The organism is Saccharopolyspora sp. NPDC050642, from assembly GCF_040654735.1.
Classification (GTDB): domain Bacteria; phylum Actinomycetota; class Actinomycetes; order Mycobacteriales; family Pseudonocardiaceae; genus Saccharopolyspora; species Saccharopolyspora elongata.
Genome location: NZ_JBFAIN010000006.1, coordinates 307,133 through 361,871, shown reverse-complemented (window position 1 = coordinate 361,871; position 54,739 = coordinate 307,133). Strand labels below are relative to the sequence as shown.

Sequence of the window (54,739 nt, the reverse complement as noted above, 5' to 3'; positions counted from 1 at the left end):
CTGCTATCCCGGGTGAGATCGGTGTTCCCGGACTGCTTGGTGGCCAACATTTACGGGCCGACCGAGGCGACGGTCTATGCGACGGCGTGGTTCTGCGACGACGACCGGCCGGTCGGAGTGCCGCCGATCGGCCGGCCGATCCCGAACACCCGGGTTTATGTGCTGGATGCCGAAATGCGGTTGGTCCCACCAGGCGCGGTCGGAGAGCTCCACCTGGCCGGTGCCGGACTGGCGCGGGGCTACTTCGGTCAAGCCGGGTTGACCGGCCAGCGGTTCGTCGCGGATCCGTTCGCTGCTGGGGAGCGGATGTACCGGACCGGTGACCTGGTGCGCTGGAACCGGGATGGCGAGCTGGAGTTCGTCGGCAGGGTCGATGACCAGGTGAAGGTGCGCGGCTTCCGGATCGAGCTCGGCGAGGTCGAGACCGCCCTGACCTCCCACCCGCAGATCGCGCAGGCCGCGGCAGTCGTCCGCGAAGACCAACTCGGCGACAAGCGGCTCATCGCCTACGTCGTCCCCGACGCCGGCCGGCGGGAGCCTGGCGAGGCGGACCACCGGAAGGTCGGCGAATGGCGAGTGGTCTACGACGAGCTGTACCGGGAAGGTTCCGCCGCCGAGTTCGGTGCCGACTTCACGGGCTGGAACAGCAGCTACGACGGCCTCCCCATCCCGCTGCACGAGATGCGGGAATGGCGCGACGCGACGGTGGAGAGGGTGGCATCGCTCGCCCCGGAGCGGATCCTGGAGATCGGCGCCGGCACCGGCCTGCTGATGTCGCAGCTGGCGCCGAGGTGCGAGTCCTACTGGGCGACCGACTTCTCGCCCGTGGTGGTCGAGGCACTGCGAGACCGGCTCGACGGAGATACCGGCTACGCGAACGTGGAGTTGTTGTGCCGGCCCGCGCACGTGCTCGACGACCTTCCCGCCGACTTCTTCGACACCATCGTCATCAACTCCGTGGTCCAGTACTTCCCCAGCGTCGACTACCTGGTCGAGGTGCTGACCGCTGCCGTGCGGCTCCTCCGCCCGGGCGGTGCCGTCTTCGTCGGGGACGTGCGCAACCTCCGGCTGCTCAGGTGCTTCGCCACCGCCGTCGAGCTCGGCCGGGCGGACGGCTCGACGCCGCCGTCGGTCCTGCGCAGGTCGGTCGAGCAGAACATCTTGCAGGAAAGGGAGCTTCTGGTCGCGCCCGACTTCTTCGCGCGGTTCCGCGACGTCGTCGAGGACGTGGGCGAGATCGATGTGCGGATCAAGCGCGGTGCGGGCCACAACGAGCTCACCCGCTACCGCTACGACGTGGTCCTGCGCAAGACGACCGATGTCGTCGGCCCGACCGGTGATGTCGCGGAACCGCTCGAACTGCGGTGGGGGCGCGATGTCCGGGACTTCGCCGGTCTGCGCGAGGTGCTTTCCAGCACCCGGCCCGAGCGGCTGAGCGTCTCCGGGATTCCCAATGCCCGCCTGACGACGGACCTGGCGGCCGTGCGGGCGGTCGAGCACGGCGCGGACGTCGAATCCGCGCGAGCCGAGCTGGTGCGGGATGTGGCCGGTGCCGAGCCGGACCCCGAGGAATTCGACGAGTTGGCGGCGGAGATCGGCTACCGCGCAGCGCTCACGTGGTCGAGGGCAGCGGAAGAGCTCGATGCCGTGCTGGTTCGCAGCGACGTCCTGGGCGACGGCCAACCGCACCCATCCACCGGAGACGCCGGGCGTCCCTGGTCGGCGTACGCCAACGACCCAGCGTCGTCGAGCGAGGTGGGGGCGGTCATCACGGCGCTGCAGCCCTACGCCGAGGAGCGGCTGCCCGCGCACATGGTCCCGGCGGCGATCGTCGCCGTGGACCGGCTTCCGCTGAATTCCAACGGGAAGCTGGACCGGCGGCGGCTACCGGCCCCGGACTTCGGCGGCACCACGTCGGGCCGCGAACCCCGGACACCGGGGGAGGATCTGCTGTGCGGGCTGTTCGCGGCGGTGCTCGGCGTGCCGGAGGTGGGCGCCGACGACAGCTTCTTCAAGCTGGGCGGGGACAGCATCATGTCGATCCAGCTGTCCAGCCGCGCCCGCCGGGACGGGGTGGTCATCAGCCCGCGGCAGATCTTCGAGCACAAGACGCCCGCGGCGCTCGCGGCTTTGGTCGCCGAGGAGCAGAACGGTGCGCACGAGCAGACAGCCGATTCGGCTTCGGTCGTGCTCGACGGGGCTGAGGCCGTTCTGGTGGAGCAGGTGGTCGGCGAGGTGACCGACGTCCTTCCGCTCTCGCCGTTGCAGGAAGGACTGCTGTTCCACGCCGTCTACGACGACGGCCTGGGGGATGTGTACGTCGTGCAGTTGGCGTTCGAGCTGCTGGGGGAGGTGGATGGGGACAGGTTGAGGCGTGCCGGGGACGCGCTGTTGGAGCGGTATCCGAACTTGCGGGCGTGTTTCGTCCACGAGGGATTGAGTCGTCCGGTTCAGGCGGTGCCTCGGGAGTCGGCCGTCGCCTGGACCGAGGCGGATCTGTCGGCTTGCGAGGAGGCCGAGCGCGAGGCGGAGTTGGCTCGGCTGCTGGCAGCGGACCGGACGGCCGGCTTCGACGTGCAGCGGGGCCCATTGCTGCGAATGATCTTGGTACGGCTGGGAGAAGGGCGTTCCCGGCTCGTCGTGACCAACCACCACCTCGTGCTGGACGGCTGGTCGATGCCGCTTCTGGTGCGCGAGCTGTTCGCCCTGTACCGGGCGCGGGCGGATGGGTCCGGGGTGCCGGCTCCGGGGGCGTACCGGGATTTCCTCGCGTGGCTGGCCAATCGTGATCGTGACGCGGCGCTGGGCGCGTGGGCCGAGGCGCTGGAAGGCGTTCAGCCGCTCCTGCTCGGCCCCGGGGATCGAGGTCCGGTCGTGCCACAACGGTTCGTGCTGGATGTTCCGGAAGGGCTGACGGCCGACCTGGTGGAGTGGGCTCGGGAGCGTGGGTTGACGCTGAACACGGTGGTGCAGGGTGCGTGGGGGTTGTTGCTGAGTCGGTGGACCGGTCGTGGGGATGTGGTGTTCGGGTCCACTGTGTCCGGTCGTCCTCCGGAGCTTCCGGGGGTGGAGTCGATGGTGGGCCTGTTCATCAACACGATTCCGGTCCGGGTCCGGTTGGATCCGTCTGAGTCCGTCGTGGACATGCTGGTCCGGTTCCAGGAGGAGCAGGCCAGGTTGTTGGATCACCAGCATCTCGGCTTGGCCGACATCCAGCGGCAGGCCGGCACCGGGGAACTGTTCGACACCGCCACCGTCTACGAGAACTACCCGCTCGACGCCGACGAGGCGATCGACCCGGAATCCGAGCTCCAGGTGGGGTCGGTGTCCGGTTGGGACGCCACCCACTACGCGCTGAACCTGGTGGCGATCCCGGGGGAGCGCCTGCGCCTGCGCCTGGGCTACCGGCCCGATGTCTTCGACCACGCCACGGTCGAGGCGCAGGCCGCCCGGCTCCAACGCGTCCTGGAAGCGATCATCGCAGATCCCGACCGGCCGGTGGGCCGGCTCGACCTCCTCTCCAGCGAAGAACGCCAACTACTCGACGAGTGGAACGGGCGCCAGACCGGCACCCAGGAGACCGTGCTGCCGGAGCTGTTCCGGACCCAGGTCGAGCGGACACCCGACGCGGTGGCGGTCGTCTGCGGCGGCGAATCGGTGACGTACGCGGAGCTCGACGACCGGGCGAACCGGCTCGCCGGCCTGCTCGTGGAGCTCGGGGTCGGGCCGGAATCCGTGGTCGCGCTGGCGCTCCCGAGGTCGATCGACATGGTCGTGTCGATGTTGGCGGTGCTCGAATCCGGCGGCGCCTATCTGCCGATCGATCTGGACCACCCCGCTGAGCGGATCGACTTCGTGCTCGCGGACGCCAAGCCGGCGCTGCTGATCACCAACGGCTCCGGCGGGATGCGTGCCGACGTGGCGACCGTGCTGCTCGACGATCCAGCCACCTTCGGGGGCCGCGCCGGGGCAGCCGCGCCGGGCCGATCGACGCCGCATCCGGAGAACATCGCCTACGTGATGTACACCTCGGGCTCCACCGGGCGGCCCAAGGCCGTCATGGTCGCGCACGCCAACGTCGTCGACCTGGTCGCGTGCGTTCGGGAAACGATCGGCGTGGACAGCCTGGGCCGGGTGCTGGCGGCGACTTCGCTCGGCTTCGACTTCTCCGTGTTCGAGATCCTCGTACCGCTGATGGTCGGTGGCGTGGTCGAGGTGGTCCCCGACCTCCTGGCCCTGGCGGACGGCCCACCGCGTGGCGGGCTGGTCAGCGGCGTGCCGTCGGTGTTCGCCAGGGTCATCCAGGAGCAGGAGCGGCGTCCGGGAGTGGACACGGTCGTGCTCGGCGGGGAGCCGGTTCCACCCGAGTTGTACGACGGCATCCGCGCGGTCTTCCCCGGCTGCCGGGTGGCCAACATCTACGGTCCTACCGAGACGGTGGTGTACTCGACGATCTGGTCCTCCGACGACGACCTGGACGGCGCCCCGCCGATCGGAAGGCCGGTGCCCAACACGCGGGTGCACGTGCTGGATCCCGAGCTGAGGCTGGTCGCCCCTGGCGTGGTGGGGGAGCTGTACATCGCGGGCAGCGGGTTGGCGCGGGGCTACTGGGAGCGGGCCGGGTTGACCGGCCAGCGGTTCGTCGCGGATCCGTACGGCCCTGCGGGCAGCCGGCTGTACCGGACCGGTGACCTGGTGCGCTGGAACCGGGATGGCGAGCTGGAGTTCGTCGGCCGGGTCGACGACCAGGTGAAGGTCCGCGGTATCCGGATCGAGCCGGGCGAGATCGAGGCAGTGCTGACGACCCACCCGCACGTGGCTCGCAGCGCGGTGGTGGTCCGGCAGGACCGGCCGGGGGAGAAGCGGTTGGTGGCCTACGTGGTGCCGACCGGCGACGACTGCGAGCCGGGTGTGCTGCGGGATCACGTCGCCAGGGCCCTGCCCGACTACATGGTGCCGTCCGCAGTGGTGGTGCTGGAGAGCTTCCCGCTGAATCCCAACGGGAAACTCGATCGGCAGGCCTTGCCCGCGCCGGCGGTGACCACCGGGCCCAGCCGCGGTCCTCGCACCGATCGGGAGCGGCTTCTGTGCGAGACGTTCGCCGAGGTGTTGGGGGTCGCCGAGGTCGGCGCGGAGGACGGTTTCTTCCAGTTGGGCGGGGACAGCATCGCCTCGATGCAGCTGGTCGCCAGATTGCGCAGGGCCGGTCTGGTTCTGAGTCCTCGTCAGGTGTTCGAGTGCGGGACACCTGCGGCACTGGCGGTCGTGGCGTCATCGGGTTCGGTGTCTGCCTCGGTGGCTTCCGGGATCGGGGATGTGGCGTTGACGCCGGTGATGTGCTGGCTGGGCGAGCGGGGTGGGCTGGGGTCGGTCTTCTACCAGTCGGTGGTGCTGGAGGTTCCGGCGAGCTTGTCGCTGGACGTGTTGATGGGTGCCGTCGGAGCGGTGGTGGATCGGCATGATCTGTTGCGGGCCCGGTTGGGTGAGCGGGGCCTGGTCGTGCCGCCGGCGGGGTCGGTGGATGTCGCTGATCTGGTGGAGCGGGTAGTGGTGCCCGAAGCCGTGGACTGGGCTTCGGCGCTCGCCGGGCGGGGCGAGGTCGCTGCGGCTGGTTTGGATCCCGCGCGAGGCGTGATGCTCCGGGCGGTCTGGTTGGACGGCGGTGGTTCGCGGTCTGGCCGGTTGCTGGTGGTGGCTCACCATGTGGTGGTCGATGGGGTGTCGTGGCGGGTGCTGGTGTCGGATCTGGGGGAGGCGTGCCATGCGCTGCTCTCGGGGCGGTCCGTCGAGTTGCAGCCGGTGGGTACGTCGTTTCGCCAGTGGGCCGGTCTGTTGGGGGAGCTGGCGGAATCGCGGGCGTCGGAGCTGTCGGTGTGGCAAGAGGTTCTGGCTCATCCCGGTGTGCGTGTGACCGATCGCGATGTTGAGAACGGGGACGCGGTTGCAGGGACGCAGTCGTTGACGGTGTCGCTGTCGGTGGAGCGGACGGCGGCGTTGTTGGCGAGGGTTCCTGCGGCGTTCTTCGCCGGTGTCGATGATGTGTTGCTGACGGCGTTGGTGCTGGCCGTGCGGCATTGCGCGGGTACGCCGGGTGGTGTGTTGGTCGATGTGGAGGGGCACGGTCGGTATGAGGAGGTTGTCCCGGGGGTCGATCTGACGCGGACGGTGGGTTGGTTCACCACGTTGCACCCGGTGTTGCTGGATCCCGTCGCCCTGGACTGGCGGGAGGTCACCTCCGGAGGTCCGGGTTTGGGGACGGTGTTGAAGCAGGTAAAGGAGCAGCTTCGGGTGATTCCTGATCACGGGCTGGGCTATGGGCTGCTGCGGTATCTCAACCCGGATACCGCGCCGGAGCTCGCGAGGCTCGCGCGTCCGCAGATCGCGTTCAACTACCTGGGGCGTTTCGGCGCGTCCGCCGGTGGTGAGTGGGGTTGGGCCCCGGAGGCCGATACGCTCGGTGGTGGTGCCGATCCGGCGTTGGGCGTGGGGCATGGCATCGAGATCAATGCGGTTGTGGAGGACGGTGCCGACGGTCCGTGGTTGAGCGCGACGTGGTCCTGGCACACCGCCGTTACCAGCCGTGAAGCGGTGCACGACCTGGCGCAGGACTGGTTGGCGGTCCTGAATGGACTCGTCGCCCACGTCGATCGGCCCGGCACGGGCGGACGCACTCCGTCGGACCTGCCCCTGCTCCGGCTCGACCAGCACGACATCGAGGAGTTGGAAGCGGATCTGGAGCTGGAGTGGGAAGACCTCGACCGCTGATCGCGGCGGCCGGCCGCTCAGCGGGGCCAGGCCCGTTCGGCGGGCGCCACCACTCGGAGCGCTCGTCGAGAGGACCCGTGCCTGCCGCCCGCCTTACCCGGCCGAGTCGGCGAGGTGCGGCAACCGCCTGGGCCCCGGGCGGCTGGCTCCCCGGTGATCACCCGGCGCGACCGCGCTGGGCTGGTCGTTGGTGCCGACGAGTTCCCGCCCGAGCGGGGTGAGGCTGTGCAGGACCGCCTTGCCCAGCCGGGTCGAAGTGATCAGGCCGGCCTCGCGCAGGATGGTGGTGTGCTGGCTGGCGGAAGCCAGCGACGCGTCGATCTGCCGGGCGAGACCGGAGGTCGAACTGGGCGTCTGCAACGCCAGCAGGACCTGCGCGCGCGTGTGCCCGAGCAGGGCGGCCAGCCGCTTCGACGCGTTCTCCCTGCCACCGCCGGGGCGCACGCCGTTCGCCGCCTTGTGGGCGGGGTAGACGAGCACGGGCGGGAGCCCCGGGTCGATGAAGGTGATCGGGTTGCCGAAGCAGAAGTACGACGGGATCAGCGTCAGGCCGCGGCCGTCGAGGTGCAGCGTCCGGTTCTCCGGGTAGTTCGTCTCCAGGACCGGCCAGCGCCATTTGATGGGGGCCGGGAGCGAGTTGAACAGCTTCTCGGCGCCCCCGGTCGTGAGGTGACGTGTCCGCAGCACGTGGTCTTCGGTGACCTGGTGGTGGACCTTCGGCCAGTGCGGGCGGATGGCGGTGTTGAAATAGTCCCGGAGGGTGTCGCAGAGCTTGTTGAGCGCGGCCCGGTCGCCGTCGGACAGCTTGCGGATCCAAGGCGGCGCGCTCTGCTGCGCGAAAGCCGCGGAAAGGTCGTTGCTGAGTCGGGTCTGCCCGGCGGACAGGATGCTTTCGAGGCCGGCCTCGAAGTCCGGCCCGGCGGTGACCGGGGTGAGGAAATCCGGGAAGTTCCCCTTGACGGGAACCAGCGAGGACACAAGATGCATTCGGGTGGATAATCCCGTGTCGCGTAACCTGTGTCGCGCCCAGCCCCGCCACGCGAGTTGCGTCGGCCAGGTGACGTGTCCGCGGAGGACGTGCAAGCTGAGCGCGAGTTCCCACATCGGATCGGGCTGTTCCGCCACGCGGATGCGGAGGACATCTTTGGGGGTGAAATAGATTCTCAGCATAACGATACTCCAACACGGTGATCAACTATCAAGGTAGATCCATTCGTAGTAATGCGATTCCTTTCATTGTTCAGGTCGCGGGAGTCCATTCGGCACAGTTCGCGGCTTTGTCGGCTCCTGTGGGAGTTTTGCGGTTTCGGGCGGGTGGAACGGTTGCCGGATTGTTGGGTCGTCTGGCGATGGGAATAAGTGTGAATGAAATTGGGAAGCGCCGTCGGCGTTTCTGTGATAAGGTGTGTTCCCGCGGTGATTCGGAATGGGGAAAGTAGTGGGGTAATTGTATTGAAAAAGGAAATGCCCGATCACCCTGCTGGCGGTTGAATTCAGGCGGTGATTCCGCGCGGCGTCGGCGAGCTGCTCGCCGACCGGCCTACCGCGGCCCACGTCCCGAACGCCTTCGGCCGCTCGCCGGCCGGGAAGACCTGCACCAAGATCGCCAAGGTGGCGGGCATGACCAGCACGGCGCTCGCCCCCCATCGCCCCGCGCGACCACCACGTGGACTACGCAGTCATGACGAGCGCAGCGCACAGCGCCGCGAGGATCGCTCATCGCCGCGGATGCCCCGCCGCCGAGGGTGCGGCCGGGCCATTGCCACTCGCTTCCAAAGTGGATGGCACGTCGGCGACCCCGGTCGCTCCGGCTGACGATCGATGCCGAATCCCGTTGTGGTTCTGGGGAAAACAGCCGTGCTCGCGCTGGTCGGCAGGTGCGCGGTGGAACCCGTGGCAGCTTGTGGCCGCAAGCTTGTGCGGCGGATCACGTTCCTCCTAGCGTCGAGATGCGCCAGCGCCGGCGTCGCCGTGCGAGTCGGCCGCACCCGCCGAGATCAGCAGCCCCGCGACGACGACCACGCCCTGCGGGTGGGTAGTCGCCGGGTCGAAATCCGCCGTGATGGCCGAACTGGGAGGCACCAACGCATGAGCACGGCCGTGACCGAAGGTGGCAAATGGATCCGGTGCTTCGACGCGGAATCCGGCGGAGCCACCAGGTTGATCTGCTTTCCGCACGCGGGCGGCTCGGCGTCGTTCTTCCGGCCCCTCTCGATGCGGCTGGCGCCGGAGGTCGACGTGCTGGCCATCCAGTACCCCGGGCGGCAGGACCGCTACCGGGAGCCGGTGATCACCGAGATCGGCGAGCTGGCCGACCGGATCGCGACCGAACTGGCGGCGCTGCCGGGCCCGCCGCCGGTCTACCTCGGCCACAGCATGGGCGCGGTGCTCGCCTTCGAGGTGGCGCAGCGCCTGGAAGCACGCGATCGCAACGGGCCGCGGGCGTTGCTGCTCTCCGGGCGGAGGGCGCCGTCGAAGAAGTACGTCGAGCGGAACGTGCACCTCAAACCCGACGACGACGTCATCGCGGAGCTGAAGTCGCTGAGCGGAACATCCCCGGACCTGCTGGGCGATGACGAGATGCTCCGCCTGGTGCTGCCCGCCATCCGCGGCGACTTCCAGGCGGTCGAGACCTACCTGGCCGATCCGGAGTCGGTGGTGGGGTGCCCGATCACGGCCCTCGTCGGCGACGCCGACCCGCTCACCACGGTCGACGAGGCGCGCGCCTGGGGCAGGCACACGAGCGCCGCGTTCGAGGCGAAGGTCTTCGCCGGCGGCCACTTCTACCTGGCGGAGAGCCAATCCGAGGTGATCGAGGAGATCAGGAAGCAACTACGACACCTGTCGGCCCCGGCCGACGCGAGTGGCAATTGAGGAGAAAGCCATGACGAAGTCGCTCTACGAGATCGGTGAGGTGCCGCCGCTGGGCGAGGTCCCCGAGCGGATGTACGCGTCGGTGATCCGCCAGGACCGGTTCGGACCGCCGAAGCAGGCGTTCCAGATCGAGGTCGTCGACGTGCCGCGGGTGGGCCCCGGCGAGGTCCTGGTGTACGTGATGGCGGCCGGGATCAACTACAACAACGTGTGGGCGGCGCTGGGCCTGCCGGTGGACGTCATCGGCATGCGGCAGCGCCTCGGGCAGCCGGAGGACTTCCACATCGGCGGCACCGACGGCGCGGGTGTGGTGTGGGCGGTCGGCGAGGGCGTGCGGCACGTCAAGGTCGGCGACCACGTGGTGCTCTCCGGCGGGCAGTACGACGAGAAGGACGAGGACATCCGGTTGGGCGCGGACGTGGCGACGTCCAACAGCGGTCGTGCGTGGGGGTACGAGACCAACTACGGTTCCTTCGCGCAGTTCTGCTTGGTGAACGACTACCAGTGCCACCCGAAGCCCAAGGACGTGTCGTGGGAGGAGTCCGCCAGCTTCATGCTCTGCGGCTCCACCGCCTACCGGCAGCTCTTCGGCTGGCACGGCAACACGGTGCAGCCCGGTGACCCGGTGCTGATCTGGGGCGGGGCCGGCGGCCTGGGCTCCATGGCCATCCAGCTGGTCAAGATGGCCGGTGGGGTCCCGATCGCGGTCGTCTCCGACGAGGCCCGCGGCGAGTACTGCCTCAAGCTCGGCGCGAAGGGCGTCATCAACCGGCACGAGTTCGACCACTGGGGCCGGTTGCCCGCGGTGGACGACGTCGAGGGCATGACCAAGTTCCTGCGGGGCGCGCGGGCCATGGGCAAGAAGATCTGGGAGATCCTCGGGGAGCGGAAGTCGCCGCGGATCGTCTTCGAGCACAGCGGGCAGGACACCCTGCCCACCTCCATGTACCTGTGCGACAGCGGCGGCATGGTGGTGATCTGCGGCGGCACGACCGGCTACAACGGCGACATCGACCTCCGGCACCTGTGGATGCGCTCCAAGCGGCTGCAGGGTTCGCACGGCGCGAACGCCCGCCAGTTCCGCGACGTCGTCAGGCTGGTCGATGCGGGCCTGCTCAACCCGTGCCTGTCCACCTGCGAAACGTTCGAGGACATCGGCTCCCTCCACCAGTTGCTGTTCGACAACGCGCACCCGATGGGGAACATGGCCGTGCTCATCAACGCCCTGGAGCGCGGCACGAACACGATCGACCTGACGGCCGCGGCCGCGGCCTGAGCGCCGGGGCCGAGCGCGGGTGCACGCGCACCGAGTGCGCCCGCGTGATCCCGATTTCGTTGTGCAGCAATGATTTTTCCGAACTGGAGGCGAGTCGTGCCGTCGCGCTGTGGCAGCTTGTGGCCGATTTCCTTGTGCGCCGGATCGGGCCGGGCGTAGCGTCCCGTTCCGCCGACCTCGGCAAACTCGCACACGTTGGAGGAGGCGCGACCGCAGCGGCGAGGAAGTCGTGCGCTTCAGCGGAAATCCTCGCGTGACCGGCCGGTTCTCCGTGGCGTTTCCCCGAATTCGGGGTGAGCTCGCAGGGGCTGGCGTGCCGGCGGTGCGCCCCACATGGATCCACCGAACGTCCCCGAGTCCATTTGCGGAAGGTATCTGGTGAACACTCAGTCGGCGGCCGTGGCCGAGTTGCGGGACCTGCTGGCCGGGGAGACCGGCGACCGCCAGGACAGGATTCTGCTGAACCTGGTGCGAGCGCAGGTGGTCTCCGTGCTAGGCGGCGGTCTGCCCTCGCGGATCGCCGAGAGCAAGCCCTTCCGGGACATGGGGATCAAGCGGGAGGCGAGGGAGGAGCTGCGGCAGGAGCTTTCGCGGGCCACCGGAATCGCCCTGCCGCCGACCTTGCTATTCGACCACCCCAACCCGATGTCGGTCGCCCGCTACCTGCGCGAGCGCATCACCGGCCAGTCGGGAGCGGAGTCCTCCGCTTCGGCGCACGCAGAGGTGCGGTTGGACGAGCCGATCGCGATCGTGGGGATGGCGTGCCGGTACGGGGGTGGCGTGTCGTCGCCGGAGGACTTGTGGGAGTTGGTCGCCGGCGGTCGTGATGCGGTGACGGGGTTTCCGGCGGATCGGGGTTGGGACCTGGGGGGTCTTTACGACCCGGACCCCGACCACGCGGGCAAGTCGTACACCCGCGCCGGGGTTTTCCTCGACGACATAGCCGGATTCGACGCCGCGTTCTTCGGCATCTCGCCTCGGGAGGCCGCGGTGATGGATCCGCAGCAGCGGCTGCTCCTGGAGACGACCTGGGAGGTGCTGGAACGGGCCGGCATCGACCCGACGAGCCTCGGTGGAACCAGCACCGGCGTGTTCGTCGGCACCAACTACCAGGACTACCGGTACGCCTTCGACGAGATCCCGGCGAGCAGCGAAGGCTATGTGATCACCGGGAACGCGGCCAGCGTGAAGTCCGGCCGGTTGGCGTACGTGCTGGGGTTGCACGGGCCGGCGGTCACGGTCGACACGGCGTGCTCGTCGTCGTTGGTGGCGTTGCACCAGGCGTGCCAGGCGTTGCGGTTGGGCGAGTGCGACCTCGCGATCACCGGTGGCGCATCGGTGCTCTCGACGCCCGAGGGTTTCGTCGAGTTCTCCCGCAAGCGCGTCCTTTCCGTCGACGGCCGGTGCAAGGCGTTCGCGGAGTCGGCGGACGGCACGGGTTGGGGTGAGGGCGTCGGCGTGCTCTTGGTGGAGCGTTTGTCGGATGCGGTGCGGCATGGCCGGAAGGTGCTGGCGGTCGTCCGCGGCAGCGCGGTGAGCCAGAACGGTGCGTCGAATGGCTTGACGGCGCCGAACGGCCCGTCGCAGGAGCGCGTGATTCGGGCGGCGCTCGCGAGCGGGGGCCTGTCGACGTCGGATGTGGATGCGGTGGAGGCGCACGGGACCGGGACTCGGTTGGGGGATCCGATCGAGGCGGGGGCGTTGCTGGCGACCTACGGCGAGGGCCGCTCGTCGGAGTGGCCGTTGTGGTTGGGGTCGGTGAAGTCGAACATCGCGCACACGCAGGCCGCTTCGGGTGTGGCCGGTGTGATCAAGATGGTCATGGCCATGGAAAACGGCTTGCTGCCGAAGACCTTGCACGTGGACGAGCCAACGTCCCATGTGGACTGGTCCTCGGGTGCGGTGCGGTTGCTGGTGGACGAGCAGGAGTGGCCGGAGACGGGCCGTCCTCGCCGCGCGGCGGTGTCATCGTTCGGAGTCAGCGGCACCAACAGCCACGTCATCCTGGAACAAGCCCCCGCCCACGCCGAGGAGGCCGCCGGCGAGGCGCTCCCCGCGGTGCCGTGGGTGCTGTCCGGCCGGACCGAGGACGCGCTGCGCCAGCAGGCGGCGCGGCTGCTGGACCGGGTAGAGCGGGACGAGGAACTGGACCTGGCGGACCTGGGTGCCGCGCTGGTGAAGAACCGGGCCACCTTCGAGCACCGGGCGGTCGTCGTCGGGACGGAACGCGCGGACCTGCTCGCCGGGCTGGCGGCGCTCGCCGATGGCGAGCCGGCGCCCCAGGTGGTCCGCGGCGTTGCCGGTGATGTCGACACAGCGCCGGTGTTCGTGTTCCCCGGACAGGGTTCGCACTGGGTGGGGATGGGCCGGGAACTGCTCGATTCCTCGCCGGTGTTCGCGGAATGGATGAACAAGTGCGGCGCGGCGCTGCGGCCCTGGGTGGACTGGGACCTGGCCGACGTGCTGGACGACCAGGAGGCGCTGGCGCGGGTCGACGTGGTCCAGCCCGTGCTGTGGTCGGTGATGGTGTCGCTGGCGCAGGTATGGCGCTCGCACGGCGTCGAACCGGGCGCGGTGGTCGGGCACTCGCAGGGCGAGGTCGCCGCCGCCTGCGTGGCCGGTGCGCTTTCGCTGGAGGACGGCGCGCGGGTGGTGGCCTTGCGCAGCCAGGCGCTGGCGCGGCTCGCCGGGAAGGGCGGGATGGTGTCGGTGATGGCGCCGGCCGACCGGGTGCGCGACATGATCGCCCGGTGGGGGGATCGCCTCGCCATAGCGGCGGTCAACGGCCCGGCGTCGGTCTCCGTCTCCGGCGACGACGGCGCGCTGACCGAGCTGGAGCGCGAGCTGTCCGCGCAGCGCGTGGTGCGCTGGCGCGTGCCCGGAGTCGACTTCACGGCCCATTCGCAGCACGTCGAGGCCCTGGCCGAAGAACTGGAACGCGCCCTGGCGCCGACGGAACCGACGACCGCGCGAATCCCCTTCTTCTCCACGGTGGAAGTCGGCTGGCTCGACGGCCCGGAGCTCGACGGCGGCTACTGGTACCGGAACTTGCGTCGCCAGGTCCGGTTCGGTGACGCCGTGAAGGCGCTGGCCGGACGGGGGCATGCCGCATTCGTCGAGATCAGCCCGCACGCCGTGTTGACGGCGGCGGTGGAGCAGAACCTCGACGACCTGGGTGATCAGGTCTTCGTCGCCGCCACCCTCCAGCGCGACAAGGGCGATCTGAGCCACCTGTACCGCTCCATGGCCGAAGCCTTCGTCGTCGGCATCCCGGTGGACTGGGAGCCACCGTTCGCGGGATCGGCTCGTCGCGACGTGGACCTGCCGACGTACCCCTTCCAACGGCACCGGTACTGGCCTGACAAGCAGCCGGAGGCCGGAACCACGCCGGTGAGCAGCGGGTCATCGGCAGAGCAGCGGTTCTGGACCGTGGTCGAGGGCGGGGACGTCGCGGCGTTGGCGGCGACGCTGGGAGTTGAGGCGACTGGAACGCTGCAGGACGTGCTGCCGGCGCTGGCCGCCTGGCGTCGCCGGGACCGCGAGGCCTCGGCGCTGGACGACCTGCGCTACCGAATCACTTGGGAGCCGACCGAATTCGAGACCCGCCGACTGTCGGGGACGTGGCTCGCGCTGACCCCCGAAGGCGACGCCGACGAGAAGTGGGCGACCGCGGTGCTGGACGGTCTGGCCGACCGCGGCGCCGTCGTGCTGCCGTTCGGGATGCCTGCCGGGATGCGGCGCGGCGAACTGCTCGACCGGCTCCGCACCACGCTCGCCGACGCCGGGCTGCGGCCGTCGGACGTTTCCGGCGTGGTGTCGCTGCTCGCGTTGGACGAGACCGCCGACCCGGAGCACCCGGGTGTCCCCGCGGGAACCACCGGGACGCTGGCGCTCATCCAGGCCCTCGGCGACGCGGAGGTGGGCGCGCCGCTCTGGCTGCTGACCCGGGGAGCGGTCTCGACCGGTGCCTCGGATCCGCTGGTTCGCCCGCTGCAGGCGTTGACCTGGGGCCTGGGCCGGGTCGTCGGCCTGGAACACCCCGAGCGGTGGGGAGGATTGGTCGACCTACCGCCGGAACCGGACGACGGCGTGCTCGGGCAGCTGGCCGGGGTGCTGGGCGCGGCCGACGACGAGGACCACATCGCGATCCGCGACTCGGGGGCGTTCGTGCGCCGCCTGACCCGGGCCCGGCTCGGCGAGCGGACCGGAACTCGTGCCTGGCGCCCCCGGCCGGGCGGAACCGTGCTGATCACGGGCGGCACCGGCGTGCAGGCCGGGCACGTCGCCCGCTGGCTCGCCCGCAGCGGTGCCGGTCACCTCGTGCTGCTCGGCCGCCGCGGCGATGCTGCGCCCGGCATGGCCGAGCGGGTCGCCGAACTGGAGGCGCTCGGCGCCGAGGTCACCGTGGTGGCCTGCGACGTGCGGGACCGGGAGGCGCTGCGCGGAGTACTGGCCTCGATCCCGGCGGAACGACCGCTGTCGGCGGTCGTGCACGCGGCCGGAATCGGCCGGTTGCAGTCGCTGCCCGACACGAGTCCTGCCGACTTCGCAGAGATCGCGGAGGCGAAGGCCGTTGGCGCGCGGCATCTGCACGAGCTGACCGAGGATCTGGACCTGGACGCGTTCGTCCTGTTCTCCGCGATCACCGCGACCTGGGGCGTCGGGCGCCACGGCAGCTACGGCGCGGCGAACACGTACTTGGAGGCGCTCGCGCAGCACCGCCGAGCTCGCGGCCTGCCCGCGACCGCGATCGCCTGGGGCGGCTGGGCCGGGGACGGCATGGCGGTCCGCGACGCCGCTGAGGACACCTTGCGCCGCCGCGGGCTTCCGTGGGGTGCGTGGGCCGAAGCCGGTTCGACGATGCAGGAGGCGGCGGACGAGACGCTGCGCCGCTGGGGCGTCCACGTCATGGCGCCGGAACTGCTGATCACGGCGTTGCAGCAGACCCTCGACGTCGACGAGACGCTGGTGACGGTCGCGGACATGGATTGGGAGCACTTCGTCACCGGCTTCACCCTGGCCCGCAGGCGCCCGCTGCTGGACGAGCTGCCGGAGGCGCGGCAGGCGATCGAGGCGATGAGCCGCACCGCCGCGGACGACGCCCGCGGCGGGGAGGAACCGGCGTCGCTGCCGCAACGGCTGGCGTCCGCCTCGCGGCACGAGCAGGACCGGCTGCTGCTGGAGTCGGTCCGCACGCAGGTCGCCGAGGTGCTCGGGCATCCGTCGCCGGAGTCCGTGGACCCCGGGCAGACGTTCCTCGCCATGGGCCTGGACTCGGTGACCGCGGTGCAGCTGCGCAACGGACTCGGGGCCGTGATCGGCCAGCGGCTGCCGGCCACGGTGGTGTTCGACTACCCGACCACCACCGAGCTCGTGGCCTTCCTCCGCACGCGGCTCGTCGGGGACGACCCCGCCCCGGCCGACAAGGCCCTGCTGGAGATCGACGGACTGGAGAAGGCGTTGGCCGACGGCTCCTACGGCCCGGAGGAGCGCCGCGCGATCGCGGCGCGCCTCGCCGACCTGGCCGGGAGCCTGGGGGCCGCCGCTGCGGAGTCCGATGTGGACGGCGAGGGGGTCCGCGACCTCGAATCCGCCGACATCGGCGAGATGTTCGACATCCTCGACAGCGAACTGGACACGCCCTGAGCTCGTGGACGCCCAGCGGTCGGATAGGTGGAACTGACGTGACGGAAGACGCGAAGACCCTCGACTACATGAAGCGGGCTACCGCCGCGCTGCGCGATGCCCGCAAGCGCGTGCGCGAGCTGGAGGAGCGTGCTCGCGAGCCGATCGCGATCGTGGGGATGGCGTGCCGGTACGGGGGTGGCGTGTCGTCGCCGGAGGACTTGTGGGAGTTGGTCGCCGGCGGTCGTGATGGGGTGGCGGGGTTTCCGGTGGATCGGGGTTGGGACCTGGAGGGTCTTTACGACCCGGACCCCGACCGGCTCGGCAAGTCCTACGTCCGCCACGGGGCTTTCATGGACGACCCCGCCGGCTTCGATCCGGCGTTCTTCGGCATCTCACCGCGCGAGGCGCTGATGATGGACCCGCGGCAGCGGCTGCTGCTGGAGACCACCTGGGAGGCGTTCGAAAGGGCCGCGATCGCGCCGACCTCGGCGCACGGCACGTCGACCGGCGTGTTCATCGGAGCTTCCGGGGACGACTACCTGGGCCTCCTCGACCGGGTGCCCGACGCCGACGAGGGGTATTTGCTGGCTGCCAACGGGCAGAGCGTCATGTCCGGCCGGTTGGCGTACGTGCTGGGACTGCACGGGCCCGCGGTGACGCTGGACACGGCGTGCTCGTCGTCGTTGGTGGCGTTGCACCAGGCGTGCCAGGCGTTGCGGTTGGGCGAGTGCGACCTCGCCATCGCAGGGGGAGCGGCCGTGATCGTCTCACCCCGGATCTTCGTCGAGGGTTCGCGGCAGCGGAGCCTGGCGGCGGACGGCCGGTGCAAGGCGTTCGCGGAGTCGGCGGACGGCACCGGTTGGGGCGAGGGCGTCGGCGTGGTTCTGGTGGAGCGCTTGTCGGATGCGGTGCGGCATGGCCGGAAGGTGCTGGCGGTCGTCCGCGGCAGCGCGGTGAGCCAGGACGGCGCGACCAACGGTTTGACGGCGCCGAACGGCCCGTCGCAGGAGCGGGTGATTCGGGCGGCGTTGGCGAACGCGGGCTTGTCGGCGTCGGATGTGGATGCGGTGGAGGCGCACGGGACCGGGACTCGGTTGGGGGATCCGATCGAGGCCGGTGCGTTGCTGGCGACCTACGGCGAAGGGCACTCGCCGGGACGGCCGTTGTGGTTGGGGTCGGTGAAGTCGAACATCGCGCACACGCAGGCCGCTTCTGGCGTTGCCGGTGTGATCAAGATGGTCATGGCCCTGGAACGTGGGTTCCTGCCGAGGACGTTGCACGTGGACGAACCATCGTCCCATGTGGACTGGTCCTCGGGTGCGTTGCGGTTGCTGGTGGACGAGCGGGAGTGGCCGGAGACAGGCCGCCCACGGCGCGCAGCGGTCTCGTCCATCGGCGGAGCCGGCACCAACGCCCACGTGATCCTGGAACAGGCCCAGGCCGAGAGCAGCACGGCGGAACCCGCAGCTGTTCCGGCGGTGCCGTGGTTGCTGTCCGGCAAGGGCACGCCCGCATTGCGCGCACAGGCCGGAAACCTGCGGAGGTTCGCGGCGTCGGCTCCCGGCACGAGCAGCGAGGACCTGGGGCGGTCGTTGTTCCGATCACGAGCGGCGCTGTCGCACCGCGCCGTGGTGGTCGGCCGGGACCGCGAACAGCTGCTCGCCGGTCTGGCCGCTGCCGAGCGCGATGAGCACTCCACGCAGGTCGTGGCGGGCGTCGCCCGGCAGCACATCGGCGCGCCGGTGTTCGTTTACCCGGGGCAGGGCGGGCAGTGGGCGGGCATGGGCGTGGCGCTGCTGGACTCGTCCCCGGTGTTCGCGGCGGCGCTGCAGGAATGCGCGGACGCGTTCGCGCCGCTGGTGGGCTGGTCGGTCGTGGACGTGCTGCGCCAGCTACCGGGAGCTCCGTCGCTGGACCGCGGCGAGGTGGTCCAGCCGGTGCTGTTCTCGGTGATGGTGGCGCTCACGCGCCTGTGGCAGTCCTACGGGGTGCAGCCCGCCGTCGTGCTCGGTCACTCGCAAGGCGAGGTCGCCGCCGCCCACATCGCCGGGGCGCTGACGCTGGAGGACTCGGCCAAGCTCATCGCGAAGCGATGCGAAGCGCTGATGCCGTTGCACCGCAAGGGAACCATGGCGGCCATCGCGATGCCGGTCGGGGAACTGCGCCGGCGGCTGGAGAAGTACGGCGACCGGTTGTCCGTCGCCGCGAAGAACGGGCCGACCGCGCTCACCGTCTCCGGCGACCTGGACGCGATCGACGAACTGCTGGAAGAGCTGAAGGCCGCGGGCGTGCGCGCCCGCAAGATCCGGGCCGCCACCGGAGCCGGGCACTCGGCCCAGGTGGAGGCGCTGCGCGACGACCTGCTGGCCGCGTTCGACGGGATTTCCCCGGCGCAGGGGCAGATCCCGTTCTTCTCCACCGTGACAGGCGATGTGCTGGACACCACCGAGCTGGACGCCGACTACTGGTACCGCAACGCGCGCCAGACGGTCCGCTTCGAACCGGCCGTGCGCAGCCTGCTCGCCCGCGGGCACGAGGCGTTCGTCGAGATCAGCCCGCACCCGCTGCTCGCCGAGATGGTCCAGGCGATCGCCGATGCGGCGGAGGCCGAAGTGGTGGTGGGCGACACCCTGCACCGCGACGACGGTGACCTGGACCGGTTCTTCCTCGCCGCGGCCCAGATGCACGTCAACGGCGTGCACGTGGACTGGGAACCCGCCTTCGGCGACGGCGCCTCCCGGACGGTCGACCTGCCGACCTACCCGTTCCAGCGCAAGCGGTACTGGATGGAGTACGTCCCCCGGGGAGCGACCGGACCGCGCTCGGACGACGCCGAATTCTGGGATCTGGTGGAGAAAGCGGACCTCCCCGCGATGGCCGCCGAGCTGAGCGCCGATGCCACTGCGCTCGAACCGGTCATCCCGCTGCTGTCCGCCTGGCGGCGGAAGCGCCGGGAGAGGTCCACACTGGACAACTGGCGGTACCGGACCGGTTTCGCCCGGGTGCCGGAAGCCACCGCGCCACAGCTCGACGGGACTTGGCTTCTCGCCGTTCCGGCCGGACTCGACGACGACTGGACGGCCGCATCGGCCCAGGCCCTCAGCGCGCACGGCGCGACGGTGCGCGCGGTGGAGTTGCCCGCCGACGCAGACCACGGCGTCGCGTTGGAGCGGTTGCGCGCGGCGATCGACGAACCACCGGCGGGCATACTCTCGCTGCTGGGGCTCGCATCCGGACCGCACCCGGCGCTGCCCGCCGGCCTGGTCGCCTCGATCGGCCTCGTGAGCGCGTTGGGTGAACTCGACGTCCAGGCGCCGCTGTGGTGCGCGACCAGCGGAGCCGTATCGACTTCGCCGACCGACGCGCCTCCCGATCCGGCGCAGGCCGAGCTGTGGGGTTTCGGCCGCGCAGTCGCGCAGGAACACCCCGCGCGTTGGGGCGGGCTGATCGACCTTCCCGAAGCAGCGGACGAGTTCGCGATGCGGCGCCTGGCAGGCGTCCTCGCGGGACGGACCGAAGACCAGGTCGCGGTGCGGGCATCGGGCGTGTTCGGCTGCCGCCTCGTCCGCGCCCCGCTGGCCGACGCCCAGCCGAAGCGCACCTGGCAGCCGCGCGGCACGGTGCTGGTCACCGGCGCGATCGGCGACGACATCGGGGAAAGCCTGGTGAAGAAGCTGGCCGAATCCGGCGTCGAGCACCTCGTGCTGCAACGCCGGCCAGGGGACCCGGAACCCGAGGAGCTGGCCGCCGTAGACCGGGTGAGCATCGTCGAATGCGACACGAGCGACCGGGAGGCGCTCTCCCGGCTGCTGGCGGGGATCGACCAGCAGCTCACCGCAGTGCTCCACGTCGCGCCCCCGAACGCCGGAGCGGAGCAGTTCTGCACGGGCCCGGCCGACGACCTGGCGGCCGCGACCAACCTCGACGAACTGCTCGCGGACCGGGAACTGGATGCTTTCGTGCTGCTGTCCTCGGCCGGTGCGGTCTGGGGCAGCGCGGGGCAGGCCCGAACCGGGGCGTTCTTCGACGGGCTGGCCCGGCGACGCCGCGCGCGCGGAGCGGTCGCGACCGCGGTGGCGCTGGACCGCGGACCCGACCCGGCGATTCCCGCGGAGCTGGTGGTCGACGCGCTTCGCCAGGCGGTGGAGCACGAGGAGACGTCGCTGATCGTGTCGCCGGTCGACTGGGCGCGGTTCTTCCCCGAATTCACCGAGTCCCGCCCGAGCCCGCTGCTCGCGGACCTACCGGACGTGCGGCGGCTGGGCCGGGGCGACGAGCCCGCGGACGCCTCGTCGCTTGTGGACGATGTGTCCGGACTTCCGGAGGAGCAGCAGGAAGAAGCGCTCCTGAGCCTGGTCCGCGGCCAGATCGCCGCCGTCCTCAACTACGCCGAGTCCGACGAAGTGGATCCGGCGCAGCGCTTCACCGAGCTGGGCCTGGATTCGCTGACCTCGGTCCAGTTGCGGAAGCGGCTCTCGGCGGCCACCGGCCTCAAACTGCCCACCAGCCTGGCCTTCGAACACCCCACGCCGGCCGAGCTCGCCCGGTACCTGCGCACGGCGCTGACCGGCTCCCGCGAAAGCGGTCCGGCCGACATGATGGTCGAGCTCTACCGGCAGGCCTGCGAGAACGGCACGGCCATGGAGGCGATGCCGATGCTGGAGGCGGCCGCGAACCTGCGCCCCGGCGCCAGGAGCCCGGAGGAGCTGCTGAACCGGCCCACCCCGCTACACCTGGCGCGGGGACCGGAGCGGCCCGCGCTGATCTGCCTGACCCCGTTCGTCACGCCGGCCGGCGCGCACCAGTTCGTGCGCCTCGCCGCCCCGTTCCGCGGCAAGCGGGACGTCTGGGTGCTGCCCCACCCCGGTTTCGGCCGTGGCGAACAGCTTCCCGAGAACATGGCGACGCTGGTCCGGCACCACGCGACGACAGTGCTGGAGTGCGCGGGCGACGAGCCGTTCGTGCTGCTCGGCTACTCCTCGGGCGGCTGGGTCGCGCAGGAGGTGGCGGCACACCTGGAGAGCATCGGCTCGCCGCCGGAGCGCCTGGTGCTGGTGGACGCCTACAGCCCCGACCTCCAGTACGCGCACCGGGTTTTCGACGAACTGATGTCGGCGAACTCGCGGCTCGTGCGGACGCTGAACGTCGGCAGCGAAGAACTCACAGCCATGAGCCGGTACCTGCAGCTGTTCGAGAAGTGGGAGGCGCGGCCGGCCGCGGTTCGGACCCTGTTGCTGCGGGCCCGGGAACAGGTGTTCCTCGACGCGACGGGCGGAGAGAGCCCGGCACCTCCGGACGGTGTCGACGAGATCGTCGTCGTGCCCGGTGATCACGCCACCATGCTGCACGACCACGCCACCACGACCGCCGCCGCGCTGGAGTCCTGGCTGGCCGATGACCTCGGGACGGCTGCAACGGCGTCCGGCGACCCATCGGTGCAGCCGCCGATGCGAGGAGAATCGTCATGAGGGACATCCCGGTTCGCCAGATGGTCATGTCGTCGGGGTTCCGGCCGTGGCTGATCACCGGCCACGCGGAGGTGCGCGCGGCGCTGGCCGACCAGCGGTTCGCGAAGGACTCGCACCGGGTCGCCGAACTGCTGGACCTGCACTCGCTGTCCGGCACCGACAGCCTGTTCGGGCAGTCGCTCCTGCACCACATGCTCAACACCGATCCGCCGGAGCACGGCAGGCTGCGTGGACTGGTCAACAAGGCGTTCACCCCGCGCGCGGTCGAGCGCCTGCGGCCGCGGATCGAGGAGATCTGCGACGAGCTGCTGGACGCCTTGGGCGGGCGGCAGCACGTCGACCTGCTGGCGGTCTTCGCGGTTCCGCTGCCGATCAAGGTGATCTGCGAGCTCCTGGGGGTTCCGCAGGAGGACCGGGAGGAGTTCCGGTCCTGGTCCAACGCGCTCGTCTCGGCGCTGCCGCCGGAAGTCGTGACGGAGGCGTCCAGCGCGATGGCGGACTACCTGCACGGCTTGATCAAGGCCAAGGAACAGGACCCGGGCGAGGACATGCTCTCCGCGCTGATCCACGCCCGGGACGGCGGTGATCGGCTGACCGCGGACGAGCTGGTCTCGATGGCGTGCCTGCTGCTGGCGGCCGGCCACGAAACCACGGTGAACCTGATCGGCAACGGCCTGCTCGCGCTGCTGACCCACCCGGACCAGCTCGCGGCGCTGCGGGACGACCCGACCCGGTTGCCCGGCGCCATCGAGGAGTTCCTCCGCTACGACAGCCCCATCAACCAGGCGACGCTGCGGTTCACCACCGAACCCGTGGAGATCGCCGGGGTGCGCATCCCGGAGGGCCAGTTCGTGATGCTCAACATCGACTCCGCCAACCACGACGCGCGGCGCTACGCGGACCCGGACGTCCTGGACATCGGCCGGGACGAGGGCGGCCACCTCGCCTTCGGGCATGGCATCCACTACTGCCTCGGCGCGCCGCTGGCCCGGCTGGAGGCGGAGATCGCGTTCACCAAGCTGCTGGGCAGGTACGGCCGGATCGACCTCGCGGTACCGGCCGAGCAGCTGGAGTGGCGGTTCAGCGTCGTGATGCGCGGACTCGAGCGGCTCCCGGTCCGGCTCGGCCGGACGTAGCCGGAACTCGCTCCGGAGGCACGAGCCAGACATCAGGCGGGAGGTTGCAGGAGACATGGCCGATCAAACCGGGTTCTCCCCGGAACTGCTCTCCTACGTCCGCGAGGTTTCGCTGCGGGAGGACGAGATCCTGCGCGAACTGCGCGACGAGACGGTGGCCTATCCGATGGGGAAGGTCATGCAGGTCATGCCCGAGGAAGGGCAGCTGCTCGCGTTCCTGGTCGGGCTGATCGGGGCCCGTTCCGTGCTGGAGGTCGGCACCTTCACCGGCTACAGCACGCTGTGCATGGCCCGGGCACTTCCCGCCGACGGGCGCCTGGTGACCTGCGACATCACCGACAGGTGGCCGGCGATCGGCGCCCCGTACTGGAAGCGCGCCGGTGTCGCCGACCGGATCGAGGTCCGCGTCGGTGATGCGCGGACGACGCTCGCCGGACTCATCACCGAGGGCGGCGGGAACCGGACGGACCTGGTGTTCATCGACGCCGACAAGGCGAACTACCCGAGCTACTACGAGGACGCCCTCACCCTGGTGCGCCCAGGCGGGCTGATCGTGCTGGACAACACGGTCTTCTTCGGCAGGGTCGTCGATCCGGCGGCCCAGGATCCGGACACGGTCGCGCTGCGCGAGCTCAACTCGCGCATCCGCGCCGACGACCGGGTCGACCTCGCGATGCTGACCATGGCGGACGGCATTTCCCTCGTCCGGAAGAAGGCGTCCTGATGCCCAGGCCCGCCTCCGGCGGGCGAGAACGACTTGAGACGACAACCAGCCTCCCGTCGATCCGACCGTCCGAACAGGACGGTCGGCGGCGGGTGGCCTCCACACTTCGATAGGAGATGCGGTGGAATTCGGTCCGGGAGAACACCGGCTCACCGTCCTGGGGGCGGGGGTGATGGGATCGAACATCACGACCCTGGCCCTCGGGTACGGGCTGCCCGTGCACCTGGTAGACGTGGACCGGCCGACGCTGGATCAGGCGCGGGCGCGGATCGCCCGGCAGCTGCGGCACGCCCACCTGCTGGGCGCGCTGCCCGCCGACCAACCCGCCGGCGAACTGGTCACCAGCACGTCCGTCGGGGGCGCGGAAGGGGCGACCGCCGTCCTGGAAGCGGTCACCGAACTTCCCGACGTGAAGCGGAAGGTGCTGGCCGAGGTCGCGGCGGTGGTCCCGCCCGGAACACCCCTGGTGTCCAACACCTCGGGCATCCCCATAGACGAACTCGCCGAGGAGCTGCCGTGCCCCGAGCAGCTCGTCGGGACGCACTTCATGAACCCGACGTACCTGATCAAGATGGTGGAACTCGTCCGCGGCCCGCGCACCTCCGACGCGGCGGTCGCGGCGGTCGAGTCGCTGCTGGGCGCGCTCGACCGGACCGCGGTCGTCGTGCGGGACGACCCCGGGTTCGTCACCAGCCGGTTGCTGCACCCGATGATCAACCAGGCGGCGCGGATCGTGGAGCGCGGCACCGCCACGGTGGACGCGGTCGACACCTTGATGCAGGGCTGTCTCGGCCACCCGACCGGCCCGCTGCGGACCGCGGACCTGATCGGCCTGGACAACCTCGTGGATTCCCTCGCGGCGCTGTACGAGCGGACCGGCGAGCAGAGCTGCCGGCCGTGCGACCTGCTGCTGGAGAAGGTGGCCAGCGGAGACCTGGGGCGCAAGACCGGCCAGGGCTTCTACGACTACGGAGAGGTGCTCTCATGACAACGGATCAATCGGTCGAGCAGGGTTCCCGCGCGGCGATCGAGCGCGAGCTGCTGTCCTTCCTGGAGCAGCGGCTGAGGACGTCGGTGGCACCCGACCGGGACCTGTTCGCGGAGGGGCTGATCACGTCGCTGTTCGCGATGGAGCTGGTGGTCCAGCTGGAGCAGACCTTCGACGTGTCCATCGTCGGACCGGACCTGAAGATGGACAGCTTCCGCTCCGTCAACGCCATGGCGGACCTCGTCCACCGGCTCCAACGGGCCGCGCCCGGCGATGGCGCCTGAGCGGCTCGCCGACGAACGCGCCCTGGTCGCGGCGCTCGTCGGCGACCAAGCCGATTCCTGGGATGTGGCGGGACTCCTGCCGGGGGAGGTGCTGCGCGAACTCGGCGACCGGGGCCTGCTGTGCCCCCAGGTTCCGGCGGAGCACGGCGGCCTCGGCCTCGACAGCCTCGCCTGCGGGGAGTTCACCGCCCACGCGGGCAGCCTCTGCAGCTCGCTGCGCAGCGTGATGACCTCGCAGGGCATGGCGGCGTGGACCATCCAGCGACTCGGCGACGCCGACCAGCGCAGCACCTACCTCGCGCGCCTGACCGGCGGGGAGCTGGCCGCGGTCGGGTTCAGCGAACCGGAGGCGGGCAGCGACCTGTCCGCGATCGGCACCGAAATCCGGCAGGACGGCGACTCCGTCGTCGTGAGCGGGCAGAAGGTGTGGATGACCGCCGCGCACTACGCCGACCTGCTGGTGGTCTTCGGCCGCCACGGGGATGGCGCCGCCGCGGTCGTCGTGCCCGCATCGGCACCCGGCGTGCACGTGGAGCGGATCGCGGAGCCGCTGGGCTGCCGCGCGGCAGGGCACGCCAACGTCCGCTTCGATTCCGTGCGGCTGCCGAGGAACAGCGTCCTCGGCGGCACCGGCCAGTCCCTCGCGCTGCTGGTCACGACGGCCCTCGCCTACGGCCGAATGTCGGTGGCCTGGGGGTGCGTCGGCATCCTGCGGGCCTGCCTGGCCGCGGCGAGCGGGCACGCCGCGTCGCGACGGCAGTTCGGCAAACCGCTGGCGGAGCACCAGCTGGTCGCCCGGCACCTCGCCGAGCTGCTGGTGGCCGAGCAGGTCGCGACGAGGGCGTGCGAACACGCGAGTCGCTGCTGGGATTCCGGTTCTCCGGACGCGGTCGTGTCCACAGTGCTCGCCAAGCACGTGAGCTCCGGCCAGGCCGTTGCGGGCGCCGCGTCGGCGGTGCAGGTCTTGGCCTCGGCGGGCGCGCGCGACGGGCACGTCGTGGCCCGCGCCTACCGCGACGCGAAGCTGATGGAGGTCATCGAAGGCAGCAGCGAGATCTGCCAGCTCATCTTGGCGCAGCACGCGCTGACCGCAGCACGATGAACGTTTCGGGAGTACCGATGGACGACAAGCAGACGCTGGTGAAATGCCTGGTCTGGGACCTGGACGAAACCCTGTGGCGGGGCACCCTGGTAGAGGACGGGAACGTGCGCTTGGCCGACGGGATCACCGCCGTGGTCAAGGAGCTCGACTCCCGCGGCGTCCTGCAGGCGGTGGCCAGCAAGAATGATCACGACCTGGCGTGGGCGCGCCTGGTGGAGCTGGGCGTGGCCGACTACTTCGTGCTTCCCCAGATCGGTTGGGGGCGCAAGTCGGATTCGGTTCGCCGCATCGCGGAGCGGTTGAACTTCGCGCCCGGCACGATCGCCTTCATCGACGACCAGCCGGCCGAACGCGCGGAGGTCGCCTTCCACCTCCCCGAGGTCCGCTGCTACCCGGCCGACCAGGCGCTGGCCCTGCCGGGGCTGCCCGAGTTCAGCCCGCGGGCGGTGACGGTCGATTCCCGGCGGCGCAGGCAGCTGTACCAGGCGAACTTCCAGCGGGAGTCCGAACGGGTGTCCTTCGCCGGGCCCGACGAGGAGTTCCTGCGCACGCTGGGCCTCGAACTGCGCGTCGGCCGGGCGGACGACGAGGAGCTGTCGCGGGTCGAAGAGCTGACGCTGCGCACCAGCCAGATGAACGCCACCGGGGTGCACTACCCGGATGCCGTGCTGCGCGAGCTCTGCGCCGACCCGGCCCACGAGGTCCTGGTGGCCACGCTCACCGACCGCTTCGGCCCGCACGGCGCCATCGGCGTGCTGCTGCTGGAAACCCGCCCCGACCGCTGGCACCTCAAGCTGCTGGCCACCTCGTGCCGGGTGGTCTCCTTCGGGGTGGGCACGGTCGTCCTGAACTGGTTGGTGGACCAGGCGTTCCGGGCCGGCGTGCACCTCGTCGCCGACTTCCGGGCCACCGACCGAAACCGGATGATGGACATCGCCTACCGCTTCGCGGGCTTCACCGACGAGCGTTGCGAATGCAGCACCGAACGGCCGGCGGAAGCCGGGGTCCAGCGGCTGCACCTGGTTCCGGAGCCGCGATCCCTGCCCGACACCATGCGCCTCGACGCCCCGGCCCTCGGCCGCCCCCGCGTCCCGTAGCGCCGCAATTTCCATTGAAATCGAAGGTCCAATTTCAATGGAAATTGCGGAGGACGGAGTCCAGGCGGCGTCTGAGGTTCTGCTGCTCGCACCGCCACGCAGAACGAGTTCGGAAACAGGCGTTCATCCCACCCGATCGATCACGGAGGTTCGACGATGTCCGGTCAGCAGTCCCGGGCCGACCAGAGCACGTTCGCCGAGCTCGGGCTCCGGGCGAGGCTGTTCGCCCAAGGGGCGCTGGCCTTCCTGTTCGCCAAGGGCGGTGATTCCTTCGCCCGCCTGCTGCACTCCCCGTGGCGCGACGACCCGTACCCGATCTACGCGGCGATGCGGGCGCGGGGACCGCTGATCCGCAGCAAGCTCGGGCTGCTGATCTGCACCACCCACGAACTCTGCGAGGAAGTGCTGCGGGACCGGCGATTCGGCGTGCTCCGCAGCGACGGGTCCTACGGCGACCCCACCGCGGCCGCCGTCGACCTCCAGCTCTCGCTGCTCGAACTCGACCCGCCGGACCACACCCGGATCCGGCGCCTGGCCGCGCCGGAGCTGCGGCCGCGCCGCATGGAGAAGTACCGCCAGCGGATCGAGGACATCGCCAACGAACTGCTGGACGAGGCGATCGCGCGCGGCAGCTTCGACCTGGTCCGCGACTACGCCAGCCTGCTGCCGATCCGGGTGATCTGCGACCTGCTCGGGCTGTCCCAAGTGGACGCCGACCGGCTGGGGCACCACGGCCTGGTGGTGTCCGGCTCGTTGGACGGGGTCCGTTCGACCAAGCAGCTCCGGCAGATGCGGGAATCCCTGAACGAGCTGGACGCGATGTTCGCCAGGCTCATCGAGCAGCGCCGCGCGGACCCGGGCGACGACGTCGTGAGCAACCTGGTGACCGCGCTCGACGATGACAAGATCACCAGCACGGAGCTGGTGCAGCTGTGCAACCTGCTGCTGGTCGCCGGTTTCGAGACGACCGTCAGCATGGTCGGCAACGGCGCGAACGCGCTGCTGAACCACCCGGAGCAGTGGGACCTCCTGCGCGCCGACCCGAGCCTGGCACCGGCCGTGGTGGAGGAGGCGCTGCGCTGGGACCCGCCGGTGCAGATGACCGGCCGGATCGCGCACGAGCCGCTCGAGCTCGCCGGCCGCCAGCTGCGCAAGGACACGCCGGTGCTGGTGCTGCTGGCCTCGGCCGGCCGGGACCCGGCGAAGCACGAGGATCCCGACCGCTTCGACATCACCCGGGAGGTCCAGGGCGAGCACCTGGCCTTCTCCTCTGGCAGCCACTACTGCCTCGGCGCCCCGCTGGCGCGGATCGAGGGGGAGGTCGCGTTCCGCTGCCTGGCCACCCGGGTGCCCGATCTGCGCCGCGCCGGACCTGCAGTGCGCCGCCCGACGTCGGTCGTCCGCGGCCTGGCGTCCTTCCCGGCGTTCCCGGGCAAGACCGCTCAGCGCGCCTGAACCGCCCCGTCAGGCATCCGAGCCGTAGCGCGCGGCGATGTCCTCCGAGCTGGCCCAGCGGCTGTAGGTGGGGCTGCGGCCAGCCCTCGGGCGAGTCCTGCCACTCCTCCTGCCGCCCGTACGGCAGCAGATCGATCAGCGCGAAGGTGTGACCTATCTGCCGTCCACGACCAAGGTCGGCATGTCGGGCCTGGAGCGTCCAGGATGCCCGCAGGAGCCGATTGGTCCTGTCCGCGGGGTTCGGACGCGGACTGTGGCTTGAGTTGATCAAACGGGGCCATGGTGGGGCATGTCCGTTATGCCGCCGGAGCGGAATCACGCACGCCCGAATGACGATCACCCCTGGTGGACGCTGATCGGACCCGGACTTGCCGCGATCATCGGCCTGTTCATGCTGACCGCGCTCTACCGCACCGACTTGACGGCTCCCATTCAAATGGATCTTGGCTTGTCGGGACTGGAGTTGCTGATGGAGGGCGTCGTCGCGTATCTGATCGCAGCGGTGATCGCCTTTCCGCTCGGATTCCTGCTCGGCGCGCGTTTCCTGACGGCGGTGACCTTGCCTGCGATCGGCGTCATGCTCATCGGTGCATTGCTGATCGCGTTCGCCGGTGGCGCCGGCATGTTTCTGGTGGGGCGTGTGCTCGGCGGGCTCGGCGCAGGCGCGGCCGCCGGAGTGACCACGGCGTTGGTGCGGGGGATCAGGCATCAGCGGAGCATCGCGGCCGCAGTGGTGGCGGCTCTTGGCGTCCTGGCTGCGGTGGTCGCCCCGTTCGTCAACCAACTGATTTCGGACGCGCTCAGTTTCCGCTTGACGTATCTGGCAGCAGTGCCGTTCTCGTTCGCCGCGCTGATCGCCGGTGCCGTCAGCGGGATCGTGCTGTTCGTCGTGGCCAGGCGCCCAGCCCAGCCGGGCCCACATGGCATGCCGTACCCGTCGCCGGGACCGCACCGTTGAACCATGAAATCGGCGGCCCGGCGTGTAGCCGCGACGCCCGTGGCGGTCGTGGTCAACAAGCGAACGGCGATCGACCGTCGTTGAGATGCCTGGCCGGCGAGCTCTGACGGTCGTGGGTCGGGGGCGGGGCGCAGGTGGGCCGCGCCCCGCGTCGGGGCTCAGCGTTGGAAGAAGCTCCGGTATTGGTGGGCTATCGTGTCTGGTTCTGCCGCCGTGTTCAGGAACATCAGCGAGTCCATCCGGCAGTTGCAGGGGTTTCGCTCTGCCGTGTTCTGCGGGAAGCTGCCGCCGATCTTGATCCCCCGCGGGTTCGTCTTCGTCGTTCCCGACCCGTCGAGCTGCCACGGATCGCCCGGGACCGTGTAGAAGCCCCGGAGCTGCTCGCCGTTGCGGTAGAGGGCGATTTCGCCGGTCGTGTAGTCGAACGTCGCCGCCAGGTGAACCCATTCGCCGGGCGGGAGCAGCTCGCGCCAGTCCTGCTGGGCGGCGAACGTCTGGGAGCTGCCGCCGTCGATGCGCCGCCCCAGCCCCACCAGCCGAAGTTCGCCGTCGACCTGGATCAGCTCCAGCAGCGCCCGGACGTCGTGGCCGTCGGAGTCGCCGCTGAGGATCCCGGCGAGACCGACGGCGTTGTACCGGTCGCCCGGGTCCGGTGTGCCCGAGTTGGGGCTGGGGTTCTCGCCGGTCATCTTGAACCAGCCCATCACGGTCGCGCCCTCGACGCCGTTGAACGCGCTGAGCGACGAGACCCCGTTGCCGTCCCAGACACCGGCCTTCCAGTCGTCGTCGCCGGCCACTTCGGGGTTGACCTGCTGCGCTTGGAGGGCGTTGTTGCTGCCGGGGAACGCGCCGTCGGCCACCCGCATGTCCTCTCCGCCGCCCAGCAGGCTCAGCAGGGTGCGGGACGCGCCGCGGTCGAGCTCGCGGGAATCGTCGGCGGGGAAGGGGCGCTCGAAGTCGTAGTAGGCGACCAGGTTCCGCTGCACCTGCTCGGTGACCTCCGAGCCGGGGGCCGCGCGGGTTCCGACCACCTTCCAGATCTTGCCGTTGGCCTTGGCGAGCAGGTACAGGTTGCGCTGCGAGTCGGTGCCGAAGCGCAGGTCCACCCGGCCGTCGCCGACGAAGTCCGTCATCCGCATCTGCTTGCCCGCGGTGTCGAACAGTTGCAACTCGTGCAGGGGCGCGCGTTCCGCGCCGCGCTTCATCCGGTTGACGTCGGTGTAGAACACGCGGCCGTCCACCAGGTCGCCGAAGATGTACTTGCCCCGCAGCAGCGGGAATTCCGCTCCCCGGTACACCTGACCGCCGGAGATCGCGTGGCCGCTGTCGGAGTTGCACGGCCAGCCCTGCGGCGGATCGTGGTCGTAGGCGGCGACCGGGTAGACGTAGCCGTACTTCTCGTCGTCGGCCGGCAGCGGGTACAGGTAGCACTGGTTCTCCGGGCGGAAGGTGAAGTCGCCCTCGCGCTCGCTCCACCCGAAGTTGTCCCCGGCGCGGACCTCGTACACCGCTTCGATCGCGTGCTGGCCGATGTGGCCGAGGTACATCGCGTGCTGACCCCCGGGGTCCCAGCTGAACCGGTGCGGGTCGCGCATGCCGACGGCGTAGATCTCGCCCAGCGCGCCGGGTGTGCCGACGAACGGGTTCGACGCCGGAATGCCGTACTGGCCGCTCGGGCCATCGTTGCCCGCCGGGTCGATCCGCAGGATCTTGCCCGCCGGGGTGCTCATGTCCTGCGGCACGTCGGAGTCCAGACCGATGCCGCCGTCACCGACTCCCAGGTACAGCAGGCCGTAGTCGGGGTCGCCCGGCCTGGCGGTGGGGTTGAAGTCGATCTGCTGGATCGCGTGGATCTGGGTGGTGAACCCGAAGCGGAAGATCTCCCGCTGGGTACCGGAGAACACGTCGGCGGCCGGATCGTCGGCGGTCCACTCGGTGATCACGCTCTGCACGGACGCGTTCGGCTGGTTCGGATAGGTCGGCTCCTCGGAGTCGATGGCCGCCTTGTCCTCGCTGTGCACCGTGTAGAACTTGCCGTTGCGCGCGAAGTCGGGGTGGAAGGCGGCGAAACCGAAGCCGCTGCCCATCCCGCGCCCGGAGAAGAAGTGCTCGAAGCGCTCCTTGAAGTCCAGGTACACGTGCTGCTGACCGCCGTCGAGCAGGTACAGCGGGCCGTTGAGGTCGGGCACGAACATCCGGCCAGATCCGTCGGGAACCTCGCCGACGTAGTTGATCCGGTTGTGCCGGATCAACCGCGGGTCGGTCGCCGGTGGCGTCGCCTCGGACGCGGGCAGTTGCGCGACCTCCTGGAGCACGAGGCCGAGCCGGGACTGCTGCGGCTCCTCGGGGATCGGATCGGTGATCGGTTCGTCGGCGGCACCGGCCGCCGGTGGTGCTAACAGGGTCGCTGCGGCCACCACTGCGGTGATCGCGGCGCACCAAGATCTGCGCACGCGCATGGTCGGACTCCATCCCTCGCCGTTGTGGGTCGGTCATGGGTCGCAGGTCGCCGGCGGAAAGCGGCGGACTGCGGGAGAAATTCCGGAAAGTCAGGAAGCGGCCGTGCCGACGATGGTGACGTCGCGGACGCGCCCGTAGTTGTCGAACGAGCCGAAACCGACCCGGCCACCGGAGAAGGTGGTGTCGGTCGCGGTCATCAGCGGCTCGTCGGAGCCGTCGACGTACACCGCGACCTCACCCGTCTGGGCGCGGTAGTCGAGGCGGACGTCGTGCCAGTCGGTGTCGTCGATGGCGGGCGGTGCGCCGGTGGTGCCGTCCCACTGGTCGTCGATGCGGACCCGGTCGGCGTCGTCGACGACGAAGATCCCGTTGTGCGGGTAGATCGTGTTGTCCTGCGACAGGTGCGCGTAGTAGAAGCGGGTGGGGGACTGGTAGTTGAAGACCAGCACGACATCGCGGTCGTTGCGGGTCACCGGCTCGTCGATGCGGACCTCGCCGGTCAGGCTCAGCGAGCCGAAATCGGGTCCTTTTCGGACGATGGCGTACTCGAACGGGCGGCGCGGGCCTTCCGGCGGCACTCCGCGATCGGTCATGATCACCTGACCGGCGGTGAATTCCCACTTCTCGGGCGTCAGCGGGGCCCAGTGCCGGTCCGTGGCGGCCGGCCGGACCACCACGAGACCTGGGTCCGCGGACGCGGTCGGAACGGCCGTCGCGCACAGTCCGACGACCAATCCGGAGAGCAACGTTCTCCGTCTCATGTGGACTATCTCCTGGCGGCTAGAGGTACGGTTCCACGAACTCGACGTATCGGCGGGTCATGGTGGCGACGACGTCGGAGCCGGGCGCGGCCCAGACGTCGGCGTTGAAGATCTCGACCTCGACGTCCCCGCGGTATCCGGCAGCTGAGACCGCGCGCGTGAGCGCTGCGAAGTCGATGTGGCCGTCGCCCACCATCCCGCGGCTGAGCAGCGTGTCCGCGGGCAGCGGGGTGATCCAGTCGCAGATCTGGTAGCTGACGATCCGCTGCCCGGCGCGCGCGATCTGCTCCAGCACGCCCGGCTCCCACCACACGTGGAACGCGTCGACCACGACGCCGACCACTTCCGGCGGGTGCTGCTCGGCGATGTCCAGGGCTTGGGCGAGGGTCGAGATCACGCCGCGGTCGGCGGTGAAGATCGGATGCATCGGCTCGATGCCGAGTCGCACCCCGCGATCGCGGGCTTGCGGGACCAATGCGGCGACGGCATCGGCCACGCGCCGGCGGGCGCCGGTGAGATCGCGATCGCCCGCGGGCAGTCCGCCGGGCACGAGCACCAGCGCGTCGCAACCGAGCGCTGCGGCTTCGTCGAGGGCGGTGACGTTGTCGCCGATCGGATCGCCGGAGGTGAAGAAGCCGCCGCGGCACAGCGAGGAAATCCGCAGCCCGGCATCGCGGACCATCCGCGCGGCGACCTCCAACCCGACCTCCGCAACGGGTTCGCGCCAGACCCCGATGGAGCCGAGCCCGGCGGCCACGCAGCCCGCCACGGCGTCGCGCAGCGACCAGTTGGCGGTGGTGCGCTGGTTCAGCGAGAGCCGGGCCAGCCGCGGGTCACCGGGCTGCGGAGTCGGCACCCGAGCCGGTGCGTTCGTCGGCACGTCGCGCGCGCTCATGCAGCGACCCCCGCAGCGACGAGCCACAACCGCATCCGGTGCGCGGCGAACTCCGGATCGACGAGCAGCTGTGCGTCATTGGCCAGCGCGAAGATCCGCGCCAGGTGCACGATGCTGCGCGCCGACTGCAAGCCGCCGAGCATCGTGAACCCCGGCTGGTGGCCGTTGAGCCAGGCCAGGAAGGCGATCCCGGTCTTGTAGTAGAAGGTCGGTGCGCTGAACACGTGCCGCGACAGCGGGAGCGTCGCATCCATTTCCGCGTCGTAGGTCGCGAGGTCGGCGTCGTCGAGCGCGGCTAGCGCCGCCGACGCGGCCGGGGCGATCGCGGCGAACGCGCCGAGCAGCGCGTCCGAGTGGTGTTGCGAGTCGCCGCGGATCAGCTCGGGGTAGTTGAAGTCGTCACCGGTGTAGAGCCGTACACCGGTCGGCAGCGCGGCGCGCAGGCCGCGTTCGTGTTCGGCCGACAGCAGGGACACCTTCACGCCGTCGACCTTCGCGGCGTGGTCGCGGACGAGGTCGAGGAAGGCTTCGGTGGCCGTGGGCAGGTCGGTCGAACCCCAGTAACCGGCCAGGTGCGGGTCGAAGACCTCGCCGAGCCAGTGCAGGATCACCGGCTCGGCCACCTGCCCGAGCACCGCGTCGTACACCCGCCGGTAGTCGTCGGTGCCGCGGGCGATGGCGGCCAGCTGGCGGGAGGCCATCACGATCACCTGCGAACCGGTCGACTCCACGAATCCGACCTGCTCCTCGTAGGCCGCGACGACCTCGTCGAGGGTGGTGGCCCCGGCCCGGTGGTCGGTGCCCGCCCCGGAGGCGATCCGAGCGCCGAGGGAGCGGGCCTGCTCGGCGCTGCGGCAGACGAGTTCCTGCACCGCGGACCAGTCCAGGCCCATGTTGCGCTGCGCGGTGTCCATCGCCTCCGCCACCCCGAACCCGTAGCGGAACAGCTCCCGGCGAAAGGCCAATGTGGACTCCCAGTCCACCGCCGCGGGCGCCCCCGGGGTGTTGTCGCCGAGCGGATCGGCGACCACGTGCGCGGCGGCGAACGCGACCCGCGAGCCGTGCGGCCGCGGATGTTCCTTCCACCGCTTGGGTTCGCGCAGCACGACTCGCGCCCAGGTGTCCTGGTCGGTGGGCAGTTCGATCGCGCTCATGCCGCGCCGCCGGTGGGCAGCTCGATGCGGCGGCCCTCTGCCGACGAGGTGAGACCGGCGGCGGCGAGCCGGAGGCCACGCACCCCGGCCGCCAGGTCGTAGGGGTGCGGCCTGCCGTGGTGCACGTCCAGCAGGAACCGCTCCCACTGCGCGCGGAAACCGTTGTGGAACTCCGCGTTGTCGGGGATTTCGTCCCACTGGCCGCGGAAGTCCTCGGTGGTGGGCAGGTCCGGGTTCCACGACGGCCGCGGGGTGCGGACCCGCGGCTGGATGCGGCAGCCGAACAGGCCCGCGACCGCCGAGCCGTGCGTGCCGTCGACCTGGAACTCCAGCAGTTCCTTGCGTTCCACCCGCACCGCCCACGACGAGTTGATCTGCGCGATGACCCCGTCGTCGAGCTCGAAGATCGCGTAGGCCGCGTCGTCGGCGGTGGCGTCGTAGCGTTGCCCGTCCTCGTCCCAGCGCTCCGGGATGTGCGTGACGGCCTTCGCGGTGACCGCGCGGACCCGGCCGAAGATGTTCTCCAGCACGTAGTTCCAGTGGCAGAACATGTCCAGCACCACGCCGCCGCCGTCCTGGGCCCGGTAGTTCCAGCTCGGCCGCTGCGCGGGAAGCAGGTCGCCCTCGAAGACCCAGTAGCCGAATTCCCCGCGCACGGAAAGGATCCGACCGAAGAAGCCCGCGTCCACCAGTCGCTTGAGCTTCTGCAAGCCCGGCAGGAAGATCTTGTCGTGCACGACGCCGTTGACGACCCCGGCGTCTTCGGCCGCCTTCACCAGTTCCTCACCCTCGGCCACGGTCTCGGCCACGGGCTTCTCGGCGTAGACGTGCTTGCCCGCGGCCACGGCCTTCAGCACGGCCTTGCGGCGCTCGCTGGTGACCTGGGTGTCGAAGTAGATCTCCGCAGCGTCCTCGGCCAGCAGCGCGTCGAGATCGGTGCTCCACTCGGCGATGTCGTGCTCGGCGGCGATGCGGGCCAGCTTCTCGGCGTTGCGGCCGACCAGGACCGGCTCGACCTGGATGCGGCTGCCGTCGGCTAGCGGCACGCCGCCGTCGTCGCGGATCGCCAGCACCGAACGCAGCAGGTGCTGGCGGTAGCCCATCCGGCCGGTGACGCCGTTCATCAGGATGCGGTAGGCGCGATCGGTCATCGTCACTGGCTCCCTGTCTTCAACGTCTTCGACGATGCGGTGCTGGAGCGTCGGTTGCCGAGGTAGAGCTCGCCGAGCTGCGGGTCGGCGAGCAGGTCGGCGGCCGGGCCGGAGATGTGCACCCGGCCGAGGTCGAGGACGCAGCCCAGGTCGGCGACCTCCAGCGCGCGGCGCGCGTTCTGCTCCACCAGCAGCACCGCCGTCCCCGCGTCGCGCATCCGCGCCACCTGGGCGAACACGGTCTCGGTCGCCTTGGGGTCCAGGCCCATCGACGGCTCGTCGAGCAGTACGACCTTCGGGCTGACCATCAGCGACCGGGCGAACTCCACCTGCTTCTGCTGGCCGCCGGAAAGCGCCCCGGCCAGCGCGTCCCACCGCTCGCCCACGACCGGGAACAGCTCCCGGACGAAGGCCACCCGGTCGGCGATCTCCGACCGGTCCCGCAGCGTGTACGCGCCGAGCAGCACGTTCTCCGCGACCGTCATCTCCTTGAACACGCTGTGCCCCTGGAGCACGTGGGACAGGCCGGCTTCGAGCATCTGCTGCGGGCGGCGGCTCGTGACGTCCTTCCCGCACACCAGGATCCGGCCGGATCGCGGCGCGAGCATGCCGCTGGCGACTTTGAGCACTGTGGACTTCCCGGCGCCGTTGGGCCCCACGAGGCAGACCACGCTGGCCGGCGGCACCCGCACCGTCAGCCCGCGCAGCACCAGCGCCGCGCGCCCGTACCCGGCCTCGACGTCGACGAGTTCGAGCAGGTGCTCGCCCGAACCCCGCTGCTCAGATCCCAAGGTAGGCCTCCAGGACTCGCGGGTCGTTGCGGACCTCGTCGGGCGTGCCCGCGGCGATCGGCCGCCCGCGGTCGAAGACGACGACGTGGTCGGACAGGCTCATCACCAGGTCCATGTTGTGCTCCACGATCAGGAAGGTCCGGCCCTCGGCGTTGAGCGCGCGCACCAGCTCCCCGATCCGCTCGATCAGCGCCGGGTTCACCCCGCCCGCGGGCTCGTCGAGCAGGACCGTCTCGGGATCGGCCATCAGCACCCCGGCGAGTTCGAGCAGCTTCTGCTGGCCGTAGGACAGGTCGCGGGCTTGCACGTCGGCCAGGTGCTCGATGCCGACGCGGGTGAGCAGTTCGCGCGCCCGGTCCAAGTCGGCGCGCTGGCGCGCGGAGACCAGCTGGCCGAGCAGGGTTCGGGAGCGGACTGGGACCAGCAGGTTCTCCAACGCCGTCATCCGAGGGAAGATCCGGCACAGCTGGAAGCTGCGACCGATGCCCGCGCGGGCGATCCGGTGCGGCGGACGGCCGGTGATGTCCCGGCCGTGGTAGCTCGCGGTGCCGGAATCGGGCTTGATCATCCCGGTGACGCAGTTGAAGAACGTGGTCTTGCCCGATCCGTTGGGGCCGATCAGCGCGTTGACCTCGCCGTGCCGGAAGGCGACGGTGGCTCCGTCGACGGCGCGCACCCCGCCGAAGGACTTGGTCAGGCCGGTGGTTTCCAATCCCGTGCTCACAGGCGCGCCTCCTCGACGGTCCCGGCCCGGCGCTGCTCGGCGAGCTCGGCCTGGCTGACTTCCCGGATCGACGCCGTCCGCGGGCGGAACCGGTGCAGCAGGTCGCGCAGCGCCGGGATGATCCCGTCCGGCATGAACAGCACGACTGCGGCGAGCAGCACGCCCAGCGCGACCAGGTGCAGCTGGGTGTCGCCGTACTGGGCCTTGAAGTACTCCACGGCGTATCCGACGATCACCGCGCCGAGCACCGGCCCGAGCAGGCTGCGCACGCCGCCGAGCAGGCTCATCAGCACCAGGTAGGAACCGGTCAGCACGGAGAACTGGAAGATCGGGTCCAGGAAACCGAACCACAGCGCGTAGAGCCCGCCGCCCAGCGCGGTGAAGAACGCCGAGACGACGAACGCGACGAGCTTGTAGGTGAAGGTCGGCACCCCGAGCGCTTCGGCCTTGTCCTCGTCTTCCCGGATCGCCTTCAGCCCGGAGCCGAACCGGGAGCGGTCGATCGCCCACCAGCACAGCAGGGCGACGGCCAGCAGCGCGGCGTGCAGGTAGAAGAACCGCTCGTGCTGCTCGGGGCGGAGCACGTCCGGACCGAACGGGCGCGGCACCCGCAAACCGTTCGAGCCGCCGGTGAAGTCTCCCCAGCTCTGGAAGACCAGCAGCGTGATCAGGACCAGCGCGATCGAGACGATGACGAACGACGCACCGCGCACCCGCAGGCTGGCGATGCCGATCGGCACCGCGAGCACCGCGACGACCACGCCGCCGAGGACGAGCGCGAGCCACGGGTTCAGGTCCGCGCGCACGACCAGCAGCGCGGTGGCGTAGCCGCCGAGCCCGGAGTACGCCGCGTGGCCCAGCGAGACGTAGCCGGTGAACCCGCCCACGAAGTTCCACGACGTGGCCAGCACGGCATAGCTCATGATCACCACGCCGACCGACAGGATGAACGGATCCGGTGCCAGCGCGGGGAAAGCGACCACCAGCGCGGCCAGCGCGAGCAGTCCGACGAGCTTCGCGGCGCGGGCGGGATCAGAAACGCTGCGCAAGGCGGCCTCCGAAGAATCCTTGGGGGTGCAGCAGCAAGGTGGCGAACAGCGCGATGTAGAAAACCGTTTGCGCCCAAGTCGTTCCGAGCGGCAGCTGGAGCAGGCTCTGGCCGAGCCCCAGCACCATGGCGGCGATCGCCGCGCCCGGGATGCTGCCCAGCCCACCCACCACGATGATCGCCATCAGCGGGCCGATCCAATGCCAGTGCAGCGAGGGGTAGATCGTGGAGTCCAGGGCCAGCGCAGTCCCGCCGATCGCCGCGGTGGCCAGGCCCAACCCGAATCCGTAGCCGGCGATCTGGCCGGTGTTGATGCCGACCAGCTGCGCGGCCTCCCGGTGCTGGATCGTGGCACGCAGCGCCTGGCCGAACCGGGTCTTCTTCAGCAGCACGTAGAGCCCGGCCAGCGACACCGCGGCGAGGCCGAACGCGATCAGCTTCACCACCGGGATGCTGGCGCCGAAGACCTGGATGTCAGCGCCGGAGTAGGGCAGCTGGATGCGCCGGTGGGTGCCGCTGAAGACGAGCCCGATCGCTCCCTCGATCACCAGCGCGACGGCGAACGTCAGCAGCACCGATATCATGGTCAGCGTCGCCGGGCGGAGCCGCGAGATCAGCAGCCGCTGCATGAGCACGCCGACCGCGAAGAACAGCGGGACGGTCACCAGCAGCGACAGCAGCGGGTCCAAACCGGTCTGGAGGTTGAAGAACCAGGCCAGGTACGCCGCCAGGATAAGGAATGCCGAGTGCGCCAGCATCACCACGCGCATCACGCCGAAGTACAGCGTCAGGCCCGCGGCCAGCAGGGCGTAGAGCCCGCCGAGCAGCACGCCGAGCACCAGGCTCTGCAGCAGGAGCGATCCGGTCATCTAGAGCCTCTTTCCAGACTCGTTTTGCGTGGCGGTGCGGGTGGCGGCCCCCTGCGGGAGTTACTGCGGCCTTCTCGCTGTGGGATCCCCGACTCCTGAATGCCGATTCACCACGCAGGCTTGGGATGGATCAGGTCGGCTTCCTTGGTCTCCGCGGGCAGCACGATGCGGATCCGGCCGCCGACGTACTGCTGGATCAGGTGCGCGCCGCGCGGTTTTCCGGTGGCGTCCCAGCTGAGCTTTCCGACCACGGTGTCCACCTCGTTCTGGCGCAGCCAGTCGATCAGCCTGCGCTGGCAGTCGGGATCCGGATCGGCGCATCCGACGGCTTGCACGGCGGCGGCCACGACCTGCCCGGTGGTCCACGCGTTGGCCTCGTCCTCGTTGGGCGGGGCGTTGAACATCCGGGTGTAGTGCTCGACGAACTCCTTGTTGGACGGGAAGTTCGCTTCCGGCGTGTACCCGGTGGGGGAGAGGATTCCCTCGGTCTGCTCGCCGATGGCCTTGGTGAACTCCGGGTTGGTCGGTGCGGTGGAGAAGGCGGCCATCGCGGGCTGGTAGCCGAGCTGGCGCAGCGACAGGATGAGGTTGACCGCGTCCTGGTACTGCGTTCCACCGACGACGAGGTCCGCGCGGGAATCGGCGATCTTGGCCGCGATGGAACCGAAGTCCGTGGTGTTGGGCGGGTAGACCTCATCGACCACCGTGCGGATCCCCGCCGCTTCGAGCTTGCCCTTCAAGCCGTAGGCGGTGCCCTGCGCGAACGGGTCGTCCATGGCCGCGTACGCGGCGGTTTTCGGACGTTGATCGGCGGGCATCGCCAGGATTGCCGCCGCGAGGTGGTTGTAGTGGTCCTCGGCGACCGCGGGCGCGGCGTAGAAGAGGTTGTCGAAGCCCTGGTTGAAGACTTCCTCGGCGGCGCCGGCCGGTTCGACGAACAGGAAGCCGTAGTCCTTGGCGACCTGTGCCGCCGGGATCACCAGGCGGGTGGAGAACGGTCCGAAGACCAGGTCGGCGCCGTCCTGGTTGATGAGCTTCTCGTAGTCGGCCGCGACGCGGTCGGCGTTGGACTGGTCGTCGAGGACGGTCAGCTCGACCTTGCGGCCCAGCAACCCGCCGCGGGCGTTGACGTAGTCGGCCCACGCTTCGTAACCGCGGCGGACGCCCTTGCCGGGCTCGGAGAAGTCGCCGGTGAGGGGCAGGGAGATGCCGATCTGGATGCTGTCGTCGTTGCCTCCGGCGCCCGAGCTGAGGCAGCCGGTCAGCGCGAGGCTCGCGCTGGTCACGAGTACACCTAGTCGAAGACGTTGTGAAGTTTTCATGGTCCACCCGTCGTTGGGGGGCATCCGCAAGCGCTTTCGTAAGCGCTTACGGCAGAATAGGAACCATCGGGCGAAGTGGCAAGGGTCACGGATCATGGTGGTGGGCACGGTCCGTTGGGCGGGCCGGCGCGGAAGGGGGCACGGATGCCACAGCAACGGGCGAGGCTCAGGCTCATCGACGTCGCCGAGCGGGCCGGGGTGTCGATCGCGGCGGCGTCGCGGGCGCTGTCCGGATCCGCCGGCGTCAGCGACGCCATCGCCGAGCGGGTGCGCGAAGTCGCCGCGCAGATGGGCTACGTCGCCAACGTGCACGCCCGCACCCTCGCGGGCGGCGCGAGCACGAGCGTCGGGCTCCTCGTGCACGAGATCGGCGACCCCTACTTCACCGAGATCGCCAGCGGGGTGCTGCGCATCGGCACGCAACAGGGCCTGACCGTGCAGATCTGCCACACGGGGCGCGACCCGGAAAGCGAGCTCGTCCAGGTTCGCACGCTGATCGCCAACCGGGTCCGGGCGATCATCATCGCCGGCTCGGGTTTCGCGGACGCGCGGATGCAGGCGTCGGTGAAGCAGGACCTCCAGGCGTTCCAGGAAACCGGCGGCCGCGTCGCGGTGATCGGACGCCACCACCTCGGCACCGACGCGGTGCTGCCGGACAACACCGCGGGCGGCCGGTCGATCACCGAACACGTGCTTTCTCTCGGACACCGGCGGATGGCCTTCGTCGCCGGCCCCCGAATCCTGACCACGGTGGCCGATCGCCTGGCGGGTGCCGCGGAGGCGCTGGCGGAGGCCGGCTTGTCTATTGAGGACATTCCAGTCGTCGAGGAGGCGTTCACGCGCGACGGTGGCACGCTGGCCATGCGGCGCGTCCTCGACGACCACCCCGACGTGACCGCGGTGATCGCGCTCAACGACGACATGGCGATCGGTGTCCTCGCGGCCCTGCGAGCGCGCGGAATGGCTGTGCCGAAGGACATCTCGGTGGCGGGCTTCGACGACGTGGCCGTCGCGGAGCACCTGTCGCCGGCCCTGACGACGGTGCGGTTGCCAATGGCCGAAATGGGGGAGCAGGCGTTGCTCCTCGCGCTGAAGCAACCGTCAGCCCGACCCCGCCGCCGCACCACGGCGCACTCCCTGGTGGTTCGCGAGTCCACCGCGCCACCCCCGCGTCGCAAGCGCTGACTCCGCACCGCCACCCGAGCCACGCAGACCGGGGGCACGTCGCCTACGCACGGGGCAAAGCCCCGTGCGTAGCCCGATCGTCCTCGGCGGTCGCGGACTTGGGTTCCGGTCGACGCGTTGGCCGGGATCGCGCTCGTTCCACGAGATCGGTTGGTGCACGGCCGAAATCAGATGATCAAGACCAGGTCCTGATCACGAGGGCTCAACGGCGCTATCGGTGTCGGACCGGTTTGCCGGGCAGTGCGTCGATGCACAGCTCTCCGTCGCGCACGACGAACGTTCCCGAGACGAGTACGTGGTCGAACCCGCTGGACGGCCGCGCGGTGTCGGCGTAGGTCGACCGGTCGGTTACCGATTCCGGGTCGAAGACGACGATGTCGGCGTCGCTGCCCGGTTGGATCCGGCCCTTGCGCCGCATCTCGGGCACCGCCGAGCCGAGCACGTCGGCCGGCACCAGACTGCAGCGGCGCACCGCCTCCGGCAGGCTCAACTCGCCGGATTCGCGCACCAGGAGGCGCAAGCTGCGGGCGAAAGTGCCGGCCGTGCGGGGATGGGTGACCACGTCGGGCGGCAGGGGCCACTGCAGCGGATCGCGGGGCGAGGACCGCCAGAGCAGCGGTGCCGCGTCGCTGGCGACCGCCGCGTCGGTGAAGGTGAGCGCCCGCTTCAGGTAGGCGAGGTCCGCCGGATCGTTCTCGTCGAAGAAGTGCACGAACGCCGCGCCACCTGGATCCTGCTCGCGAACCCTCCGCAGCGTCGCCTCGTCCGGGATGCGTTCGCCGGTGGCCAGATAGCCGATGGAGTGGGGCGTCAGCCCCCTTCGGTGCAGCAGCTCTGGCGCGAGGAACGCCGCGCCGATGCCGGTCATGCCTGCGCCGTACGGGTAGGCCTCGGTCGTGACCCGGGAACCTTCCGAACGCACCTTCTGCACCAGGCCCAGCACGCGATCCACCTGCCGCAGCGAGGTGCTGTTGACGTGGCAGTAGTGCATGTGCGCGCCGGTTTCCGCCGCGGCCCGCACGATCTCCTCCGCGCCGTCGATCGGGGTCTGCGGGTCCATCTCGACCAACTCGCGCGCATGCGTGTACGTCGGGAGCCCGGCTCTGGCGGCGAGGCCGGCGACGGCGAGGTATTCGGACGGGTCGATCCACGGTGCGTAGCCGACGAGGATGCCGATGCCCAGCGCGCCATCGGCCAGATCGGTCTCCAACACGCCTAGGACTCGCTGCACATCGGCTCGTGATGCGGGCCGCTGCCAGGGTCCTCGCCCGATGTTGGTGAAGAAGTCGTCGAGCGTGCCGGTGGGATCGATGCCCAGCACGACGTGCATCCGCGCGACGGCCCACGACGTGGAGAAGCCGTAGTTGATCGGGCGTCCCTCCAGCGCCGCCTGGCGATATGCAGGTGCCACCGGGTACACCCCGGCTTCCAGTTCGAGCGCGGTGGTCACGCCGTCCATGGCCTGCAGGCGTTGCGTGGCGATGTCCGGGCTGTGGCTGTGCAGGTCGATGAAACCGGGACTGACAACGCGCCCGGCTACGTCGACCACGGACCTCCCGGTCAACGGGTCGGAGCTGATCTCCCGGACCGCGCCGCCGGAGATCCCGACGTCGCGGACCGCGTCCAGCCCGGTTTCGGGGTCGATCACCCGCCCGCCTCGAAGCACCAGGTCGTGCTCGGTCATGCCGTGCTCCTTCCAACGTGGATCTGAAAATCGGCTGGGCGCTTCGGCACGATCAGGGCGAGCAACGCGCCGAGCACCGTGCTGCCGATCAGGAAACCGAACGCCGCGGTGTAGGAGAAGTGGTCCACCAGCCAACCCATCGCCACCGGCGCGATCACCCCGGCGAGTTGTCCGCCGGCGTTGACCACACCCATGCCGGACCCGACCACAGCCGGCGGCAGCGCTCGCACCGGCATGCCGAGGATGCTCATGTAGGCGAGTCCGGCGATGCCCATCGCGATCGTCTGGTAGAGCGTGAACTCACCAGCGGTGTCGGCGTTGAGCATCAGGACCAGCGTCGCGGCGGCGGCCAGCAGCACCGGGATGACGAACCAGCGCGCCCGCTCGGTGAAGAACCGGTCGAACAACCAACCGCCGAGGAACGTGCACGCGCACATCACCAGCAGCGGGATCGCAGCGAGCACGCCGGTGTCCAGCAGCGAAATGCCGCGTTCCTCCAGCAGGTAGCTCGGAACCCAGGTGATCATCCCGTAGCCGAGCATGTTCGTCGCGCAGAACAAGGCGGCGAACTTCCACACCGCCGCGGACCGCAGTACGTGGCGCATGGAAACGGCCGTCCGGTTCGGGAGCGGAACCTCGGTCAGCCGGGTGGGCAGCGGCTTCGGCAGCATCGCCCACAGCAGGATGCCGATCACCACGCCCACCAGCGCGGTGACCCAGAATGTGTGCCGCCAACCGAGCGCGAACACCACCGGCGCGGCGATCAGCGGGGCCAACCCGGCGCCCAGGTTGTTGGAGGCCAGCATGGCGCCGGCCGCGGTGGCCCGGTGGCTCGGGGTCGTGCGTTCGGCGATCGCCTTGAACGACGCGCCGGGGAACAGCCCCTGACCCACCCCGAAAAGTGCGCGGACCACCAGCAGGGAGACGAAGCCCCACATGGCTCCGGTGAGAGCGGTGAAAACCGACCACAGCAGCAGCGAGATGACCAGCAGCCGTCGCGCCCCGAACCGGTCGGCGAGGAGGCCGCCGGGGATCTGGCAGACCAGGTACACCAACGAGAAGGCGGTGATCAGCCAGCCCTGCGAGGTCTTGCTGAGGTCGAACTCCGCCCCGATGAACGGCAGCGCGACCGCCATCATGACCCGGTCGACGTAGTCGATGATCCACACGCCCATGAGCAGCGCGATGGTGACGGTGGCGGTGCGGCGAATGCGGGACGGGGTCACGGCCGGTTGCTCGGTCGTGTTGGTCGCGGTGGAATCCATCTTCCCTCCACGGCAGTTCGGCGTTCGCTGATTGTTGTGTCGAGCCGGCCGGGTTGGCTTCGTCGGGTCGCACGAAACTGGGCGGCCCCCGCTCTGGTGATCGCACGAAGCGCCCAGGCAGCGGATCGGTGAGGCTGTGGTCATGCGCCCAGCCGCGGAACCGCTCGTCGACGGAGTCGAGGCGGGCCCGCTGCTGAGGCAGTATCGGCGGATGAACGCTCGGCCGAGGGCCAGCTTGGCCCGCATTCTGGAAGATCTCGGCAGCACCGTGCTCGACGTCGCGGTGTGCCCGGATCCGCCGCCGTCGGAGGTCACCACCGTCGCCGTACACGACCCCGACGAGCACCTGGAGCCGCCGGCCGGTGCCCTGGTCCTCGGCGTCGGGGTGGCAGATCCGGGGGATCTGCTGTTGCAACTGGGGCGACATGCCGCGTCGGCCCTGGTGGTCCGCGGACCGCTGGTCATCGACGAACCGCTGCGCGAAGCCGTCCGATCCTCCGGGGTGGCGCTGCTGAGCGCGAGCAACGCTGCGTCCTGGACCCAGATCTTGTTGCTGGTGCGCACTGTTCTGCCGGACGGTGAGCTCGACGAACGGCAGGCCGAGCTGACCGGCAACCACATCGGCGAACTGTTCGCCCTGGCCAACGCGGTCGGAGCGGCGCTCGACACGCCCGTGACCATCGAGGACCGCTCGGCGCGGGTGGTGGCCTTCTCAGCGGATCAGGCCGCCGCCGACGCACCGAGGGCGGCGACCGTGCTCGCCAGGCAGGTGCCGCAGGAATGGCAGCGACGACTTGCCGACAACGGGGTTTTCGAGCGGCTCTACCGCACCAGCGACCCGGTGTGGGTCGACTTGGGCGATGCGGATGTGCTTCCCCGCGTGGCGGTGGCGGTACGCGCCGGCGAGGAGGTCCTGGGCGCGATGTGGGCGGCGGTGCGTCGGCCGTTCACCGCGGACGAGGAACGCGCCTTCGTCGCTGCCGCGAAGACGGCGGCATTGCACTTGCTGCAACAACGCGCGGCCGAGAACGCGGGGAAATGGCGTCGATCGGAGCTGGTCCGACGCGTGTTGGCTGGTGGCAGCGGTGCGGAGCTGGCGGCACGGCGGCTGGAGGTGGCGGAGGTTCCGCTGTGCGTCGTGGCGGCCGAGCCGTCCGACCGGCACGAGGACGGCGCCGAGCGCGAGCTCGCAGCGGAGCGCTTGTGCGAGCTGCTGAGCCTGCACCTCGCGGTGCGGCAATCCAAAGTCGCGACGGCGTCGGCACTGGGCACCGCCTACGCGATCCTGCCGCTGACAACGGCGGATCCGGATGCCGAGTCCAGGAACGCATTGGGCTTGTTGCAGGGTTTCGCGACTCGTCGTGACGCCGGAGCGGTCGTCGGGATGGGACGCGTCGCGTGGTCGCCGGGGGAGGTGCCGCGTTCTCGCGCGGACGCGGATGCGGTGCTGGACGTGCTGCGCAGCGGTGACCGGCGGACGGCGCGGGTCGACGAGGTGTGGGAGCGGCTGTTCCTGGCGCGGCTGCGGGACTTGGCGGTCGACGACGAGGAACTGCGCGATGGACCGGTCCAGGCCCTGACCGCCTACGACGCCGACCACCACAGCCAGCTCGTCGCGACGCTGTCCGCTTACCTCGACGCGTTCGGTGATGTGGCGAGGACCGCGCAGGTGATGCACGTGCACCCCAACACCCTGCGCTACCGGCTGCGACGGATCACCGAGGTCAGCGGCCTGGACCTGAGCAATCCGGACGTTCGTCTCGCGGTGGGCTTGCAACTGCGTGTTCAAGGAGGGTGACAGGTGTCTTCGCATGTACCCGCGCCTCGTCGAGTCGTGGTGATCGGTGCCGGCGTGGTGGGCCTTTCCACCGCCTGGTTCCTGCAGGAACGCGGCGTGGAGGTCGTGGTGCTGGACCGCAGCGGGGTCGCTGCCGGGGCCTCGTGGGGCAATGCGGGCTGGCTGACCCCGAGCCTCGCCACTCCGCTGGGCGAGCCCAGCGTGCTGGTGTCGGCGCTGCGGTCGCTGGGGGATCCGAATGCCGCATTGCACGTTCCGCTGCGCCCGGATCCCGCCGTGCTGGCGTTCCTCGCTCGTTTCGCCGTGCGTTGCACACCCCGGGCCTGGCGGCGTTCGATGGCTGCATTGGTACCGGTGAACCGACTGGCGCTGCAGACCTTCGACGAGCTGACCACCGGTGGTGTGCGGGCCAGCACCCACAGCGGCCCCATCCTGGTCGGGTTCGCGGATCCGGCCCACAGCGCCGCGCTGCGCCACGAGCTCGAACAGGTCGGCCGCGCCGGCCTGGACGTCCGCTGGCGGCCGGCGAATCCGGCGATTCCCCAGCTGTCCGACCAGATCGTCGAGGTCCTGGAACTCGACGGCCAGCGATACCTGGAGCCCGGCCCGTTCGTCCAGGCCCTCGCCGAATCGGTTCGCGACCGCGGCGGACTCATCGTCCCAGGGGCACGAGTGCGAGCGATGCGGCACGGTCCGGGCGGTATCGCGGTGGAAACGTTCACCGGCCCGCCGGAACTCGGCGACGCGGTGGTCGTCGCGACCGGCTCGTGGCTCCCGGAACTGGCCAGGAAGCTGGGTGTGCGCACCCAGGTGCAGGCCGGTCGCGGCTACTCGTTCAGCGTCCCGACGGACGACCCGGCCGAGACGCCGGTCTACTTCCCGGCCGCGAAGGTGGCGTGCACCCCGTACCGGGGCCGGCTGCGCATCGCGGGCACGATGGAGTTCCGCGGCCCGGACGATCCGCTGCAGCCCGGCCGCGTCGATGCGATCGTCCGCTCGGTGAAGCCGCTGCTGTCCGGTGTGGACTGGTCGGATGCGCAGGACGTCTGGGTCGGTCCGCGGCCGATGACCCCGGACGGGCTCCCACTGCTCGGAGCGACCAGGGCACCGGGCATCTTCGTCGCAGGAGGCCACGGGATGTGGGGAGTGACGTTGGGGCCGATCAGCGGCAAGCTGCTCGCCGAACGCATCGTGACCGGCACGACGGCTCCAGAACTCCGCCCGTTCGACCCGCTGCGCTGATCGCCCTGCGTTGACGCAGCCGAGGCGAAGCGGTCGTGCCGGGGGAGCGGGAGCGGATGGCCGCAGCCTTCGGAGCGCGCATCCGCGACACCTGCAAGACCACCGAATGTCCCTTCCCGGCCGAGTCCCGGCTCACTTGGCGGCCGGACTGCCGCTGTGAGTAGGCGTTTCGCTCACGACGACCCGGAGCCGGCCCGGCGCGGGGTGAAACGCGCGGTGAATCCCTGCGGCTGCAGGAGTTCCTGGAACCTCGGCGGGCAGGAACCGTCCTCTGTGGTCACTTCGTACTCGCGCACCAGCCAGAAGGCGGCCAGCGCCATCTGGATCATGCCGAGCTGGGTGCCGACGCAGACCCGGGGTCCGGCGCCGAACGGGATGTAGGTGTGGCGGTGCGGGGACGCCTGCGCGTCGAGCCACCGGTCCGGCACCAGCCGGTCCGGATCGGACCACCAGCGCGGGTCCCGGTGGATCAGGTAGGGGCTGAACATCACCTGGTCGTTCGGCCGCAGCCGCCACTCGCCGAGCGCGGTCTCCCGGCGGGCGGTCCGCCCGATCAGCCAGGTGGGCGGCCACAGCCGCAGGACTTCCTTGATCACCGCCTCGGTCTGCGGCAACGCGGAGAGCGGCGGTGCCTCCTCGTGCGGCCACGACTCGGCCTCCTCGGACACCCGGCGCCGCAGTTCGGGCTCGGTCGCCAGCACCCGCACCAGCCACGTCAGCGCCGAAGCGGGCACCCCGTACGCGGCCAGCATGATGCCGCGGAGCAACCGCTGGACCTGGAGCTCGCTGAGCTCGGGATCTCGCGCGGCGAGCAGCACGTCGAGCAGGTCCTGCGGTTGCTCGGGCCGCGCCGGCGAACTCGCCTGGCGCTTCCGGATCTTCTCGGTGATGACGACCAGCGTGCTCTCCCGCGCCTTGAGGAAGCGCCGGATGCGCTTGGACGGCCACCACGCCGGGAACAGCTGCGAGCTGCCGCCGAGCGGCTCGATCGCCTTGACGTTCTCGGTGAGGACCTCCGGCACGCCACCGGAATCGGCGCCCAGGCAGAAATCCGCCGTGGCGCGGCCGGCGAACTGCTCCATCACGTGGAGGACTTCGACCTGGCGGCCACCGGTCTCGTCGAGCGTCCGCTGGAACAGCGGGTGCAGCCGGGCCGAATGGGCGTGGGAGACCGCGCGGCTGAGCCCGTGCCAGCCCTTCCGCCTGGCGGTCATCCACACCTGCGCGTCCGTCGCCGCGCGCTCCGGATCGATCCGCGTCGCGATCGGCGTGCTCTCGCTGTGGAAGTCCTCGTTTGTCCGGGCGAGCATGTCGTGCACCAGATCCGGCGCGAGCACCACGATCGTGCGGTCGTCGAAGGAGAAGACGTCGCCGTATTCCTGGTGGCAGCGGCGGAGGAACGCCATCCGGTCGCGGTCGTAGTCGAGCGTGTTCCCGACCAGTAGGCGACCCTTCGGGCCGGGCGGCCGAGCCGTGCTGGTTCTGGTGCTGGTCAACGGTTTCCCTCCGGAATGCGGGGTGGAGGAGAGGAGCGGCCTCCACCCCGCCGCGGTGTCAGTTGGCGATGATCCAGTAGGTGTAGAAGCCGCCCATCCGGGTCTTGCCGACCAGTCGTGCCGCGATGTGCCGGACGTAGCTCGTCATTTCGCCTCCTTGATCAGGGGTTACCTGTTGACGAAGTTTGCGCAATCAACCGTTGAAATCCAACGACTGAACGGGCTAACCTGCGTACGGCCGAAAGTCCGGTCATAGCAGGGAATCCGGGACGAGCGCACCGCGATCGATCCAGGAGGGAGGTCTGTCCGATGACGACAGTGCGGGCGAATTCCGGGCTCGCACGGGCTGTTGGCGGGCCGAGCGCTCCGGCCGAACCGGTGCGGCCGCCGTGGACTGTCCGCTGATGGCACCATGGGCTCCATGCCCGAGAACGAGTTCGATGCGATCCTCTGCGACCTCGACGGAGTAATTCGCTGGTGGGACCCGGAAATCATGTCCGGACTGGACCGCGCGAACGGCCTGCCGCGGGGGACGCTGGCGAAGACGGCATTCGCACCGGACCGGCTGAACCCCGCGATCACCGGCGCCCGGACGGACGAGCAGTGGCGCGCGGCGATCGCCGCCGACCTCGCCGAAGCCTGCGGAAGCCCGGAGGCGGCGCGTGCGCTCGTCGCCGAGTGGTCCGCCCACGCGGGCGAAGTCGTCGAAGAAGTCGCGGAACTGCTCGCGGCGGCGCGGGAACACGTCCCGGTGGTCCTGGTGTCGAACGCGACCACCAGGCTGGAATCGGACCTGGCGCGGCTCGGGATAGCGGATCTCCTGGACGGAGTGGTCAACAGCGCCCGGGTGGGAATCGCCAAACCGGACCCGGGCATCTACCGGTTCGCGGCGACCCGAGCAGGTGTCCCGGAAGCCCGCTGCCTGTTCGTCGACGACACCCTCCAGAACGTCGAAGCGGCCCGCGGACTGGGCATGAGAGCACTGCACCACCAAAACCCGGCCCAACTGCGCGAAATCCTCGCGCCGCTGCTGAGCCGGGCTCGCGAATGAGGGAGGGCCGCAGTTTCGCTGCGCCTAGCAGCCGTACCGGCGTGCCGGGAGGAGGAAACCGGCGAAGAGATCGACGAAAACGCCTAGAATCGGCGCATGGGCAGGACTGACCGCGCCAGCCGGGTGATCGCGGCGCCACCGGAGACCGTTTACGGCGCTCTCCTCGACCGGGAGTCCCTCGAGGCCTGGCTGCCGCCGGACGGCATGCGCGGCCGGATCGAGCGGTGGGATCCCCGGCCCGGTGGCGGGTTCCGGATGGTGCTCACCTACCTCGATCCCGAGGGCAGCCCCGGCAAGACTTCGGATGCGACGGACGTCGTCGACGTCGGGTTCGCCGACTTGGTGCCGAACGAGCGCGTGGTGCAGCGGGCGGTGTTCGAGGCCGACGATCCGTCGTTCGCGGGCACCATGACGATGACCTGGCACCTCGCCGCCGCCGGCGACGGGACCGAGGTGACCGTCACCGCCGCGGACGTACCACCCGGTATCGATCAAGCGGCCCACGAGGAGGGGATCGCCTCCTCGCTCGCCAACCTGGCGTCGTACGTCGAAGCGGCCGGCTGACCGAAAGCGGTGCGCTACAGGGGGCCGTCGATCCAGTTCTGCAGCAGCGGGGCCGTGATCGCGATCAGGTCTTCCTTCGGTTCGGCGCTGATCGCCTTGGTCTTCAGGACCAGCCGCGCCGCGCCCAGGCCCATCAGGTGGCTGCAGACCAGCTCCGCCCGGAGGCGCGCCTTCGGGCCGGTCAGGCGCTTGGCCAGCCGGCTCACCAGCTGGCGTTCGAAGTTCGCGCGGAACTGGGCCCCGGCCGGTCGCGACGACGTGAAGACCGCCCGCACCAGCGGGTCGCCCTGGGTCCGGTCGTGGTAGTCCAGCAGCGTCCGGACCAGGTGCTCGCCGAGCCGGGGGAGCTCGCAGTCGAGCAGTCGCTCCGCGTCCTGCTCGAAGCCCGAGGCCTCCGCGAACAGGCTTTCCTTGCTGCCGAAGTACTTCATCACCAGCGCCGCGCTGACCTCGGCGTCCGCCGCTATGTCGCGCAGCGTCACGTCGGCGTAGCCGCACGACGAGAAGCGGCGCCGCGCCGCCTTGAGGATCGCTTCACGGGTGGCGCACGCGTCGCGCCGCTGGTCCTCGCCGACCGCTGGGGCCGGAGCCGTGCTGGACATGCCGTTCAGGCTAGCGCGACCGCCCCGCCGCGGTCGCCACCTGCGCGGTAACAGGCGTGTACCGGCGGGTTCCCGGCGTCGCCGCGGCGATCAGCGCGGCCAGCAGCGCCGCCGCGCCCGCCACCAGGAACACCCACGAGTACGAGAGCGTCGACGGGTAGTTCACGCCGGCGATCTGCACCACCGACCCGGTCGTCAGCGCGACGACGATGGCGCTGCAACTGGACGTGCCGATCGAGCGGGCCAGGCTGTTCAGGCTGTTCGCGGCGGCCGTTTCGGTCTGCGGCACCGCCTGCATGATCAGCGTGGGCAGGGCGCCGTAGGACAACGCGCCGCCGATCGCGCCCACGGTCAGGTTGAACACCACCAGCGGCAGCGGCGAGTGCAGGAAGGACCCCGCGAGGTTGCCCACCATCAGCACCGTGCCGCCCAGGATCAGCGTGGTGCGCGGGCCGCGCCGCCGGGAGATCCGCGCGGACACCGGCGAGAACACGCCCATCGCGGCGCCGATGGGCAGCAGGACCAGGCCGGTCAGCACCAGCGACATGCCGAAGCCGTAGCCGGTGTCCTCCGGGGCCTGCAGGATCTGCGAGCCCACGAGGAACCCGGCGAACATCGCCATGCCGACCAGCACCGAGGCGATGTTGGTCAGCAGCACCGCGGGCCGGGCCGACACCCGCAGGTCCACCAGCGGCGCATCGACGCGCAGTTCGTACACGCCCCACACCAGGAACGACGCCGCCGCCGCGACGAGCAGGCCGATGACGACCCCGCTGGTCCAGCCCCATTCGTTGCCCTTGGAGATCGCCAGCAGCAGGCACGTCAGCGCCGCCGACAGCCCCACCGCGCCGAGGAAGTCGAACCGGCCGCCGGTGCGCAGCGGCGACTCCGGAACGATCCAGAGGATCAGCGCGATCTCGGCGATCGCGAACACTGCCGCGCCCGCGAACAGCCAGTGCCAGTTGAGGTTCTCGGCGACCACGCCGGTCACCGGCAGCCCCACCGCGCCGCCGATGCCCAGCGTCGCGCTCATGAACGCCACCCCGGAGCCGACCCGGTCCTCCGGTAACTCGTCGCGCATGATGCTGATCCCCAGGGGCACCACGCCGACCGCCGCGCCCTGCAGCACCCGCCCGACGAGCACGGCGGTGAAGTCGTCGCTGACCGCGCCGATCGCGCTGCCCACCGCCATCGTGGCCAGCGAGATCAGCAGCATCCGGCGCTTGCCGTACATGTCGCCGAGCCGGCCGAGGACGGGTGCGCACACCGCGCCCGCCACCAGCGGCGCGGTGACCAGCCAGCCCGCGTTGGACCGCGACGTGTCGAGGAGCCTGGGGAATTCCGGGAGCAGCGGTACGACCAGGGTCTGCATCAACGACACCGCGATACCGCACGAGGCGAGGACTCCGATGACGAGCCTCGAACTGCGTCGTGCGGTGGGCGTGGCCAGGCTCATCGGGCTCCTCGCTATCGGCGTGAACTTGTGTTCACCATGCAAGTAAACTCGTGTTCACCTCGCGCCGCAAGGCGCTGCCGGTGTCGATTCAGCTCGATTCGGGATGTTTCGCCCACGTATTCGTCCATTGTGGATAGACCTGGGTGGGGGATTGCGGCGACGTCGGCGAAATGCGTCCTGGTGCTCGGCGGCCGCAGTAGGCATCATGCGGCTGTCCGGCGCAATGTCGCCCCGGCGATGGGAAGGAGCGCGCATGCGCACCGCGTTGACCGAACTGCTGGGCATCGAAAGTCCGCTGGTGGGATTCAACCGGTCACCCGGCGTGGTCGCGGCCGTGACCAACGCCGGCGGCATCGGCGTGCTCGCCGCGACCGGCTACACCCCGGAAGAGCTCGACGCGCAGCTCACCTGGATCGAGGAGCAAGTGGACGGCCGCCCCTACGGCGTCGACGTGCTGGTGCCCGCCAGGACGGCCACCGGGGACCCGGCGGACTACCTGGCCAGCCTGCGCGCCCAGATCCCGCAGGAGCACTACGACTTCGTCGACTCGCTGCTGGCGAAGTACGACGTCCCGCCGGCCGACACGGCATCGGCGGGCGACCGGTTCGCCGCGAGCGTCGGACCGGAGATCGTGCAGCCGCTGCTCGACGTCGCCTTCTCGCACCGGGTCGCCCTGGTCGCGAACGCGCTCGGCACCCCACCACCGGCGATGCTGGAGCGCGGCAAGGCCGACGGGGTGCCGATCGCGGCGCTGGTCGGCACCCCGAAGCACGCGCAGCGACAGCTGGACATGGGCGTCGACCTGCTCGTCGCGCAGGGCACCGAGGCCGGCGGGCACACCGGGACCATCGCGACCATGGTGCTGGTGCCGGAGGTCGTGGACCTCGCGGGCGACGTGCCGGTGCTGGCGGCGGGCGGCATCGCCACCGGGCGGCAGATGGCGGCGTCGCTGGCGCTGGGCGCGGCCGGCGTGTGGTGCGGCTCGGTGTGGCTGTCCAGCCACGAGGACATCACCTCGCCCGCGGTGAAGGCCAAGTTCCTGGCCGCGACCAGCGGCGACACGCTGCGCTCGCCGACCCGGACCGGGAAACCGGCCCGCCAGCTGCGCAGCGCGTGGCACGAGGAGTGGGCGAACCCGGGCAGCCCGTCGCCGCTGCCGATGCCGCTGCAACCGATGCTGGTCGACGAGGCGTGGCGGCGCATCAACCAGGCGGCCGAAGCGGGCAACGACGGAGCGAAGGCCCTGGCGTCGTTCTTCATCGGCCAGGTCGTCGGCACGTTCCGGGAACTCCGGCCGGCGGCGGACATCACCCGGGAGATCATCGAAGACTGCAAAAAGGCCCTGACCAACCTCGCCAACCTCACCTGACGTCGTCCCTCCTGCAATTTCAATGGAAATCAAACCTCCAATTTCCATTGAAATTGCGGAAGTTGTCCACAGGCGTCGGCATGTCGTGGGGTGACGT

37 protein-coding genes are annotated in these 54,739 nt (G+C 70.3%); 19 read left to right on the top strand and 18 right to left on the bottom strand.

Annotated elements, in window-relative coordinates; genetic code table 11:
• Positions 1 to 12: 12 nt before the first annotated feature.
• Complete coding sequence (locus AB0H93_RS13565; protein WP_358571976.1) at positions 13 to 6,765, top strand: amino acid adenylation domain-containing protein; 6,753 nt, start codon at positions 13 to 15, stop codon at positions 6,763 to 6,765.
• A gap of 93 nt (positions 6,766 to 6,858) precedes the next feature.
• On the opposite strand, the gene AB0H93_RS13560 is transcribed toward AB0H93_RS13565, so the two are convergent.
• The 3 genes from AB0H93_RS13560 to AB0H93_RS13550 form a co-directional block, all read right to left on the bottom strand.
• Entirely contained in the window at positions 6,859 to 7,752 is an 894-nt protein-coding gene (locus tag AB0H93_RS13560; protein ID WP_358571974.1) for a winged helix-turn-helix domain-containing protein, read from the bottom strand.
• A 506-nt stretch (positions 7,753 to 8,258) separates the two neighbouring features.
• Positions 8,259 to 8,387: a hypothetical protein gene (locus tag AB0H93_RS13555; RefSeq protein ID WP_358571972.1), complete on the bottom strand. Its 129-nt coding sequence runs from the start codon at positions 8,385 to 8,387 to the stop codon at positions 8,259 to 8,261.
• Between the two features lie 316 nt (positions 8,388 to 8,703).
• The gene (locus AB0H93_RS13550; RefSeq protein WP_358571970.1) at positions 8,704 to 8,847 is read right to left on the bottom strand and encodes a hypothetical protein; all 144 of its coding nucleotides are present in this window, start codon (positions 8,845 to 8,847) and stop codon (positions 8,704 to 8,706) included.
• 6 nt (positions 8,848 to 8,853) lie between these two features.
• Here AB0H93_RS13550 and AB0H93_RS13545 point away from each other — a divergent pair, with 6 nt between their 5' ends.
• The 12 genes from AB0H93_RS13545 to AB0H93_RS13490 all read left to right on the top strand — a co-directional run bounded on the left by AB0H93_RS13545 (position 8,854) and on the right by AB0H93_RS13490 (position 29,755).
• Positions 8,854 to 9,639, top strand: coding sequence for an alpha/beta fold hydrolase (locus tag AB0H93_RS13545; protein ID WP_358571968.1), 786 nt, complete (start codon positions 8,854 to 8,856; stop codon positions 9,637 to 9,639).
• A 10-nt stretch (positions 9,640 to 9,649) separates the two neighbouring features.
• Positions 9,650 to 10,915: a crotonyl-CoA carboxylase/reductase gene (gene ccrA / locus AB0H93_RS13540; protein ID WP_358571966.1), complete on the top strand. Its 1,266-nt coding sequence runs from the start codon at positions 9,650 to 9,652 to the stop codon at positions 10,913 to 10,915.
• Positions 10,916 to 11,293: 378 nt separating this feature from the next.
• On the top strand, positions 11,294 to 16,561 hold the full coding sequence (locus tag AB0H93_RS13535) for a type I polyketide synthase (RefSeq protein ID WP_358571964.1): 5,268 nt from the start codon (positions 11,294 to 11,296) through the stop codon (positions 16,559 to 16,561).
• Between the two features lie 38 nt (positions 16,562 to 16,599).
• A complete protein-coding gene (locus tag AB0H93_RS13530; protein ID WP_358571962.1) occupies positions 16,600 to 22,011 on the top strand; it encodes a type I polyketide synthase in 5,412 nt (1,803 codons plus the stop codon).
• On the top strand, positions 22,008 to 23,147 hold the full coding sequence (locus tag AB0H93_RS13525; RefSeq protein ID WP_358571960.1) for a cytochrome P450: 1,140 nt from the start codon (positions 22,008 to 22,010) through the stop codon (positions 23,145 to 23,147). Before AB0H93_RS13530 ends, AB0H93_RS13525 begins: the two co-directional genes overlap by 4 nt.
• Positions 23,148 to 23,202: 55 nt before the next feature.
• Positions 23,203 to 23,871, top strand: a complete 669-nt coding sequence (locus AB0H93_RS13520; protein ID WP_358571958.1) for a class I SAM-dependent methyltransferase — start codon at positions 23,203 to 23,205, stop codon at positions 23,869 to 23,871.
• Between the two features lie 121 nt (positions 23,872 to 23,992).
• On the top strand, positions 23,993 to 24,859 hold the full coding sequence (locus tag AB0H93_RS13515) for a 3-hydroxyacyl-CoA dehydrogenase family protein (protein ID WP_358571956.1): 867 nt from the start codon (positions 23,993 to 23,995) through the stop codon (positions 24,857 to 24,859).
• Complete coding sequence (locus AB0H93_RS13510) at positions 24,856 to 25,143, top strand: phosphopantetheine-binding protein (protein ID WP_358571954.1); 288 nt, start codon at positions 24,856 to 24,858, stop codon at positions 25,141 to 25,143. The genes AB0H93_RS13515 and AB0H93_RS13510 overlap by 4 nt, the downstream gene beginning before the upstream one ends.
• A complete protein-coding gene (locus AB0H93_RS13505) occupies positions 25,133 to 26,245 on the top strand; it encodes an acyl-CoA dehydrogenase family protein (protein ID WP_358571952.1) in 1,113 nt (370 codons plus the stop codon). The genes AB0H93_RS13510 and AB0H93_RS13505 overlap by 11 nt, the downstream gene beginning before the upstream one ends.
• A gap of 17 nt (positions 26,246 to 26,262) precedes the next feature.
• Positions 26,263 to 27,342 carry an HAD-IIIC family phosphatase gene (locus tag AB0H93_RS13500; RefSeq protein ID WP_358571950.1) on the top strand — a complete coding sequence of 360 codons (1,080 nt, stop codon included), beginning with the start codon at positions 26,263 to 26,265 and terminating at the stop codon, positions 27,340 to 27,342.
• Positions 27,343 to 27,498: 156 nt separating this feature from the next.
• Complete coding sequence (locus tag AB0H93_RS13495; protein WP_358571948.1) at positions 27,499 to 28,797, top strand: cytochrome P450; 1,299 nt, start codon at positions 27,499 to 27,501, stop codon at positions 28,795 to 28,797.
• 289 nt (positions 28,798 to 29,086) lie between these two features.
• Entirely contained in the window at positions 29,087 to 29,755 is a 669-nt protein-coding gene (locus AB0H93_RS13490) for an MFS transporter (RefSeq protein WP_358571946.1), read from the top strand.
• A gap of 158 nt (positions 29,756 to 29,913) precedes the next feature.
• Here AB0H93_RS13490 and AB0H93_RS13485 read toward each other — a convergent pair whose 3' ends face one another.
• The 10 genes from AB0H93_RS13485 to AB0H93_RS13440 form a co-directional block, all read right to left on the bottom strand.
• Entirely contained in the window at positions 29,914 to 32,214 is a 2,301-nt protein-coding gene (locus AB0H93_RS13485; protein ID WP_358571944.1) for a PQQ-dependent sugar dehydrogenase, read from the bottom strand.
• A 90-nt stretch (positions 32,215 to 32,304) separates the two neighbouring features.
• Complete coding sequence (locus AB0H93_RS13480) at positions 32,305 to 32,976, bottom strand: hypothetical protein (RefSeq protein ID WP_358571942.1); 672 nt, start codon at positions 32,974 to 32,976, stop codon at positions 32,305 to 32,307.
• 19 nt (positions 32,977 to 32,995) lie between these two features.
• Positions 32,996 to 33,871, bottom strand: a complete 876-nt coding sequence (locus AB0H93_RS13475) for a sugar phosphate isomerase/epimerase family protein (RefSeq protein ID WP_358571940.1) — start codon at positions 33,869 to 33,871, stop codon at positions 32,996 to 32,998.
• A complete protein-coding gene (locus AB0H93_RS13470) occupies positions 33,868 to 35,025 on the bottom strand; it encodes a dihydrodipicolinate synthase family protein (RefSeq protein ID WP_358571938.1) in 1,158 nt (385 codons plus the stop codon). Before AB0H93_RS13470 ends, AB0H93_RS13475 begins: the two co-directional genes overlap by 4 nt.
• The gene (locus AB0H93_RS13465) at positions 35,022 to 36,176 is read right to left on the bottom strand and encodes a Gfo/Idh/MocA family oxidoreductase (protein WP_358571936.1); all 1,155 of its coding nucleotides are present in this window, start codon (positions 36,174 to 36,176) and stop codon (positions 35,022 to 35,024) included. The genes AB0H93_RS13470 and AB0H93_RS13465 overlap by 4 nt, the downstream gene beginning before the upstream one ends.
• A 2-nt stretch (positions 36,177 to 36,178) precedes the next feature.
• Entirely contained in the window at positions 36,179 to 36,967 is a 789-nt protein-coding gene (locus AB0H93_RS13460; protein WP_358571934.1) for an ABC transporter ATP-binding protein, read from the bottom strand.
• Positions 36,957 to 37,691, bottom strand: coding sequence for an ABC transporter ATP-binding protein (locus AB0H93_RS13455; protein ID WP_358571932.1), 735 nt, complete (start codon positions 37,689 to 37,691; stop codon positions 36,957 to 36,959). Before AB0H93_RS13455 ends, AB0H93_RS13460 begins: the two co-directional genes overlap by 11 nt.
• Positions 37,688 to 38,740: a branched-chain amino acid ABC transporter permease gene (locus tag AB0H93_RS13450; RefSeq protein WP_358571930.1), complete on the bottom strand. Its 1,053-nt coding sequence runs from the start codon at positions 38,738 to 38,740 to the stop codon at positions 37,688 to 37,690. Before AB0H93_RS13450 ends, AB0H93_RS13455 begins: the two co-directional genes overlap by 4 nt.
• Positions 38,724 to 39,608: a branched-chain amino acid ABC transporter permease gene (locus AB0H93_RS13445; RefSeq protein WP_358571928.1), complete on the bottom strand. Its 885-nt coding sequence runs from the start codon at positions 39,606 to 39,608 to the stop codon at positions 38,724 to 38,726. The genes AB0H93_RS13450 and AB0H93_RS13445 overlap by 17 nt, the downstream gene beginning before the upstream one ends.
• A gap of 107 nt (positions 39,609 to 39,715) precedes the next feature.
• Entirely contained in the window at positions 39,716 to 40,894 is a 1,179-nt protein-coding gene (locus AB0H93_RS13440; protein ID WP_358571926.1) for an amino acid ABC transporter substrate-binding protein, read from the bottom strand.
• A gap of 180 nt (positions 40,895 to 41,074) precedes the next feature.
• On the opposite strand from AB0H93_RS13440, the gene AB0H93_RS13435 reads away from it, so the two are divergent.
• Positions 41,075 to 42,115: a LacI family DNA-binding transcriptional regulator gene (locus AB0H93_RS13435; protein WP_358571924.1), complete on the top strand. Its 1,041-nt coding sequence runs from the start codon at positions 41,075 to 41,077 to the stop codon at positions 42,113 to 42,115.
• 211 nt (positions 42,116 to 42,326) lie between these two features.
• On the opposite strand, the gene AB0H93_RS13430 is transcribed toward AB0H93_RS13435, so the two are convergent.
• Positions 42,327 to 43,799 carry an amidohydrolase family protein gene (locus AB0H93_RS13430; RefSeq protein ID WP_358571922.1) on the bottom strand — a complete coding sequence of 491 codons (1,473 nt, stop codon included), beginning with the start codon at positions 43,797 to 43,799 and terminating at the stop codon, positions 42,327 to 42,329.
• A complete protein-coding gene (locus AB0H93_RS13425; RefSeq protein ID WP_358571920.1) occupies positions 43,796 to 45,064 on the bottom strand; it encodes an MFS transporter in 1,269 nt (422 codons plus the stop codon). The genes AB0H93_RS13430 and AB0H93_RS13425 overlap by 4 nt, the downstream gene beginning before the upstream one ends.
• Positions 45,065 to 45,275: 211 nt before the next feature.
• On the opposite strand from AB0H93_RS13425, the gene AB0H93_RS13420 reads away from it, so the two are divergent.
• Both AB0H93_RS13420 and AB0H93_RS13415 read left to right on the top strand, forming a co-directional pair.
• Positions 45,276 to 46,862, top strand: a complete 1,587-nt coding sequence (locus AB0H93_RS13420) for a helix-turn-helix domain-containing protein (RefSeq protein WP_358571918.1) — start codon at positions 45,276 to 45,278, stop codon at positions 46,860 to 46,862.
• Between the two features lie 3 nt (positions 46,863 to 46,865).
• On the top strand, positions 46,866 to 48,104 hold the full coding sequence (locus AB0H93_RS13415) for an FAD-dependent oxidoreductase (RefSeq protein WP_358571916.1): 1,239 nt from the start codon (positions 46,866 to 46,868) through the stop codon (positions 48,102 to 48,104).
• A gap of 173 nt (positions 48,105 to 48,277) precedes the next feature.
• Here the strand turns inward: AB0H93_RS13415 and AB0H93_RS13410 are convergent, their stop codons facing one another.
• The gene (locus tag AB0H93_RS13410) at positions 48,278 to 49,600 is read right to left on the bottom strand and encodes a cytochrome P450 (RefSeq protein ID WP_358571914.1); all 1,323 of its coding nucleotides are present in this window, start codon (positions 49,598 to 49,600) and stop codon (positions 48,278 to 48,280) included.
• Between the two features lie 421 nt (positions 49,601 to 50,021).
• On the opposite strand from AB0H93_RS13410, the gene AB0H93_RS13405 reads away from it, so the two are divergent.
• Together AB0H93_RS13405 and AB0H93_RS13400 are read left to right on the top strand one after the other, a co-directional pair.
• A complete protein-coding gene (locus AB0H93_RS13405) occupies positions 50,022 to 50,651 on the top strand; it encodes an HAD-IA family hydrolase (RefSeq protein WP_358571912.1) in 630 nt (209 codons plus the stop codon).
• Positions 50,652 to 50,747: 96 nt separating this feature from the next.
• The gene (locus tag AB0H93_RS13400) at positions 50,748 to 51,215 is read left to right on the top strand and encodes an SRPBCC family protein (protein WP_358571910.1); all 468 of its coding nucleotides are present in this window, start codon (positions 50,748 to 50,750) and stop codon (positions 51,213 to 51,215) included.
• Positions 51,216 to 51,229: 14 nt separating this feature from the next.
• On the opposite strand, the gene AB0H93_RS13395 is transcribed toward AB0H93_RS13400, so the two are convergent.
• Positions 51,230 to 51,817 carry a TetR family transcriptional regulator gene (locus AB0H93_RS13395; RefSeq protein ID WP_358493911.1) on the bottom strand — a complete coding sequence of 196 codons (588 nt, stop codon included), beginning with the start codon at positions 51,815 to 51,817 and terminating at the stop codon, positions 51,230 to 51,232.
• A 10-nt stretch (positions 51,818 to 51,827) separates the two neighbouring features.
• Positions 51,828 to 53,273 (bottom strand): MFS transporter, encoded by a 1,446-nt coding sequence (locus AB0H93_RS13390; RefSeq protein WP_358571908.1) that lies wholly within the window; start codon positions 53,271 to 53,273, stop codon positions 51,828 to 51,830.
• 253 nt (positions 53,274 to 53,526) lie between these two features.
• On the opposite strand from AB0H93_RS13390, the gene AB0H93_RS13385 reads away from it, so the two are divergent.
• Positions 53,527 to 54,642: a nitronate monooxygenase family protein gene (locus AB0H93_RS13385; RefSeq protein ID WP_358571906.1), complete on the top strand. Its 1,116-nt coding sequence runs from the start codon at positions 53,527 to 53,529 to the stop codon at positions 54,640 to 54,642.
• Positions 54,643 to 54,739 lie beyond the last annotated feature (97 nt).

Coding starts and splice junctions, on each gene's coding strand:
- AB0H93_RS13560 (WP_358571974.1), bottom strand. CDS start 7,752: ATGCATCTTGTGTCCTCGCTGGTTCCCGTCAAGGGGAACTTCCCGGAT.
- AB0H93_RS13555 (WP_358571972.1), bottom strand. CDS start 8,387: ATGCCCGCCACCTTGGCGATCTTGGTGCAGGTCTTCCCGGCCGGCGAG.
- AB0H93_RS13545 (WP_358571968.1), top strand. CDS start 8,854: ATGAGCACGGCCGTGACCGAAGGTGGCAAATGGATCCGGTGCTTCGAC.
- ccrA (WP_358571966.1), top strand. CDS start 9,650: ATGACGAAGTCGCTCTACGAGATCGGTGAGGTGCCGCCGCTGGGCGAG.
- AB0H93_RS13525 (WP_358571960.1), top strand. CDS start 22,008: ATGAGGGACATCCCGGTTCGCCAGATGGTCATGTCGTCGGGGTTCCGG.
- AB0H93_RS13520 (WP_358571958.1), top strand. CDS start 23,203: ATGGCCGATCAAACCGGGTTCTCCCCGGAACTGCTCTCCTACGTCCGC.
- AB0H93_RS13510 (WP_358571954.1), top strand. CDS start 24,856: ATGACAACGGATCAATCGGTCGAGCAGGGTTCCCGCGCGGCGATCGAG.
- AB0H93_RS13505 (WP_358571952.1), top strand. CDS start 25,133: ATGGCGCCTGAGCGGCTCGCCGACGAACGCGCCCTGGTCGCGGCGCTC.
- AB0H93_RS13500 (WP_358571950.1), top strand. CDS start 26,263: ATGGACGACAAGCAGACGCTGGTGAAATGCCTGGTCTGGGACCTGGAC.
- AB0H93_RS13495 (WP_358571948.1), top strand. CDS start 27,499: ATGTCCGGTCAGCAGTCCCGGGCCGACCAGAGCACGTTCGCCGAGCTC.
- AB0H93_RS13490 (WP_358571946.1), top strand. CDS start 29,087: ATGTCCGTTATGCCGCCGGAGCGGAATCACGCACGCCCGAATGACGAT.
- AB0H93_RS13485 (WP_358571944.1), bottom strand. CDS start 32,214: ATGCGCGTGCGCAGATCTTGGTGCGCCGCGATCACCGCAGTGGTGGCC.
- AB0H93_RS13480 (WP_358571942.1), bottom strand. CDS start 32,976: ATGAGACGGAGAACGTTGCTCTCCGGATTGGTCGTCGGACTGTGCGCG.
- AB0H93_RS13475 (WP_358571940.1), bottom strand. CDS start 33,871: ATGAGCGCGCGCGACGTGCCGACGAACGCACCGGCTCGGGTGCCGACT.
- AB0H93_RS13470 (WP_358571938.1), bottom strand. CDS start 35,025: ATGAGCGCGATCGAACTGCCCACCGACCAGGACACCTGGGCGCGAGTC.
- AB0H93_RS13465 (WP_358571936.1), bottom strand. CDS start 36,176: ATGACCGATCGCGCCTACCGCATCCTGATGAACGGCGTCACCGGCCGG.
- AB0H93_RS13445 (WP_358571928.1), bottom strand. CDS start 39,608: ATGACCGGATCGCTCCTGCTGCAGAGCCTGGTGCTCGGCGTGCTGCTC.
- AB0H93_RS13435 (WP_358571924.1), top strand. CDS start 41,075: ATGCCACAGCAACGGGCGAGGCTCAGGCTCATCGACGTCGCCGAGCGG.
- AB0H93_RS13430 (WP_358571922.1), bottom strand. CDS start 43,799: ATGACCGAGCACGACCTGGTGCTTCGAGGCGGGCGGGTGATCGACCCC.
- AB0H93_RS13425 (WP_358571920.1), bottom strand. CDS start 45,064: ATGGATTCCACCGCGACCAACACGACCGAGCAACCGGCCGTGACCCCG.
- AB0H93_RS13420 (WP_358571918.1), top strand. CDS start 45,276: ATGAACGCTCGGCCGAGGGCCAGCTTGGCCCGCATTCTGGAAGATCTC.
- AB0H93_RS13405 (WP_358571912.1), top strand. CDS start 50,022: ATGCCCGAGAACGAGTTCGATGCGATCCTCTGCGACCTCGACGGAGTA.
- AB0H93_RS13400 (WP_358571910.1), top strand. CDS start 50,748: ATGGGCAGGACTGACCGCGCCAGCCGGGTGATCGCGGCGCCACCGGAG.
- AB0H93_RS13395 (WP_358493911.1), bottom strand. CDS start 51,817: ATGTCCAGCACGGCTCCGGCCCCAGCGGTCGGCGAGGACCAGCGGCGC.
- AB0H93_RS13390 (WP_358571908.1), bottom strand. CDS start 53,273: ATGAGCCTGGCCACGCCCACCGCACGACGCAGTTCGAGGCTCGTCATC.
- AB0H93_RS13385 (WP_358571906.1), top strand. CDS start 53,527: ATGCGCACCGCGTTGACCGAACTGCTGGGCATCGAAAGTCCGCTGGTG.